Here is a 56744-nt window from a genome sequence, read left to right on the forward strand (position 1 = left end):
GTCTGTTTCAAAACGTAAGGTGGTCCGGGCCGCACGCGCTGGCCGACAGTCGCGCAACCCTTCCGCGCCACCGCATCGCCGAGGTCGCCGGCCTGCATGACGTGGACGAAATTGACGATTTGCCATGACGACAGCGGGGTCGCGTGCTACCTGCAAGAACATGAGCAATATACCCAGCAAAGCCGAAATCCTCGAGTGGATTGAACAGAACCCGACCCTGACCGCCAAGCGTGACATCGCCAAGGCGTTCGGCATCAAGGGCGCAGCCAGGATCGACCTGAAACGCATCCTCAAAGAGCTTGAAGCCGACGGCCATCTGGAAAAGCGCAAGCGTAGCTATCAGGACCCGGATCGCCTGCCGCCTGTGTCGGTGCTGCTGGTGACCGGTGCCGATAAGGATGGCGATCTGTTTGCCAAGCCGATGGAATGGCAGGGCGAGGGCAAGGAACCCACCGTGCTGCTCATTCCCCGCGCCTCTGATCCGGCTTTGGGAGAGGGTGACCGTATTCTGGCCCGGCTCACCTTGGTCAAAGGCGAAGATCACCACTACGAGGCGCGCCTGATCCGGCGCATCGGAACAAATCCACGCCGCGTGCTGGGTGTCTTTCGCAAAGCCACAGAGGGCGGGCGTATCCTGCCCATCGACAAAGGCGCGGACCGTGAATGGGTCGTTGCAGCGGATCACACCCATGGCGCCAAGGATGGTGAATTGGTCGAGGCGGAATTGGCCGGGCCAAAATCCCGCATGGGGCTGCCGCGCGCCCGCATTGTTGAGCGGCTGGGCGATCCATCTGCCCCGCGTGCGGTGTCGCTTATCGCGATCCATCAGCACGGTATCCCGGACGAATTTCCCGACGACGTGATTGAACAAGCCGATGCCGCCAAACCGATGGGCCTGAAAGGCCGAGAGGATCTGCGAGATCTGCCGCTGATCACGATCGACCCGTCGGATGCACGCGACCATGACGATGCTTGCTATGCCCACGCTGACGAGGACCCAAAGAACGAAGGCGGGCATGTCGTCTGGGTCGCCATCGCGGATGTTGCGGCCTATGTCACACCGGGGTCCGCGCTTGACCGTGAGGCACGCAAGCGGGGCAATTCCACCTATTTCCCCGACCGCGTCGTGCCGATGCTGCCGGACCGTCTGTCCGGTGATCTGTGTTCGCTGCACGAAGGGGTGCCGCGCGCCTGTTTGGCTGTCCGGATGGTGCTGGATTCCAAAGGACAAAAGGTCGGCCACAGTTTTCACCGCGGGCTGATGCGCTCGCCCGCCTCGCTGCACTACGAAGAAGTGCAGGATGCCATTGATGGCCGCCCGAATGACCGAACTGGCCCGTTGGTCGACCCGGTGCTCAAGCCACTTTATGCCGCCTATGCCGCACTGAAAGAGGCACGCAAGCTTCGCCAGCCGCTGGATCTGGATCTGCCCGAGCGGCGGATCGAACTGGGCGAGGATGGCAAGGTATCCTCGGTGAACTTCAAGGATCGGTTGGATGCCCACCGGCTGATCGAGGAATTCATGGTGTTGGCCAACGTCGCTGCCGCCGAAACCTTGCTGCAGAAAAAGGTGCCGCTGCTGTTCCGCATTCACGAAGAACCTTCACCTGAGAAACTCGAAGCACTGCGTGAAACGGCGCAGGCAGCCGGGTTTACCTTGGCCAAGGGGCAGGTTCTGCAAACCGCTCATCTGAACAAGTTGCTGAATGACGCAGCGGGTACCGATGACGCGGAACTGATCAACCTCAGCACGTTGCGGTCGATGACACAGGCCTATTACGGTCCCGCGCATATTGGTCACTTCGGGCTCGCCTTGCGATCTTATGCGCATTTTACCTCGCCGATCCGGCGCTACGCTGACCTTATCGTACACCGCGCACTTATCACCGCGCATGGGTGGGGCAAAGACGGGCTCCAACCCGAAGAAATCGACGCGCTGGAGCAGACTGGCGCGCATATTTCGGATACTGAACGGCGTTCGATGGTGGCGGAGCGGGACACGACCGACCGCTATCTGGCGGCGTTCCTGTCGGAACGGGTGGGCAATGAATTCACCGGTCGGATCAGCGGCATCGCGCGCTTTGGCGCATTCGTAAAGCTGGATGAAACCGGGGCCGACGGGTTGCTGCCGATGCGCAGCCTTGGGCGCGAGTATTTCCACCACGACGCCGAGGCGCAGACGCTGATGGGGTCGGATACCGGCATGATGATCAGCATCGGCCAGCGCGTCACGGTTCGGCTGGCCGAAGCCGTGCCCGTAACGGGCGGGATCGCGCTGGAGCTGCTCGAAATTGAAGACCAAAAAGTGCAGCAAGGCAGCCGCAGCCCCGCAGGTCGCAGCCCCCGGCGCAAGGGCGCAAAAGCCAAACAGAAGAAAGACAAGATCAAGCGCAAAGTCTCTCGGACGCGGCGCTGAGAGGTGCCGCCATCGCCCGTTTGGTCCGGGCGATGTAGCTGCTTAGAACCTCGTCCTTGGTGATACGCTCTTTCAGAGGTGATGCACCCGGCGTTGCGCAAACAGCCGCGAGCATCGCCGCGACAGAGGTGTCCGCCGCGGTTGGGTGATCCGCGAACAAGAACTTTCCCTGCCAGAGCCGAATGGTGATCGCCTGCAAGTCTGGCTCTATCCGGTCTTGCCTTTCCACTGGGGTAAGTCGGCCCAGCCCCTGTGTGCGCATACCCTGAAGCACATCCCTGCGGATTTTGCCGGTGATGAATTTGCGCAGCGGTTTAGGGATGCTAGCAAAATAGGTTTCACGAATGAGAGGCCAGCGTTCGTCGTCTGCCCAGCGGTCCAGCATGATGTGGAAATACAAGTGTTCTTCTGCCATTCGAATAAAGGCACGTGACGTGGATTTTTCGATGTCGGTCAGCCCCGCATCGAACACCGCGCCTTGCTGTTCAAGATAGCAGCGGATGTTGTCGCTGTCCCCAATGATCCTGCCATCCACACCAATGGCGGGCAGTTTCTGGTTTGGGAAACTGCGCGGATCGTTGGTGTCTTTGCGCTGCCAGGGCAACCCGGATAGGTTCAATAGCCAAGCGGCTTTGACGCAGAAAGGGCTGGCGCTGAATTCACCAAAGGCGGGGGCGTACGTGAAAAGGGTTATCATCAAATTCTCCTGAGGTTGCAGGCGTTGGAATAGCAGGCAATACTGTCAATTCCTGTCAGTATTGGGTGCGTCAATTAAATGAGCCGGACACATAGATTATTCCAGGTGATGACGGCATTGCGCCGACTGCCCGCTCCGGTGCGGGCCGCGCAGTTGGCCGACGAAATGGCTGTGTCACTGCGCACGGTCTACCGGGATATCGACACGCTGCGCGAGTTGGGCGCGGTGATCGATGGCGAGGCGGGATTTGGGTACACTCTGATCGAAGACGCGGCACTGCCGCCGCTGGGTTTCGAAGATGACGAGTTGGAGGCGTTGGTTTTAGGGCTGCGCGATGTGGCCGTAATTGGCGATCCGGCATTGGCACGCGCGGCGAAATCGGCGCTGGCCAAACTGACGGCGCGGGTGCCTCCGCGGCAGGCGCATCGGTTGCAGCATGCGGTGCTGGATGCACGCCGTTTCACACGCCCTGAACCGCCGCGCATAGATGTAGCGGCGCTGCGCGCAGCAACCTGGGACGAGGAAACCGTTGAGTTTGCCTATCAAGATGCAAAGGGGGCCGCGACCGAACGGATGGTTGACCCGCTGGGCATTATCTATTTGCAAAACACCAACGTCCTGATGGCATGGTGCCATCTGCGCCAGGATTACCGGACCTTTCGATTGGACCGAATGGACAACCTTCACCGCGCTGGCCAAAGCTTTCGGCCGCGCCGGGTGTCGATGTTGCGCGAACATATGGCTCGGATTCGAGCGGAAATTACGGCACACGCGGAGCACCGCGCACCAGAAGGCTGAGCCCTTTCAAGTGGTGCCAAGGCCGCATAGGCTGTTGCGCGACAGCATGATGTGAGGCGCAACATGATCCGACAGTACACAGTTTTTGCAGGGTTTTTCGTGGGGTTGAGCGCGATAGGGTTCGCCTTGGCCGCCGAGACACAAGAATCGGTGCGCCCGGTGTCGCGCGCCCCGCAGACCACGCTTGTTTCTGCCGTACCGCCCCAAGACGCGGATGCTGATGCAGCGGTGCCTTCACAGGGCGATGACGCCGGGTTGCGCGACTGGATCGCAGCGTTCCGTCCACGTGCGCAGGACCATGGCATCACAGCAGAGGTTGTTGACCGCGCGCTGGCAGGTGTCCGCTATGACCCCGAGGTTATCCGGCGCGATAGGAACCAGTCCGAGTTCACCAAGACGATCTGGGATTACCTCGACACTGCGACATCGGACCTGCGTATTCAAAACGGTCAGAAGGCCCTGGCGCAGTGGCAACGCACGTTGGAAAGCATCGAAGCCGACTATGGTGTTGAGAAGGAGGTGATCACGGCAATTTGGGGGCTCGAAAGTGCCTATGGCACCTTTCGCGGCAGTGACAGTGTGATGAATTCGCTGGCCACGTTGGCCTACGATGCCCGCCGCGCCGAATTTTTCGAGGCCGAGTTGATCAATGCCCTGCGTATCTTGCAAAGTGGCGACACCACGCCGGATCAGATGCGCGGCAGTTGGGCGGGAGCGATGGGGCATACTCAGTTCATGCCGTCGTCTTTCTTGTCACATGCGGTGGATCGCGACGGCGATGGCAAACGCAATATTTGGGGCGCCGACCCGACCGATGCGCTGGCATCGACAGCGGCCTATCTCAAGAACTTTGGCTGGACCAAGGGACAGCCATGGGGCGTGGAGGTTTCGCTGCCCAAGGATTTTGACTACCTTCTGGCGGATCGGGACGTTGCAAAAACTACTGCTGACTGGGCCGAGCTCGGGGTAATGGGTCTGAATGGCAAGCCGGTGGCTGATCACGGTCCCGCCTCTGTTCTGTTGCCGGGGGGCGCAGAGGGCGCCGCGTTTCTGATCTTCTCGAATTTTGAAGTTATTGAGCATTATAATACTGCCGATGCCTATGTCATCGGTGTGGGGCATCTGAGCGATCGCATTGCGGGACGGGCAGCAATTCAGCACGAATGGCCCCGCGAGGACCGCGCGCTAAGCTTTGACGAGCGGATAGAGATGCAAACTCGCCTGACGGCAGCGGGATATGACACCCAGAAGATCGACGCCAAAATCGGCCCTTTGACGATCAACGCAGTGCGCCGTTTCCAGCAGGCGCAGGGGGTGGTGCCTGACGGCTATGCCTCCCTGCGCCTGCTGGATCGGTTGCGTGGCCTTTAGGCCGATTAGCCCAGCGGCGATGGATCGTCGTGGTGTGCCGGGGCAGGCGACAGCATGTCTTTGCTCTTGAGGTCGGCATAGGTGGCATCCAATGCCTGTTTTGCGCGGGCGCCAAATATTTTGATCTCTTCGGGGGTGATCACCAGCGGCGGCGAGATGATCATGCGGTCACCGACATGGCGCATCACCAGATTGTTGGCAAAGCAATGTTCGCGACAGATGTAGCCAACGGTGCCCTGATCGCCGACAAAACGCGACCGGCTTTCCTTGTCCGGTGAAAGCGGCAGCGAGGCCATCAGCCCCGATACGTTGACGCCACCCACCAGCGGGTGCTCGCCCAATGCGTCAAGCGCCTCTTTTAAGGCAGGGGCGGCGACATCGCGCACGTGGTCGATGATATTCTCTTCACGCATGATGCGCAGGTTTTCCAGCGCCACTGCGGCACAGACCGGGTGACCTGAGTAGGTATAGCCATGGTTGAACTCGCAGGCACCGATCACCTCGGCCACTTCGTCACAGACGATGGACCCGCCGATCGGCGCGTAGCCAGAGCTGAGGCCCTTGGCGATGGTCATAATATGTGGGCGAATGCCCATGGTCTGCGAACCAAACCAATTGCCCGTACGCCCAAAGCCGCAAATCACCTCATCTGCGATAAGCAACAGACCATATTTGTCGCAGATGCGCTGGATTTCGGGCCAGTAGGTGCTGGGTGGAATAATCACCCCGCCGGCGCCCTGAATGGGTTCGGCGATGAATGCCGCAACCTTCTCTGCGCCAAGTTGGAGGATTTTCGTCTCAAGTTCCTGTGCGCGGGCAAGGCCAAATGCCTCGGGCGTCTGATCGCCGCCTTCGGTCCACCAATCAGGCTGGCCGATGTGGTGAATGCCGGGAATGGGCATGCCGCCCTGCGCGTGAATATATGTCATGCCACCCAAGCTGCCCGACCCGACAGAAGAGCCGTGATAAGCGTTCTTGCGGCTGATGATATGGGTACGCTCCGGCTGGCCTTTTTCGGCCCAGTAGGTCCGCACCATTCTCAGGTTCGTGTCGTTGGCCTCTGACCCGGAACCGGCAAAAAAGACGTGGTTCAGATCGCCGGGGGCAAGGTCGGCCAGTTCCTTGGCCAAGGCGATGGCGGGTACGTGAGTGGTCTGGAAAAACGTGTTGTAGAACGGCAGTTCGTTCATCTGGCGCGCGGCCACCTGGCCCATTTCCTCGCGGCCATAGCCCAGATTGACGCACCAAAGGCCCGCCATAGCGTCAAGGATTTCGTTGCCTTCGCTGTCGGTCAGATAGATGCCTTTTGCGCGCGTGATCACGCGTGCGCCCTTGGCCGCCAATTCGTCATTTGTCGTGAAAGGGTGCATGTGATGCGCGGCATCCAATGCCTGAAGTTCAGCGGTTGGCAGGTGATTGGTGATCGACGACATGGGAAACGGACCTCGTGACTGAGAGTGAAAAATTGGTTCGCCCCAGAATATGATCAAATTATGCAGAGTCAATCGAATCAGTTGCAGGCGGGCTGGCCTTCCGATGCGGCGTAGATCAAATTCATACCTTGATCCACATCCTCTGCCATGGCCGCGGCGGCCAACGCCACGTCACCAGATGACAGCGCGTTCAAGAGTTCGGCATGTTTGTCGGGCAGGTTGCTCGTACCGAAGCGCCCACAGACCACGCGCAACGATGGCCCGAAACGCAGCCACAGCCGGTCGACGGTAGCGGCCATGATCGGGGCGTCGGCGATCGAGTAGATCAGCGTGTGAAACTGGTAATTGTGGGTAAGATAGCCGCCGATATCACCCCTACCAATTGCATGGTTCAACGCGGTGTCACATGCGCGCAAGGCTTCCAGCCCCTCTGCGGTCATGCGTTCGGCGGCGCGTTTTGTCAGTTCGGGTTCGAGTGATTTGCGCATGAAACCCAATTCGTCCACGCAATCTGGCGAGAGGACCGGCACCGTGACACGGCGATTGCCCAGATGCGTCAGCGCGCCTTCGGCGATCAGCCGACGCAACGCTTCGCGGACCGGTGTCATCCCCGCATCCAGTGCCGTGGTTAGCCCCTGGATTGTGACCGCCTGCCCTGGGGCAAGATCGCCAAACAGAATCAACGTCCTAAGGCGTTCGTAAACGTGCTGATGTGCCGGCGTTTTGACCTCTGGGGTCGCATCGGAAGATTTCGCGGTGCCGGCTGTTTCTGCATCCATCACGGGGGCTCTTTCTGTCCAATTTTCAGGCAGGTTGCACCATTGCATCCTGCATGAAAGCATAAATCATCTTGCCGCAAGAGGCAAAACTTGATCAAATTAGCGAAAGGTCGGGATCAACCCAACCTATCTAACGGGAGTAGACTATGAAATACGGAATTCTCAGCGGCGTTGCCGCAACGGCACTCATTGCCACCGTCGCCTCTGCCGAAAGTGTTCGGGTTTACAACTGGTCCGACTATATCGACGAGTCCCTGCTTGAAAAATTCGAAACCGAAACCGGCATTGATCTGATCTATGACGTTTTTGACAGCAACGAAGTGCTTGAGACGAAACTGCTTGCCGGCGGGTCTGGCTATGACGTTGTGGTGCCATCGGGAACGTTCCTGCAACGTCAGATCACCGCAGGCGCATTCCAGAAACTGGATCAAAGCAAACTGAGCAATAGCGAAAACATGTGGGACGTGATCAACGACCGCGTGTCGAAATATGACCCGGGTAACGAATATGCTATCAACTACATGTGGGGCACCACCGGGCTGGGCGTGAACATCAACAAGGTCAAAGAAGTCCTGGGTGATGATGCGCCGGTCGATTCGCTGGCGTTGATCCTCGATCCGGCCAACATGGAGAAACTGGCGAACTGTGGTGTGCATTTCCTGGATGCGCCGGTTGAGCTAATCCCGGCAGCGCTGGCCTATATTGGTGAAGACCCAGATAGCCAGGACACCGATGTGATCGCAAAGGCCGAGCCGGTGCTGACAGCCGTTGCGCCGCATGTGCAGAAATTCCACAGCTCAGAATACATCAATGCGCTGGCGAACGGCGACATTTGCGTGGCGTTTGGTTGGTCCGGTGACATTCTGCAAGCGCGCGACCGTGCCGCAGAGGCCAATAACGGTGTCGAAATTGAATATGCCGCCCCCAAGGAAGGGGCGCTGATGTGGTTCGACAACATGGCGATCCCGGTTGATGCGCCCAACCCAGACGGTGCGCATAAATTCCTGAATTTCATCATGGACGCGCAGAACATGGCGGCGGCGTCGAACTATGTCTATTACGCCAACGGCAACCTTGCGAGCCAAGAGTTTCTTGAGGAGGACGTGATCGGCGATCCCGCGATTTACCCGACACCGGAAACTCTCGAGAAACTCTACACCACCAGTCCTTATAACCCAAAGGTGCAGCGGGTCGTGACCCGGATGTGGACCAAGATCAAGTCTGGTACCTGATCCAAACGGGCGCGGTCATCATGATCGCGCCCATTTTTTCCTCTACCAGCCCGATTTAAGGATGCCATGCCCGTGAGCCAGAGTGTTTTCGCCCCTTGGGATGATCCGGAACAAAAGCCGTTAATCCGCTTTCAGAACGTTACCAAGAAATTCGGTGAATTTGTCGCTATCGACGATCTGTCGCTCGACATCTACGAGCAGGAATTCTTTGCCCTTCTGGGGCCGTCGGGCTGCGGCAAGACCACTATGATGCGGATGTTGGCCGGGTTTGAAAACCCCACGCAGGGCCAGATAGAACTGGCTGGGCAAGATATCGTACCCGTGCCGCCCAACAAACGGGCCGTGAACATGATGTTCCAATCCTACGCCTTGTTTCCACATCTGAGCATTTGGGACAATATCGCCTTTGGGCTGCGCCGCGACCGGATGAGCAAGGATGCCATCGCCGCGCGGGTTGACGAGATGCTCAAGCTGACGCGCCTCGAAAAGTTTGCGCGCCGCAAGCCTCATCAGATTTCCGGCGGTCAACGGCAACGTGTCGCGCTCGCGCGCAGTCTGGCCAAGGCGCCCAAACTTCTGTTGCTTGACGAACCTTTGGGCGCGCTGGACAAAAAGCTGCGCCAGGATACCCAGTTTGAGCTGATGGACATTCAGGAAACCACTGGAACAACCTTTGTTATCGTGACGCACGACCAAGAAGAAGCGATGACCGTGGCGTCGCGTGTGGCGGTGATGGACGAGGGACGTATCATTCAGGTGGCGACACCCGCGGTGATCTACGAGGCACCCAATTCGGTTTATGTGGCTGATTTCATTGGTGATGTGAACATTATAGAAGCACCGGTGAAGGCGGCGGGCAAAGGTCAGTACCATCTGCATTGGTCCGAAACACAAACGCCGTTGATTGCGGCGTCCGAGGTGCAGTTTAGCGACGGACAGGCCGGGCATCTGGCGATCCGTCCCGAAAAAATCGGCATTTCTACGGACCGCCCTGCCGATGCGGCGAATGCATTACAGGGCAAGGTGTTGGACATTGCCTATCTGGGCAACCTCAGCACCTATCACGTGCAATTGCCGGACGGTCAGATCATCAAGGCGCAAACCGCAAACACGCGGCGCATCGCGCGGCGTGACATCACGTGGGAAGACCCGGTTTGGGTGTCGTGGAGCGCCACAGCCGGCGTTTTGTTGGCGCAATGAATATGCGCCGCTTTGCCCTGATCGCAGTGCCGTATGTTTGGCTGGTGGCGTTGTTCCTGGTGCCCTTCCTGATCGTGTTCAAGATTTCGCTGTCCGATGCGGCGCTGGCTATTCCACCCTATACGCCAAATCTGCGCGACGGGCTATCGGCACTGATCGCAGAGCTGGATTTCGAGAATTTCGCCTTTCTGGCTTCGGATGACCTGTATTGGAAGGCTTACTTGAGTTCGCTGCGCATCGCGCTGATCTCAACCCTGCTGACCCTGATGGTGGGGTATCCAATTGCCTATGCCATGGCCCGCGCCCCCGAAGAATGGCGACCAACCTTGATGATGCTGGTGATCTTGCCGTTTTGGACCAGCTTCCTGATCCGAGTTTATGCGTGGATGGGTATTCTCAGCAACGAGGGGCTGTTGAACCAGTTGCTCATGTGGCTGGGGGCTATCAGTGAACCGCTGACCATTCTGAATACCACCACAGCCGTCTATATCGGGATCGTTTATACCTACCTGCCATTCATGATCCTCCCGATTTATGCGGCGCTGGATCGGCTGGACGAATCCCTGAACGAGGCAGCCGAAGATCTGGGCTGTTCGCGGACACAGGCGTTTTGGCTGGTGACGATTCCATTGTCGAAAAATGGTATTATCGCGGGTAGTTTCCTTGTCTTTATCCCGGCCTTGGGCGAGTTCGTGATCCCCTCCCTGCTGGGCGGGTCTGGCACGCTGATGATCGGCAAGGTCCTGTGGGAAGAGTTCTTTAACAACCGCGACTGGCCGGTGGCCTCTGCGGTTGCGGTGATCTTGTTGCTACTACTCGTGATTCCGATCGTCCTGTTTCAACGCAACCAGCAAAAACAGGCGGAGGCAGAGACATGAAACGTATGTCATGGTTCAACGCAACCTCGCTGACTTTGGGGTTTGCATTCCTCTACCTTCCGATGATCATTCTGGTGATCTACAGCTTCAACTCGTCGAAACTGGTCACCGTCTGGGCGGGGTTTTCGACCCGCTGGTACGGCATATTGTTCCAGAACGAAGCCTTTCTGAATGCTGCGTGGGTGACTCTGAAAGTGGCAGTGATCTCCTCTAGCATGGCCACGGTCCTTGGTACGATGGCGGCCTATGTGCTGGTGCGTGGCGGGCGGTTCATGGGGCGCACGCTGTTTTCCGGTATGATCTACGCACCACTGGTGATGCCCGAAGTGATCACTGGCTTGTCCTTGCTGCTGCTTTTCATCGGTATCGGGCTGGACCGCGGCGTGTTGACCATCGTGTTGGCGCATACGACCTTTTCGATGTGTTATGTGTCGGTCGTCGTATCCTCTCGTCTGGTGTCTTTTGATCGCTCGCTAGAGGAAGCGGCGCTCGATCTGGGGTCTTCCCCTTGGGAAGCGTTCCGTCTGGTGACCCTGCCGATCATCGCGCCAGCTGTCATTTCGGGCTGGTTGCTGGCGTTCACTCTGTCGCTTGACGATCTGGTGATCGCGTCGTTTACCTCTGGCCCCTCTGCGACGACCCTGCCCATCAAGATTTTCAGTGCTGTGCGGTTGGGCGTGTCACCTGAGATCAACGCCCTGTCGACGATCATGATTGCAATCGTCACGGTCGGTGTGATCAGTGCGTCATTGGTCAGCAAGCGTAGCAGTCTAAAGGCGCAGAAAGACGCACAGGCGGCCGAGCGTGCCACGGGATGAAACGCATCTACCCTGCGTTTGCCTATAGCGATCTACCGCGCGAGAATTGCTGGTGGGATCAAACCTGTGGTGCGGTGCCCAGGCCACCTCTTGCGGGGGATCACCGCTGCGACGTTGCGATTGTGGGCGGAGGATTTACCGGCCTGTCGGCAGCGTTGCACCTTGGGCGGGCTGGTGTTTCAACCACGGTTCTGGAGGCACGCCACGTCGGCTGGGGGGCATCCGGGCGCAATGGTGGTTTTTGCTGTTTGGGTGGCGGCATGTTGTCGGATGCGGCGCTTGACAAGCAGTTTGGCCGCGACGGGCGAGACGCATGGCGCCAGGCGGAATTGGCTTCGGTCAATCTAGTCGATGATTTTGTCACCCTAAACGCCATTGATGTCGATCGCCACTCCGAAGGAGAAACCCAATTTGCACACCGTCCTCGTGATTCTGCGCAGATGGGTGGGCTGGTTGAATACTACCGTGAAAACTACGGCGTTGAGGCCTTCCTGACTGAAGGGCGTGACCTGCCCGCACAGGGACAAAACGCCGGTTTCCACGGTGCAATTACGGTGCCGATCGGCTTTGGATTGAACCCATTAAAGTATGTCACGGCGCTGGCGTCTGCGGTAGAGAACGCAGGCGCGGTGATTGCAGACGATAGCCCGGTGACGCAGATCACCCGGCAAAACGGCTGCTTTATCGTACAGACGCCGACAGCCAGACTGACAGCGGACAAGGTGATTATCGCGACCAATGGCTATTCTTCGGAGAATATTCCTGATTGGCTGGCCGCGCGATACATGCCGACACAATCGAGCGTGATCGTTACGCGCCCGCTGACCCAATCCGAATTGGACGCGCAGGGCTGGACCAGCCGACAAGCCTCTTACGATAGCCGCCACCTGCTGCACTATTTCCGCCTGATGCCTGACAACCGGATGCTGTTTGGTGTGCGCGGTGGGCTTTTGTCGACAGCGGGTTCGGAGCGGCGGGCCATTGCTCGGGCCCGTGCAGATTTTGAGGCAATGTTTCCTGTCTGGCGTAAAGTGGAAACGCCGCATGCATGGTCTGGAATGGTGTGTATCGCGCGGAATCGGATGCCCTTTGTCGGCGGGGTGCCAGGGGAGGCGGGGATGTTCGCGGGATTGTGTTATCATGGCAATGGCGTCGCAATGGGCAGCTATTCCGGTGCTCTGCTGGCGGATCTGGTTCAAGGAAAAACGCCCGCGCGGCCTTACCCAACAGCGATGCAGCGCCCCTTGGCACGCTTTGAGCTAGGGCGGTTTCGGCGCGCCATCATGCCCTTTGCCTATGCGGGGTTCGCACTGTCAGACCGATGATTGGTTCAAGCAAGAGTTGACAGAATAGTCCGGTTGCCGCATCCGAACACGAAGAGCACGAAGGGTGAGCAGATGAAGATTGCGATGATTGGCACGGGCTACGTTGGACTGGTGTCGGGCGTATGTTTTTCGGATTTCGGACACGATGTCATCTGCGTGGACAAAGATCCGGCCAAAGTCGAACAGCTTGAGCAGGGCATCGTCCCGATTTACGAACCCGGTCTAGAGGAGTTGATGGCCAAGAACGTTGCCGCGGGGCGGCTTTCTTTCACCGGCGATCTGGCCCGTGCGGTTGATGGTGCTGACGCAGTGTTTATCGCCGTCGGAACGCCGACGCGCCGCGGTGACGGCCATGCTGATCTAACCTATGTCATGACGGCGGCGGAAGAAATTGCACAGGCGCTGACCAGCTATGCCGTGGTGGTCACCAAGTCTACCGTGCCGGTGGGGACCAATAGGCAGGTGAAGCAAGTAATCGCAAAGGCAAACCCCAAAGCGGAGTTTGACGTGGCCTCGAACCCTGAATTCTTGCGGGAAGGGGCAGCGATTGATGACTTCATGCGCCCGGATCGGGTTGTCGTGGGTGTTCAAAATGACCGCGCTGCCGATGTGATGAGCGATATCTACCGCCCTTTGTATCTGCGCGATTTCCCGATCATGGTGACAGATTTGGAAAGCGCCGAGATGATAAAGTACGCCGCCAACGCATTTCTGGCGACCAAGATTACCTTTATCAACGAGATCGCGTCGCTGTGTGAACGTGTCGGCGCCGATGTTAAAATGGTGTCAAAGGGCATGGGGATGGATGGGCGGATCGGGTCCAAGTTCCTGCATGCAGGGCCGGGTTACGGCGGTAGCTGCTTTCCTAAGGATACGAAGGCGTTGGCGCGTATTGGGCAGGAAAACGGCGTGCCGATGCAGCTGACGGAGACGGTGATCAAAGTCAACGATGAGGTGAAGCGCCGGATGACCGACAAGGTCTTGGACATTTGCGGGGGCAGCGTGAATGGCAAAGTTATTGCCGTGCTCGGCGTCACATTCAAACCCAATACTGACGACATGCGTGACGCACCATCGCTTACGATCATTCCCGCGCTTGTCGGTAACGGAGCCAAGGTGCGTGTTGTTGACCCCCAGGGCCAGCGTGAAGGTGAGGCGCTGTTGCCAGGCGTGAACTGGGTCGACGACGCCTATAAGGCGGCACAAAACGCCGATGCGATTGTCATCCTGACGGAATGGAACGAATTTCGCGCTCTAGACCTCAAGAGATTGGCCAAAAAAATGAACCACCCCGCGATGGCGGATCTTCGCAATATCTATTCTCCCAAAGATGCCAGGCGGGCTGGATTTTCCGCCTATGTATCAATCGGGCGCGTTGGCTACGGCGTTTGATCAAGCGTCATGGGGGCTGAAAACGGAGTGTAAACTTAGCTCTGCGCCTCACGCAGTCCGTTAACGTCCGACGTCAACACCGCCGACCCACCGGCTAGGATCAGCACCGTCTGACCTGCCTGAGTACGTGCCTCGGTAATACGGCCATAAGCTTCGGCGGCATCTGAAAACAACAGTTCGCCGTTGGCATGGCTTTCAACACCAAAACTGTATGTGCCTTGAGGGAAGGGGTTGCCGTCATTGTCTATACCCTCCCATTGGATAGGCTCGGCAGAAACCGGGATTGACGTTCTTTGGATTTCCGCGCCGTTGCTGTCATATGCAACCAAGTACACCTCGTCTGAAATAGCTGCGGGGTTAGGCGCGATGGTGATTGGGGCCCCGTCAAATAGAACCGGTGCGGTGGTACGTGCTTCCATCCCGATCCAGCCTGCCATTTGCGCCATATTTCCCGATCCAAGCTGGGCCGTGAGCGCCGCTAGAAGGTCGTTTGACAGGACCTGTTGTTCCACCATCGAAAATTGCGCCAGTTGTGCGGCATATTCGGAGGAATCGATCGGCTCCAGAGGGTCCTGGTATCGGGCCTGCGCCGTGAGCATCTGCAGGAATGTCTCAAAATCAGATGACAAGACCGGATTTGCCGCGCCTGCCGCGCTTGCTGTGGGCGATGCGGCCGAATATGCGGCGGGGGGAATGTTCATGACAAATCCTTTCGTTACAGGCGCAGATCGAGCCCGGTCAGGCGGCCTGCGTTAAGATGTACCTGATGAATCGGGGCTTCTGCGGGACTGGCTTCGACGGATGGTGTTCGCGATTTTGATGCGTTCCGGTTTGGATCCTGATCCGGCGCGGCTCGCTCTCCTCCCGCGAAGGAAAAGGCGATATTCTGGTACCCAATGGCGTTGAATTCTTGTGCCAGCTGATCGATGTGACGCCGCAGTAAATCCAGCGTCTCGGGCCGCTCGGCCACGACATTCATGATGATACCTGCATCGGACGCGGTGACAGACAGCCTCACACGCCCCAACTCTTCGGGGCTGAGTGTAATCTCAACCGGGCGGGCGGGCATCTGCCGTAAGATGTCGGCCATCTGTGCAGCGATCTGCGTCGCAAGCGGTGCGCGGGGCGTTGCGCCAGCCTGTGTGGCGGGCTGAGGTGTCGTTGGGTCCCAAGTTTGTAGAACTTCCGGTTCCGACGCCGATAATTGAAAATCAATCGCCTGCGCCGGATGCGAAACTGCCGCAGTCGAGCGCACCACAGGTGTCGGTGGCATGGCGGCGATGCCACTTTTAGTAAAGCCTGCAACACCGCTGGGGGCCGATGCTGTGTTTTCCGGTTGAAGGGGTGCAAGATCCCGACGTGCCACACTGGGAATAAATGCCGCTTTGACTTCCGTCCCCGATGATGTCGGTGATGCCTCTTCCACGGGGATCATACCGTCCGCTATTGGCGAAAGTGCTCGGGTGTGATGCGAACCGTTTGTAGGATTCGGAAGGGATGGAGCGGCAAAGATGGGCGCGGTCACGGCAGCGGATGCGGCCGGTATTGCCGATCCTTGCGGAGAGATTGAGGGGCCCCGGTCGGTTGCAGTGGCCGTGGAAAACCCGATAGCAGTTTCGAGCAATAAGGGGTCTGCACGCTGGGCGGCATGATTGCCGGGTCGCTGCAGGGGCAAAGGATCGCGGCCTGAGTTGACGGGCACAGCATCCACCGACGCGGTTTCCGACACCCTCTGTGCCGCCGGGATTGGCACACTGGACCTTTCAGCAGGGCCCAGCGGCAGCAGATCATCGTACGCCACGTCTGGTGACCCGTTACGGCCAGCATGCGTCAAAGGAGTTGCGCCCGCTTCGACTGCGTCATCCACATTTGTCGTCGGTGCAGCATGTTCTACGGTCAGAGCGCCTTCATCAGGTGCGGGGCTGTCATCATCATGTTCCGCTGGCTTTTTAAGCTCGCCAGCGACGCCCAATTCTATTTTTACCGGAACGTCCGGCGCAAACCCGTTGAAAATGTCACCAAATGGATCCCGCCCGCCCAGATCGACGGTTGTATGCACCTGTGAAAGCGCCTCTTCCGAAGTGAGATTAGATTGCCGCGGCATGGCTGCAGGCGTGTTTGATGACAGTATTGTATTCACATGACGTCTCCGGGAGTTCTTCTCCGATTTCGTCAATATGGGTGATGATCCTTACCGGTTTGTTTACCGATTTGCGTGCAAGATCGGGAAAGTAGGATGCAATTTAAGGATTTGAGTGATGACGACCATATCCGATTTAGGGCGAAGGCCCCAGATGACGCTAGAGAACACGGCGCTGATGGAGGCAGCACAAAAGCTCGAGGCGGGATTTTTGGCTGAAATGTTGAAGTCCGCGGGCCTCGGCGCCACCAGCACAGATTTTGGCGGTGGCCCCGGCGAGGATCAATTCAGTTCGTTCCTGATACACGAACAGGCGATGCAAATAGTGCGGGCCGGGGGAATCGGGCTGAGCGAATCAATCTATGATGCATTGAAGGAGCAACAGGATGGATAGTGACATCACTTCCGAAAAGCTCTCCGCACTTGATGTCCTTTTGGATGCCGAACGCACGGCCCTTTTGAAAGGCGACCTCGAAGCGCTGAGCGGAATGCTGGAGTCTAAAGAGGCGTTAATTGACGCAGTGAACGCCGGGGTGCACACGGATATCGACACATTGCAACAGTTGAACCGCAAAGTGCAGCGTAACCAACTTCTGCTCGATGGGGCGCTTGAAGGCATTCGTAACGTGGCCCGGCGCATGGCTGCACTGCGGCGGATCCGCAGCAATATGGAAACCTACGATTCCAGCGGCAAGAAACGGAATATTGATATCGACAACGATCACTCCGTGGAAAAGCGCGCCTGAGCGTTTGAATAAAAAGCACGGTATTCCAGCAGATCGGTTTAGGACAACGTTAAGCCAGAAATGGGCAATGTGGCGATGCATCCGAGGTCGGGTGGCACATCGTTTAAAACACAAGCGATTGTACAAGTCAGAACGACATTTTCGTCCGCCCCAGGGGGGTGGGACAATCACGGACGCAAAGCGTCAATGACTGAAGGAACATGCTTATGTCGAGCATTATCACAAACAACTCCGCTATGGTTGCCCTGCAAACTTTGAAATCCATCAACAAGGATCTTGCCAGCACGCAGAATGCGATTTCAACTGGTAAGGACATCTCCTCTGCGAAGGACAACTCGACGGTCTGAATCACCTTGGCGTTGGATGAATATGCGCGCTGCGTCTGGATCATTGAGGTCAGTTCGCCTGCCACATCGGTCGCAGATTCCTCAAGAGCGAAGGCTACGATATCACCGGTTGGTCCATCGCTGGCGTCCCACAGAAAGAACGATCCACTGTCGACGGACGGTTGATATGTCTGGTGATCAAGCGCCACCATGCCGTTAGGATTGGGCAGGTCGACCAGTGGCACCTGATAGATGGTGCGTGTAATCCCAGTGTCGAAATAGGCATGGACATAGCCGTTTGCATCGACCTCAACCGAAGTCATGTTGCCAACGGGCGAGCCGTCCTTGGAAATGGACACGGGCGCGAAGTTGTCTGACAGCTGAGTAATGCCGTCACTTTGCCCGATGATGCCGATATCGATTTCAATGGGGCCGCCGGCGACGTTGACGATCAGATTGCCGGTGGCGGGGTCGTAGGCGCCGCCGCTCACGGTGCTGACCGATGCCAGCGTGCCGCCAGCCGTCCGGCTGTCGTCAAACGTCATCACGTATTCACCAATCACCGTGCCCGGGTTGACTGAATCTATCATGGTCATCGTCCATTCGTTTGATGAACCAGAGCCGGGCACCGTCGGCGTGAAAGTGATGTTGATATTCTCGGACGTGCCAAGGTTGCCGTAATATTCCACCGACAGTTCTTGAATGTCGCCGGCGCTGCCCGCATCGGTTTCGGTGGCGGGCAAGTTGACGCCCAATGTCATGCTCGTGGTCGGTTCACCCGAGAACTGGTTCACGTTGATCTGAACGGGCTCCAGCCCATCTGCTGTGTCGCGTGGGAAGCTGGGAATCGATCCATCTGGCAAGGCAGGCCAGCCCAGCAACACCAACCCGGACGTAGAGCGCAGATAACCCTCGGCGTCGGTGCGGAAAGACCCGGTTGAGGTCAGCAGCATGGTACTGTCGCCATTTGCGACTTCGATATCAGTGGCCTGTGCAACGGGTAGAAATCCACGCCCACGCACGGCAAGGTCGGTCGCGTTTGAGGTCGACACGAGAGGTCCGCGCTGATCGATCAGTCGTTCCGTCGTCGCCCGAACGCCGCCCGCGGAATATGTGCCACCACGGGATGAAATGACCATTGAATGAAAATCAGTCACGACACGTTTGTAACCAAAGGTCGACGAGTTCGCGATATTGTCAGAGATCGAGGCAAGCCGTGTCGCATTGGCCTGAAGCCCCGCCACCCCTGCGTTAAGCGAAGATGAAATTGTCATAGACACGCCTTTCTGCTGTATCAATCAAAGTTGACCAACAAATAGACGTGTCCGACTTAACACCGCGCTAACAGATAAAATCTGCGATATTCGGAGGTGCGTTTACTTACCCGCCCGCAAGAGCACAATTTCCAAGCGGTTGTTGCGTCGCGCCATTGTGTCCCGCAGCACCGGTTCGCGGTCGGCATGGCCTGTGACCCGCTGGAACCGCGCCGGGTCGATGCTGGCCTCTTGCAGCAGCAGCCGCATCTGTGTGGCGCGGCGGGCCGACATCTCCCAAACTGGATTGTCCACAACCACGACAGGGGTTGCACGCATGTGGCCCCCGATCGCAATACCGTTGGTCACAGCCTTGGCAACCTGAGAGATCACGACCGCCAAGTCACGCAGCAGTTGAGTCGGCTCATCTGTGCCATCCCTGAACAGTGGAATGTCGTCGAGTTCAAACAACTCGATCACCAGGCCTTCATCGGTGATGCGGGTCACAATATGGCGCAGCGCGTTTTCCATCACCATGGTTTCGCCACCGCGTCCCATCAGCATCGCCTCGAGTTGCTTGAATTCTTCTTCTTGCGCTTCTTTCTCGCCGTCGCTCAGGGCCGTGCCGCTCTGGCCGCGGGCTTTTTCCTCGATTGTGGCATGATCCGACGTCGCGCCTGTGCCGTTCTTGGGCAGAGTCATTTCCGAGAATATACTGTCACCGCCAAAGGCGCCATTGCCGCCCCCCGAGACCCGATTGATAGGGATCGTCGGCGAAAAATAATCGGCAATCCCTTTGCGTTGCTGTTCTGTTGTTGCGTTCAGCAGCCACATCAACATGAAAAAAGCCATCATCGCAGTCACGAAGTCCGCATAAGCGACTTTCCAGGCTCCACCATGGTGCCCGCCGCCTTTGATAATTTTTTTACGTTTGATGATGACTGGTGCCGCATTGCCTTGCGCACTCATCACATCCACCTTTATTCACCCAACGACGGGTATAACGGATCATGGCTTACCGGCGGCTTAACATATCCAACTGTCGCTAAATCGCGCTGTGCCTTGCAACTTTCCCGTCATTGCAGCCAGATGCGCCAAAGCTTGGAGGGCCGCAGATGGCGAGTGAAGAGACAGACAGCAGATATTCATGGCTGCGCCTGGGTCTGACCCTGCTGATCGCCATGACCGTGAATGCAGGAATGTGGGCGATCATCGTGATCATGCCCGCCGTCGAGTCCGAGTTTGGTACCAATCGCGCTGATACCGCGTTGCCCTACACGCTGACGATGATCGGTTTCGGTCTGGGTAACTTTCTGATTGGGCACGCGGTGGATCGCTACGGTGTAACGCGGACCCTGATTGCTGCGGCGGTAGGGACAGCGGCCGGTTTTGGTCTTGCCACGCTTTCGCATAGCATTGCGATGCTCTCGGTCGCGCAACTGCTGGTGGGGTTTGCGTCGGCCGTTGGGTTCGGGCCGCTTATTGCGGATATCTCGCATTGGTTCGTGCGCAGGCGCGGCATCGCCGTCGCCATCGCCGCCAGCGGCAATTATCTGTCGGGGGCGATCTGGCCGATGTTGCTGGCGGGTGTCCTCGCTGAAAACGGTTGGCGGTCGGTCTATCTGGTGATGGCGGTGGTGACGTTGGTAGGTGTTGTCCCGCTCTCGTTCCTGCTGCGCCGCAAGGTGTCCGAACACACGCAAAGCGCTGCACATATAGCCGCGACCCAGCACGCACAATCCTCTGGGCTGAGCCCGCGAGCGCTGCAATACCTGCTGGGATTGGCCGGGATCGGCTGTTGCGTGGCGATGTCGATGCCGCAGGTGCATATTGTGTCTTATTGCGTGGATCTGGGCTTTGGCCCCGCAGTGGGCGCTGAAATGCTGTCGCTGATGCTGCTGGGTGGGGTCGGCTCTCGGATCTTGTCCGGGCTGTTGGCAGACAAACTTGGCGGCGTGCGCACGCTGCTGATCGGCTCTGCGCTGCAATGTCTGGCGCTGTTCTTGTACCTGCCCAGTGGCGGGCTGACGTCGCTGTACGTCGTCAGCCTTGTATTTGGTCTGAGCCAGGGCGGGATCGTTCCTAGTTACGCCTTGATCGTGCGTGAATACATGCCCGCACGTGAAGCAGGCGCGCGGGTCGGTTTTGTGATGATGGCGACCATCCTCGGCATGGCGCTGGGCGGGTGGCTGTCGGGTCAGATTTATGATCTCAGCGGGTCATACGCATTGGCGTTCGTCAACGGCATTATCTGGAACGGACTAAACATCCTCATCATGCTGTGGCTGTTGTGGCGCAGCACCCCGCGCAAACCCCGCAGACCTATTGATCAGATGCCGCCGCTGCACGCGCCTGTATGATCTGGCGTTGCCGCTCCCGAAAGCGGGCCTTGTCATCGTCTGACGTTTCATCAACGCAGTGGTGACAGCTTACCCCGGCTTCATATCCGGGATGCGCTGTATCGCCAGGCAAGATCGGGCGGCGGCAGCCGTGGCACAGCATATGCGGCCCTTCGCGCAACCCGTGGCCCACGCTGACGCGGTTATCAAAGACGAAACATTCGCCTTTCCACGTGCTGTCTTGTTCCGGCACTTCCTCTAGATACTTCAGGATGCCACCCTTGAGGTGGAACACGTCCTCGACACCCTGCCCCAACAGGTAGTTGGTGGATTTCTCGCAGCGGATGCCGCCGGTGCAGAACATCGCGATTCGCTTGTTGTGGAAACGCGCCTTGTTGGCCTCCCACCATTCGGGGAATTCGCCAAAGCTGTTGGTCTCTGGGTCTACCGCGCCGTCGAAGGTGCCGATCGCAACCTCATAGGCGTTGCGGGTGTCGATCACGGCGACGTCGGGGGCCTCGATCAGGGCGTTCCAATCCTGCGGGTCGACGTAGTGCCCCACCCGCGCCAGTGGATCGACATCGGGCTGGCCCATTGTCACGATTTCGCGCTTTATCCGCACCTTCATCTTGCCAAAAGGTGGCGTTTCACTGGTGGCTTGCTTCCATTCCAACTCGGCGCAGCCGGGCAGGGCGCGTAGATGGGTGATCACGGCATCAATCCCTGCGCGTGCCCCGGCGATGGTGCCGTTCACCCCTTCGGGAGCCAGCAGTAGCGTGCCTTTGACAGCCTGCGCCTCGCACAGCGCCAGCAACGCGGGTTTCAGCGCGGCGGGGTCGGCAAAGCGGGTAAAGTGATAAAGGGCGGCGATGGTATACATGGGCGATCAAATACGACCCCTGGGGGCTGTTCCGCAAGGGGGCGGTGGGTTAAAACCCACCTACGCCCCATATCTGAGCCAAAGGAACTGCCATGCATGCGCTGATCGTGATCGACGTCCAGAATGATTTCTGTCCGGAAGGTGCCTTGGCAGTGCCGGAAGGGGACGAGATCGTGCGCGGTATCAATGCCCTGTTGCCAGATTTTGACGCGGTGATCCTGACGCAGGATTGGCACCCGGCGGGGCATTCGTCATTTGCCTCAGCACATGACGATCACGCGCCCTATGAGGTGATCCAGATGCCTTATGGGTCGCAGGTGCTGTGGCCGGACCATTGCATCCAAGGGAGCATCGGCGCGAAGTTTCATACCGAGCTACAGGTGGACCGGGCCGATCTGATCATCCGCAAAGGATATGACCCCGATATCGACAGCTATTCCGCGTTTTTCGAGAACGATCACCAGACGCCCACAGGGCTAGAGGGATACCTGCGCACGCGTGGCATTACGCGGCTGACGATGGTCGGGCTGGCGCTGGATTTCTGCGTGAACTTTTCAGCGGTGGACGCGGCCAAGTTGGGGTTTGACGTGACCGTTCACGAGGACCTGTGCCGCGCGATTGATCTGGACGGATCGCTGGCGCAGGCGCGCAGCGGTATGCAAGATGCAGGCGTGAGACTGGCTTAATTCAACACGCTTTCGGTCTGTTCGCTTAGTTGTAGCAGGCCAAGTGTTTGCAGGCCGCCAAGGGTCGCGTCGACCGCGACGGTGGCCAGCACAATTCCCATCACCCGGCTGATCACGCTTGAGCCGGTGGTGCCGATCAGCTTGCCAATTCTGGAAGCCATCAACAACAAAGCCAGCGTAATCAACAATACAATGAGCAAAAGACCTGCGGTCAGTAACTGATCGCTGACGGGGTTGGTGTGGTTGTCGGTCAGGATGACGATCGCCAGCATGGCACCGGGTGACGCGATCGACGGCATCGCAAGCGGGAAGACGGCCCCTGCCAGATGATCACGCTCAGCGCTTTCGATTTCCTGCTCGGCCTTGGACCCGCCAAAAATCATTGTCAGGGCAAACAGGAATAGGATCAGGCCGCCCGCCACCTGGAATGACCCAAGCCGCAGGCCAAGGGATTCCAGCAGGAACTGGCCGCCGACGAGGAATGCCAGCAGCACCAGCCCCGCCACCAGAACGGCCCGAATAGCAAAGCGGCGGTGCAGCGCCTTGGGCACCCCGGCCGTGGCAAAGAGAAACACAGGCAGGCTGCCGATTGGGTCGATTACCACGATCAAGGTAATGAATTCCCGTGTGAGGTTCTGCCAGTCCATGATGCCATATTTCCTGTTGAATTTTGGGGTGTTAGCATAGTTGCCGAATGCTGTCAGGGGCGAACGCCCTTGCCCGCCGCAACAGCTTGCGCCACAAGTTACCGCAAGAAGGAGCCTATCCATGGTCGATATCGCCAGCCGCGTCTATAATCACAAGTGGAAGATCGACCCCATTGTGCGGTCGCTGATCGACACGGACTTTTATAAATTGTTGATGTGCCAATCGGTTTTCCGCAACAAGCCGGACACGCAGGTGACGTTCAGCCTGATCAACCGGTCCACCCATATCCCGCTGGCTGACCTGATTGACGAAGGCGAATTGCGCGAGCAGTTGGACCATATTAGGTCTCTCAGCCTGAGCCGTGGGGAGAGCACCTGGCTGCGCGGCAATACGTTTTATGGCAAGCGCCAGATGTTCCGGCCTGATTTCATGGAATGGTTCGAGGGGTTGCGTCTGCCGCCCTACCATCTGGAACGCAAGGGCGATCAGTATGAGTTGACGTTTGAGGGCAGTTGGCCCGAGGTGATGCTGTGGGAAATCCCCGCCCTTGCAGTGCTGATGGAGCTGCGCGGGCGGGCGGTGCTGAACCGTATGGATCGCTTTGAATTACAAGTACTTTATGCTCGCGCCATGACCCGCGTCTGGGAAAAGATCGAAACCCTGCGCGAGGTGCCGGGGGTGTCGATTGCCGACTTTGGCACGCGGCGGCGCCATTCCTACCTCTGGCAGGATTGGTGCGTTCAGGCGATGCGCGAAGGGTTGGGGGCGGCCTTTACTGGGACATCCAACTGCAAGATCGCAATGAGCCGGGAATTGGAAGCCATCGGTACAAATGCGCATGAATTACCAATGGTTTACGCTGCATTGGCAGAAGATGATGCAGCGTTGGCGCAGGCGCCTTACGATGTTTTGCAAGACTGGCAGGACGAACATGATGGCAACCTGCGGATCATTCTGCCCGACACCTATGGCACTCAGGGTTTTCTGGACAATGCACCCGATTGGCTGGCTGGGTGGACGGGCATCCGGGTGGACAGTGGCGACCCGGTAACAGCAGCACAGGTGGCAATTGACTGGTGGCGCGCGCGGGGCGAAGACCCAAGCGAAAAGCGGGTCATCTTCAGTGATGGTCTCGACGTGGACAAGATACGCGAACTGCACGCGACATTCTCGGACAAGGTAAAAGTTTCGTTTGGTTGGGGCACATTGTTGACCAATGACTTCCGCGGGCTGGTGCCGGGTGACGCACTGGCGCCGTTCAGCCTTGTCTGCAAGGCGGTAGAGGCAAATGGCCGACCGACGGTCAAACTGTCGGACAACCCCAACAAGGCGATGGGACCGGCGGATCAGATCGCGCGATACAAACGTGTGTTTGGCGTCGGCGAACAGGCCACCCAAAAGGTTGTCGTCTGAACCGGCGCACAACCGCGCGACACCGCCATGGCGGCGAATCGATGAGTCAGTTCATTCTGCTATGTTAAATGCCGGTCTGCACAATCTGTGCGGCGTTCCTACAGCAGCCCTAATTCCCAAAGCCGACCAGAACCCGCAATTTGACGGGTCGAGCCCTCTTGCTCTGCCTTGCTGCAATCAAATCCCTTGCCAGAAGCCTGTTTTATCAGCCAAGTAGGGGTACGGGTCGGCGATGGCGTCGCCAGCACGGATGTGCACGCCCGCATTCACCTTCCTGAACGCCGGGATTTTTCTTTGCCGCTTGCGCGGTTGGGGGAGATCGGCTCCTCACACCAAGCAGCGGCATTGGGCAGAGGAGCCAAATTATGGACCGTCCAGAATTCTACCGTTTGCACCAAGGGGAGCGGACCCTTCCTTTTGCGCCTCAGGAGTATGAGGCACGCCTAAGCCATCTGCGCGCAGAGATGCGCACGCTTGGTGTGGATGCCTGTGTTTTCACCTCGATGCACAATGTCGCCTATTTCTCGGGCTTCCTGTACTGCGCCTTTGGCCGCCCATACGCGTTGGTGGTCACCGCGTCTGATGCGGTGACTATGAGCGCAGGCATTGATGCCGCGCAGCCCTGGCGGCGGGGGCATGGCGATAATATCACCTATACCGATTGGCAGCGGAACAACTACTGGCGCGCGATCCTGTCGGTGACGGGCACGGGCGCGGTGATCGGCTATGAGGGGGATCATATGTCGATGGCGCAGTTTGCCCTTCTTAAGACCTTTCTTGCACCCAAGGACACTGTGGATATCGCGCCTGTCACCATGCGGCAGCGGATGCACAAATCCGACGCCGAGATTGCACTGATCCGCGCGGGCGCACAGGTGGCCGATGTCGGCGGCTATGCCATACGCGATGCCGTCAAAGCTGGGGTGCGCGAGATCGACGTGGCGATGGCCGGGCGCGACGCGATGGAGTTGGAAATTGCGAAACGCTTTCCCGATGCCGAATATCGCGACACTTGGGTCTGGTTTCAGTCGGGTATCAACACCGACGGCGCCCATAATCCAGTGACCAGCCGTATGCTGCGTAAAGGCGATATCCTGAGCCTGAACACCTTTCCGATGATCAGCGGGTATTACACGGCGCTGGAACGCACGATGTTCGTCGAAACGGTGGATGCAGACAGCTTAAAGGTCTGGGAGGCCAATGTTGCCGCCCATGAATTCGGAATGAGCCTACTGAAGCCCGGCGCGACCTGTGCCGAGGTGACAGAGCAGATCAACGGCTTTTTCGCGGAGCGCGATTTGTTGCAGTATCGCAGCTTTGGCTACGGGCATTCCTTTGGCATCCTGTCGCATTATTATGGCCGCGAAGCGGGGCTTGAGCTGCGCGAAGATATCGACACGGTGCTGGAACCCGGCATGGTGATTTCGATGGAGCCGATGTTGACCATTCCAGAAGGCACGCCGGGTGCGGGCGGCTACCGCGAGCATGATATTCTGGTCATCAAGGAAGACGGCAACGAGAATATCACGGGCTATCCCTACGGCCCGGACTTTAACGTGGTCGGTTAATATTACGCGGGTGCAGAGGGATGATAATTCTGCACCCGCGTTAAGGCCGTAGGATCGGCCTTTTATCGCAGGCGTTGCGCGTAGACCTGCAATTGATCCACAACGGTGCCCCAGCCGTCAAAGAACCCCATGTCTTCGTGCGTCTGGCGTGCCTCGGGCGAACGGTGGCGCGCAATCGCGGTGTATTTTGTCGCACCATCCGGCGCGTCTTCGAACAGGATAATCGCAGTCATGAAGGGGTCTGCGGCGGGTTTCCAGCCTTCGGAGTACGCATCCGTAAAGACCAGCTTTTCCTGCGGCGTGATGTCGAGGTAGACACCAACATTTTTCATTTCATTGCCGTCGACGTTGAACGTGGTGTTAAAACGTCCGCCGACCCGCAGGTCGATTTCGCAGTCAGTGACCTTATGTGGCTGGGGCACGAAGAAATGTTTGATGTGTTCTGGCATCGTCCAGCAGTCCCAGATCAACGCGCGAGGGGCGTTGATCATGCGCGTCAGGGTCAGGTCGGTCTTTGGGTCAAGGTTCATTTTTCCGATCTTTCATTAGGGCGGTGACATAGACGTCTAGGCGGTTCAGGCGCCCTTGCCACAGGGCCTGCTGTTCGCTGAGCCAGTCTTGAGCGGGCAGGAATGCGTCCTGCGACAGAGTGCAGGTGCGTATGCGTCCCTGTTTGACCGACATGACCAATCCAGCGTCTTCAAGTTTGTTCAGATGGCCAAGGAAGGAGGGCAACGCCATATCATGCGGTTCGGCAAGCTCGCTGACCGTTGCCGGGCCACGGGCAAGCCGCGACAGGATCGCACGCCGCGTCGGATCACCGAGGGCGGTGAATAATTGGTTCAGATGAGATTCATACTTAGCCATGTCCCTAAGTTTTATGAATGGCCGTCATCCGTTAAGGAAAAACTTAGGGGTCTGGCTAAGTATCGGCGATTTAGCTGAATACCGCCAAGGGGAACTTCGCCGTCGCGATCAGCCCTTCTGGGTGCCAATCATAGGTCAGCGCCCCACCCGCAGCCTTGGTCAGCGATTGGATGATCTTTGAACCACTGCTGCGTTCCGGCACAACGACCTTGGGCCCATCCTTTTCGCGCCAGACGATATGGAGTTCGGAAAACGCCTTTTGCAGCGAGACATGAAGAATCACCTGTCCCTCAGTCCTGCCAAGCGCCCCGTGTTTGACGGCATTGGTGGCCAGTTCATGCAGGGCAAGTGTGAGGGGTGATACCAGCGCACGCGGCACGGCGGGGTCAAAGCCGCCTAGAATGATCTGATCCTCGCCGCCCGGTGTATAGGCCCGCAAGATCGGGCGCACGAGCGTGGAAAACTGCAGGTCTTTATCACCTAGATGGCCGATGGTGTCGAAATGCGCCTGCCCCAGCGCCGACAGACGTTCGATGACCTTTTCGGCAAAGACCGTTGGGTTCGATTCTTCGCGGGCGGTCATGCGGACCATCGCGGTCATGACATTTACGATGTTGCGCAGGCGGTGCAGCAACTCACTATCTGCCAGGTCGCGGGCTTCTTTTTCTTTTTGGCGCCGTGCCGATATATCGAGCTGTGATCCAAAGAAATAGGCCAATTTGCCGTTTCCATCCGTGATCGGACCGATTTGCAACGCATTGAGAAATGGACTGCCGTCCTTGCGGTAGTTCAAGATTTCGACGGTATCCACGCGGCCATCTGCGATGATACGGCGGACCGTATCAACGCTTTCCGGGCTGGTGTCAGCGCCTTGCAGAAAGCGGCAATTCCTGCCGACGATTTCTTCCGCTGAATAGCCCGTCAGTTCGGTGAACGCAGCATTGGCGTATACGATCGGGTTGTCCGGTTTTTTGGGGTCGGTAATGCACAGAGGCAGGCGGGCATGACGAACGGCTTTTCCCAGTATGTCGTCGAATCGCACCGTATCGACGGCATGGGGGCTTTGAGTGGTCATGGTATTGTTGGTTCGCCTAATTATTACGCAGATGGTGCAATTTGCCCTTGGTACCTGGTGAAGGTCAAGCCGACGGTTATTTCTGCAAATATGCGCGGAAATACTGCGGACTCCGGTGGTGGAGCGCCAAGTGTCGCAAATCCGCCTTGCGTTTGAAGAGATGAGATGCGTAATTAAGGGCGCTTGGTGTTCCGAAAAGCACCGTTTGGTGTGGAGCCGAAAAGGGAATTCAGTAAGGGGATCGAATAATCCCCGAAGCCGAAGCCGCCCCCGCGACTGTAAGCGGTGAGCCGATGCCCCTCATGCCACTTGTCCTTCGGGACGGGGAAGGCGGGCAAAGGTCACGACCCGCGAGCCAGGAGACCTGCCAGGCAAGTGAAACGCAATATGCCGTCGGGTGTGACGGTAAGGAGAACGACAATGACGACGATGACCAACACAGCCGGTATTGCCCGCGCGAAATTTGCCCCGGCGCTGTTTGCGGCCGTTCTGGGTGTGGCGCTGATGGCGCTGACCGGCCATGTGCAGGCTGCTGCCTTGCATGACGCCGCCCATGATGTGCGCCACGCGACAGGGTTTCCCTGCCACTAAGCGTCTAGCCGGGGGATTGGCCGGGGCTGCGCAGTGGCGTGGCCTGATGTGCCATGACCACCTTTTTTCATGCTGGCGGCGTTATTGCCCCTGATATTGCCTGACCGCATGCGCCGCTGAGCTTTCAGCGGCCTGTTGGCATTTTGGGGTGAAGGTATGCGGGCGATTGTGGTGCCGGTGCCGGGTTTGCTGCGCCTGCCACATGTACATCGACGAGGGTTTTTCCGATGTTTTCACGTTTTCTGACATCTGCGCTGTTTGCCGGCGCTGCTGCGGGTCTGTTGGCCGGGCTTTTGCAGCTGTATTTCGTTCAGCCGGTTCTGCTGCATGCCGAGCTATATGAAACCGGGGCGCTGGTGCATTTTGGGGCCGATCCGGTCGGCGCGCATCCCGATTTGCCCGGGCTGGACCCTGTCCGCGATGGGTTGAGCCTGATTTTCACGATGCTGACCTACACCGGTTATGCGCTGATCCTGCTGGCCGCGATGAGCCTAGCCGAGGAACGGGGGGCAAAGATTGATGGCCGCTGGGGGATCATCTGGGGCATCGCCGGATTTGTCGCCTTTCATCTGGCCCCCGGTTTCACGCTGGCCCCCGAAGTGCCCGGTGTGGCGGCGGCTGATGTATCTGCGCGGCAGATTTGGTGGTTTGCCACGGCGGGAGCAGCGGTTCTGGCCTTGTGGTTGCTGGCCTTTGGCGGTGGCTGGATGGGCTGGGGCGCGGCGGTGGTGTTGTTGATGGCGCCACATGTAATTGGCGCGCCCGAGCCAGACGCCTTTAGCGGGCCGGTGCCGACGGAGATTGGCGCGTTGTTCGCGGCACGTGCCTTTGGCGTTGGGTTGGCGGCATGGGTGTTGCTGGGCAGTTTCGCGGGCTATTTCTGGCAGCGCGAAGGGGCGCGGCTGTGATGGACAGATCGCTGGCTTTGTTTGCCATTGGGTTGGTCTTTGGCGGTGGCATCGGTTTTGCCATCGCCGCCAGCAACGGCGTGACGTTTGATGGCCATGATCACGGCGATCCTGCGGCCCATGGCGGTATGGATCATGGTGGGGCAGATCACGCGATGATGCACGATCAGCCGCTTGACCTGCCACCCGATGCGGCCCCGCAGATCAGCATGACAATAGCGCGGGACCCGATGGCGGGATATAACCTGCATGTGATGGTGCAGGATTTTGCGTTTTCGCCGCAGAACGCCAGTGGTGAGAATACCCCCGGCGAGGGGCATGCCCACGTCTATATCAACGGTGAAAAGCTGGGGCGGCTGTACGCCCCTTGGCTGCATATTGCCGAGCTGCCCAAGGGCGAGGTGACGGTTGAGGTGACGCTGAACAGCAATGACCACCGCCCGCTTGCGGTGGCTGGTGTGCCGATCACGGCCCGCGAGGTGCTGAGAGTTGAATAGGGCCATGCTTGCCCGACCCCTTATCATGCGCTAGGCCGCAAGGCGTGGCGCGGACAATCAAACTGGACCAAACCAATGACTGTAATCCTTCACGTATGTATGACCTGCCGCGCGGGCGAGGTGCTCGAAGAAGATGCGCCGCGCCCCGGTGCGCAACTGCATGCCGCCCTGACCGATGCAGGCGCGCCTGAGGGCGTGACCATTGTACCTGTCGACTGCCTGTCGGCCTGTTCGCAAGGCGCGTCGGTGGCGCTGTCGGCCCCCGGCAAATGGTCATATGTTTATGGCCGCCTGACCAAAGCTGACGCCGCCGATATCCTGGCCGGTGCCGCCGCCTATGCCGCGACCGATGATGGTCTGGTGCCATGGCGAGAACGCCCTGTTATTTTCCGCAAGCAAAGCCTTGCCCGTATTCCCCCATTGACCCTGCCGTTGGAGCCAACACCATGACCGATCTTGCAAAAATTCCTGTGACCGTGATCACCGGCTTTCTCGGTGCGGGTAAAACCACGCTGATCCGGCATTTGATGATGAACGCGGGCGGTCGGCGCTTGGCCGTTTTGGTCAATGAATTTGGCACCGTGGGCGTGGATGGCGATATCCTGAAATCCTGTGCGATCGACGATTGCCCGGCAGAGAATATCGTGGAGTTGGCCAATGGCTGTATCTGCTGCACCGTGGCCGATGATTTCATTCCGACGATTGAGGCGCTGATGGCGCTGCCGACACGGCCCGACCACATCCTTATCGAAACTTCGGGCTTAGCGCTGCCGAAACCGTTGCTCAAGGCGTTTGACTGGCCTGCGATCCGGTCGAAAATCACTGTGGATGGTGTGATTGCGCTGGCCGATGCCGAAGCCGTAGCGGCGGGCCGGTTTGCTGCTGATGTCGCGGCGGTGGATGCACAGCGTTTGGCGGATGACAGTATTGACCACGAAACGCCGCTGTCCGAGGTCTTTGAAGATCAAATTTCATGTGCTGATATCATTCTGCTGTCCAAGGCCGATTTGGCCGGGTCCGATGGTCTGGCCAAGGCCCGCGCGGTGATCGAAGCCGAAAGCCCGCGCAAGGTGCCGATTCTTGAGATGACAGAGGGTGTGATTGACGCCAATGTGGTGTTGGGTCTGAATGCGGCGGCAGAGGACGATCTGGCGGCGCGGCCGTCACACCATGATGGCCATGACGACCATGAACATGACGATTTTGAAACCGTCGTGATCGCCATGCCGGAAATCACAGATATTGCCGCGCTGGTCGCGTCGATTGAAACCCTTGCACGCGAGCAGGATATCCTACGGGTAAAAGGCTATGTCGCCGTCGAAGGTAAACCGATGCGCCTGTTGGTACAGGCCGTTGGCGCGCGGGTGCGCCAGCAGTTTGACCGCCCGTGGGGCAGCGATATGCGCGCCGGGCATCTTGTGGTGATTGCGGAACATGACCACGTTGATCTGGCCAAAATTCGCGCGACATTGGGGGCCTGACACGCCATGCACGTCGTCTTTCGCGAAAGCCACGGGTTGGAGGATACCGACACCCCCTATGATCCGGGGCAGACGCCCGCGGATCTGGTGGTGCTGTCGTTTTCCGACAGTGACCTGGGTGCTTTTGCGGCGGGGTGGCATCGTGCGGGCGGGATCGAGGGCAAGCTGCCCAGTCTTCGGTTGTGCAATCTGGTGGCACTGCGCCATCCCGCGTCGGTGGACAATTACATCGAACAGACGCTGACCGGGGCCAAGGGTATTTTGATCCGGCTGATCGGTGGCGAAAATTACTGGCCTTACGGCGTGATGCAGGTGCAGGATTTTGCCAGACGTCACGACATTGCGCTGGCTATATTGCCCGCGGACGGGCGCGAAGACGCTGCACTGGATGCGCATTCGACATTGCCGGTCTCGACCCTCCGGCGGCTGGCGCATCTGTGTGATGCGGGCGGGCCGGTGGCCGCACAGGCCGCGCTAGCACAGATGGCACTGGCGGCGGGTTTCTATGCCGGGCCGGTTCCGGGGGCCAAAGGCGTGCCGGAATGTGGTTATTACGACCCCGATCAGGGGGTCGTGGCTCAGGCTGATGTTGGCGGTGACGTGGTGGCGGTGACGTTTTATCGTAGCTACCTAATGGCCGCCGATACTGCGCCGATTGATGCGCTGATCCGGGCGTTGCGCGCGGCGGGGTTTAACGCGCTGGGTGTGTTCGTGCCGTCGCTAAAAGCCGACGCGGCGCGGGATTTTCTGGGCCACGTACTAGGCAACATGGCCCCGGTGGCGATTGTGAACGCAACGGCATTTTCCGGGCGTGGCGACGATGGCACCACGCCGCTGGACGCCCCTGGTTGCCCGGTGTTTCAGGTGGCGCTGTCGACCGCGCGGCGGCGTGACTGGAAAGGCAGCGAGCGGGGGTTGTCGCCTGCTGATCTCGCGATGCATGTAGTGTTGCCCGAGGTCGATGGGCGGATATTTACCGGGGTGGTGAGTTTCAAGGCACCGCAAAAGAAAGACCCACATCTGCAATACTCCCGCTTTGCCCATGCCGCCGAGGATGCGCGCATTGCGGCGGTGGTGGCACGGGTTGCGGGCTGGCATCGGCTGGCGCGGTCCGATGTGGCGGATCGCAAACTGGCACTGGTCTTGTCGACCTATCCTGGGCGCGATGATCAATTGGCCCATGCGGTCGGATTGGATGCGCTGGCCAGTGTCGAGGATATGTTGATGACGCTGGCAGCCGATGGTTATGCCGTGACGCCGGACATTGGATTTGGCCGCAGCCTGAGCGAGCGGCGGATCGCGTGGTCGGTCGCCGAGTACCGCGCGGCACTGGCGGCGTTGCCGCAGGCATTGCGCGATGATCTGACGGCGGCATGGGGTGCGGTGGAGGATGATCCGTTGGTACGCGACGGTGCGTTTCAGTTTGCCGCGCAGGCCTGTGGCAAGGCGCTGGTGGCACTGCAACCCGAACGCGGTGATGTGGGCGACCGCGAGGACAGCTATCACGATCTGGCACGTACGCCGCGCCATTCCTATGTGGCGTTTTACCTATGGCTGCGCGCGCAGGGCCATCACGCGCTGGTGCATATCGGTGCGCATGGCACGCTGGAATGGTTGCCGGGCAAGGCGGTGGCGCTGTCGGATGAGTGTTGGCCCGAGGCGCTTATTGGCGATCTGCCGGTGATCTATCCGTTTATCGTGAACGATCCGGGCGAGGCGGCACAGGCGAAACGCCGCATCGGTGCGGTGACGCTGGGCCATCTACCACCGCCGTTAAAAGACAGCGAAACGCCCGAGGGGCTCTTGCGGCTGGAGCGGCTGTTGGATGAATACTCGACTGCGGATGGGCTGGACCCTGGCCGCCGCGACCGGCTGGTTGAGACAATCCGTAGTGAGGCCCAGGCGGCGGGCGTTGAAGCCGATCTGGGGCTGGACGCGGCAAGCTCCGCCGCCGAGGCATTGACCCGCATCGACCGGTTTGTCTGCGACATTAAGGAAAGCCAATACGGCGATGGCCTGCATGTCTTTGGCGGTGGCGCAGGCGAATGGGAAGGGCTGCTGTGCGCTTTGGCGGGGCGCCGGGTTACGGCGGGGCCGTCGGGGTCTCCTTATCGCGGCCGCTCTGATGTATTGCCTACGGGGCGCAACCTTTATGCTATTGACCCGCGCAGCGTGCCGTCACGTGCGGCGCATGCGCAGGGGGTAAAGCTGGCCGAGGAACTGCTGCGGCGGCATTTGCAGGACCACGGCGATTGGCCGCGCGGATTGGTGATTGATCTTTGGGGGTCTGCCACCATGCGCACGGCGGGCGAAGAACTGGCGATGGCGCTGCATCTGGCGGGGTTGGCCCCCAAATGGGACGAGGGCAGCGAGCGGGTTTCCGGCTTTGAAGTCGTGCCGCTGACGCTGCTGGATCGGCCGCGTATTGATGTGACGTTGCGGGTGTCGGGGCTGTTTCGGGATGTGTTTCCGGGGCTGGGGCAGTTGTTCGAGGCCGGGGCGGCGGCGCTGGCCGACCGCGAGGAAGCGGCGGATATGAACCCTTACCGCACGCGCACGCCACGGGTTTTTGGGCCCAAGCCGGGGTCGTATGGTGTGAACATGGACGCGGCCTTGCACGACTATTCCGACGCCGGGCGTGCGGCGGCGGGGCAGGCGTGGTTAAGCGGGTCGGAATGGGCGATCAACGCGCAGGGTGAGGCACACCGGGACCGCGCGGCGCTGGAGGCGCAGTTGCAGCGCGCCGATGGCTTTGCCCATGTGCAGGATCTGGCGGAGAGCGACATCTTGTTGGCCTCGGATTACGCCAGTCATGAGGGTGGATTTGCCGCTGCGATGGCGCATCTGGGTGCGGCGAAACCGGCGATGTATCACATGGATCATACGCGTGCAGGCAGCCCGCGCGCCCGCACCATGCCCGAGGAAATTGCCCGCGTGGTGCGGGCACGTGCAGCGAACCCCGGCTGGGCAAGCGGCATGATGCGCCATGGTTTCCGCGGGGCAGCAGAGGTGGCCGCGACGTTGGATAATCTTGCCGCTTTTGCGCATCTGACGCGGGAAGTTCCGGCGCATTTGTTTGATCTGTACTATGACGTGACCCTAGGACGCGACGACCTGGTGGATTTCATGGCGGCTGAAAACCCCGCCGCCTTGCAAGCGATGCGCGACCGATTTGCGGCGCTGCGCGACGCGGGGCTGTGGATGACCCGGCGCAACTCGATCTCAGCCGCACTGGGTGTGGCGCAGTGAGGGGCGCGCCGATGGTAAAAGGCTGGTGCCCTGGTGCGCTGCGCCCGATGGTGTCTGGTGATGGGTTGATTGTGCGGTTGCGCGCGCCGATGGGCCGACTGACGCAGGCGCAGGCGGCGGGTGTGGCGGCGCTGGCCGGGCGGTACGGCAATGGGGTGATTGATCTGTCCAACCGCGCCAATGTGCAACTGCGTGGCATTGAAGAGGCAGGCTACGACGGGTTGATCGCGGAGCTGCGCGATCTGGGTTTGATCGACGCGGACGCAGATGCAGAAAAGCGGCGCAATATCGTCGTCACGCCGTTTTGGGGGGCTTGCGATGACAGCGCGGTTCTGGCGCAGGCTTTAGCCGACGCAGCGGCAAACCATACGATGCCGTATGTGTCGAGCAAGTTCGGCTATGCGGTTGATGCGGGCAAGGTCCCGGTGCTGCAATCTGCCCCTGCGGATATCCGATTTGAACGTGCGGCGGATGGGGCTCTGCTCTTATGCGCCGAAGGCGCCGCGCTGGGTAAGGGCGTCGCACTTGAAAGTGCCATAGCCGAGGCAACAGCGCTCGCCGAATGGGCGCGGATGCAGGGCGCTGGGCGCATGGCACGCTTGCTGGAAAGCGACGTGCCGCTACCCGACGGTTTTGATATGCCACGACAAATGTTGAATTCCCAAGCAGTGCCGGGACCGCATGATGCGGGAGTGATGGTGGCCTGCGCTTTTGGGCAGTTAGACAGCGAAACTCTGACGGCGCTGGCCACGCTTGGAACACTACGGCTGACCCCGTGGCGTATGGTTTTGATAGAGGGCGCAAATCATATGCCCGATTTGCCCGGGATCATCACCTCGCCCGCCGATCCGATGCTGCGGGTGGTCGCGTGTGTGGGTGCGCCGGGTTGCGGACAGGCATTGGGCAATACACGAGGTCTTGCGCGCGCCTTGGCAGCCGATGTGCCAGTGGGCCAACGCCTGCATGTATCCGGCTGTGCCAAGGGCTGCGCCACGCCGCAGCAATGCGACATTACCCTGACCGCACAGGCCGACGGTTATGATCTGATCCGAGCTGGAAAAGCTGATGCGCCCCCAATTGCGCGCGCCCTCATGCACGACGACATTATCCCCTATCTGAAAGAACCCGCCGATGCCCCATAGCTATATCACCGACGGTGCCGAGATTTACCGTCAGTCCTTTGCCACAATCCGCGCCGAGGCGGCGCTGGAACGCTTTACCCCAGAGGAAGAGATCGTCGCGGTGCGTATGATCCATGCCGCCGGGATGGTCGGGATGGAAGACCATGTGCGCTTTTCCTCTGGCATGGCGATAGCGGCGCGCGCAGCGCTGGAGGATGGCGCGCCGATCCTCTGTGACGCCTATATGGTCAGCGAGGGGATCACCCGCAAACGCCTGCCCCGCGAAAACGAGGTTATTTGTACGCTACGTGATCCGTCGGTGCCCGGATTAGCGGCCAAGATGGGCAACACGCGGTCGGCGGCCGCGCTGGAGTTGTGGCGGCCAAATTTGGCGGGCGCGGTGGTGGCTATCGGCAATGCGCCAACGGCGCTTTTCCATCTGCTGAACATGTTGCAAGACCCCGATTGCCCGCGCCCAGCGGCGATCATCGGCTGCCCGGTGGGGTTCATCGGCGCGGCGGAATCAAAAGAGGCACTGATGCAGGACTTGCCAGTGCCGTCCATGATCGTGCAGGGGCGTCTGGGCGGGTCTGCCATTACGGTGGCGGCAGTTAACGCGTTGGCGAGCAGGGTAGAATGACAATGGGCAAAGTAATCTGTGCGGGCCTTGGCCCCGGCGACCCGGACCTGATGAGCGTGAAATCAGATCGCGCCATTCGCGGGGCGCAACATCTGGCCTATTTTCGAAAAAAAGGCCGGGCAGGCCAGGCGCGGCGCATCGTCGAAGGTATGTTGCGCGATGATGTGGTGGAATACGCAATGGAGTATCCCGTTACTACAGAGTTGCATTTTGGCTCGGATGGTTACCGCGACTTGATGGTGGCCTTTTATGCCGACTGGGCAGACCGTCTGGCAGCGCTGGCGCAGGATCACGACGTCGTAGTGTTGTGTGAAGGGGATCCGTTTTTCTATGGCTCGTTTATGCATCTGCACACGCGGTTGCAGGGGCGTGTGCCGGTCGAAGTACTGCCTGCGATCCCCGGCATGGTGGGCTGTTGGAACGCGTTGGATACGCCGTTCACCTGGGGTGACGATGTAATGACGGTGTTAATGGGAACCTTGCCCGAGGATGAATTGATCGACCATATGCAGCGCGCTGATGCCTTGGTGGTGATGAAAACAGGGCGCAACCTGCCTGCGGTGCGCCGCGCATTGGCGGCGGTCGGGCGGTTGGATGATGCGTGGCTGGTAGAGCGTGGCACGATGCCTGATCAGCGTGTCGCCAAGCTGGCGGAAGTTGCCGACGATGACTGCCCCTATTTTGCGATTGTATTGGTGCATGGACAGGGTCGCAGGCCAGAGGCGGCGGCATGAGCGGGACGCTTTATATCGCGGGTCTGGGGCCGGGAGACGACGCCTTGGTGACGCCCGAAGTGACTGACGCATTGGCGCAGGCCACCGACGTGATTGGCTATATTCCATACGTAGCGCGCGTGGCGGCGCGAGAGGGGCTGACGCTGCACCCCAGTGACAATAGGGTGGAATTGGACCGGGCCGAGCATGCATTGCAACTGGCGCAAGCGGGCGCGCGGGTGGTGGTGGTGTCGTCGGGTGATCCGGGGGTGTTTGCCATGGCGTCAGCGGTTTTTGAGGCGGTGGAGCGCACCCCGGCGTTTGAAAGTGTGGATATCCGCGTGTTGCCGGGGATCACGGCGATGTTGGCGGCGGCGGCGCGGTTAGGGGCACCGCTGGGACATGATTTTTGTGCGATTAATCTAAGCGATAACCTCAAGCCATGGACGGTGGTCGAACACCGTCTGCGTATGGCAGCACGCGGCGATTTTGCCATGGCGTTCTACAACCCACGCAGCAAATCGCGACCGCATCAGTTTGCGGCGGCGCTCGAGATTTTGCGCGCGGAATGTGGGCCGGATCGGTTGATCAGTTTCGCCCGCGCGGTAAGCACGCCCGATGAGGCGTTCAACACCGTGACATTGGGCGAAGCGACGCCGGAAATGGCGGATATGCGCACGGTAGTTATTGTCGGTAATTCCGCAACGCGGCGGTTGGGGCGGTATGTCTATACACCGCGCAGTGCGCAATGATGCAGCCAGTGCAACACCTGCGTCAGATCGCTGGCGATCGTGTCGTCGGGCAGTCTGGGGCGTGCGGCCATGATAACGGGCAGGCCGAGGGCGCGGGCAGCGTCGAGTTTGGCGCGCGCGCCGCTGCCGCCGGCATTTTTCGCGACCACATGGGTGATGTGGTGTTCGCGCATAAGGGCGGTGTCAGCGGCCACATCGAACGGGCCGCGCGCCAGCACAATAGTGCAGCGCGGCAGGGGCAGCGGTTCGGTGGGGGCATCGACGAGCCGCAGCAGGTATCGGTGATGGGGTTTGACAGAGAACAGGGCGAGGCTCTGTTTGCCGATGGCCAGAAAAATGCAGGCCGGGCTATCGGGCAGGGCGGCGGGAAGGGCAGCGATGTCCGCCACTTCGGTCCAATCATCGCCGGGCTGGGGTTGCCAAGCGGGGCGTTCAAAACGGATCAGCGGGGTGTTGTTTTCGATGCAGGCGGTATGGGCGTTATTGCTCATGCCGACCGCAAAGGGATGTGTGGCGTCGATGACATGAGTGATACCCTCCAGCCGCAGAAAATCGGCCAGGCCCGCAGCACCCCCAAACCCGCCAACGCGTGTCGGCAAGGGCTGAGGCACCGGTCGGTCGGTCCGGCCCGCGTAGGAAAATATCGCGTCGATGCTCAGGCGCGCCAGTTCACGTGCCATCGCGCTGGCCTCGGTTGTACCCCCCAAGAGAAGGACGCGCATGATGGGTGATCCTTGGCTGAACATCATCGGAATGCCGGACGATAGCGCAGATGCGCTGCCTGCTGCAAGCCAAGCGGTACTGGCTGGGGCTGAGGTGATTTTCGGCGGGCCACGGCATTTGGAGCGTGTGGGCGCGGGGGCGCGAGGGCAGGCGTGGCCACTGCCGTTTTCGCTTGATCCGGTGTTGGCGGAGCGCGGGCGACCTGTTGTCATTCTGGCCTCGGGCGATCCGTTCTGGTTTGGGGCGGGCGGCAGTATCGTGGGGCATTTGGGTGCGGATGAATGGCGCAGCCTGCCTGCGCCATCGACATTTTCGCTGGTGGCAAACGCGCTCGGCTGGCGGTTGGAGGAGGTGACGTGCCATGGGTTGCACGCGGCATCTCTTGCGCAGTTGCGCGGCGTATTGGCGCCGCGGGGACGGATGATCTGCTTGCTGCGTGATGGCGATGGGCCGGCAGAGCTGGCGCGTTTTTTGTGTGAAAATGGCGCAGGGGCGGCGCAACTGCATGTGGCTGAACGGATGGGTGGTCCTGATGCACGGCTGCGCCATACGGCAGCGAATGGTTTTGATTTATCAGATGTGATGGCGCCGGTGGCAGTGGCTGTTGAATTGCCCGCCGACGTAGGACTGCCGCGCAGCGCTGGGTTGCCAGACGACAGTTTTGCCCATGACGGGCAAATCACCAAGGCGCCGGTGCGGGCGCTGACAGTTTCGGCGCTGGCCCCACGCACGGGGGACTTGCTGTGGGACATAGGGGCTGGGTCCGGCTCGGTTTCGGTTGAGTATTGTTTAGCAGGGGGGCGTGCGCTGGCCTTTGAACAGCACGAAAGCCGGGCAGCGAACGTGCGGAAGAACTGTGAGGATTTCGGGCTGGCGCACCGTATGATGGTGGTGCAAGGGCGCGCGCCAGAGGTTTTGATGGAAGAACCTATACCGGATGTGGTGTTTGTCGGCGGCGGTGGCAATGCTGCGCTCTATGACGATCTGTTTACGCGTCTGCCCGTGGGTACACGGCTGGTGGCGAACGGGGTGACGCTGGAAACCGAAGCGCTATTGGCGCAACTCCATGCGACGCGTGGTGGTAGCTTGCTTCGGATCGAATTGGCGCAGGCGGGGCCGCTGGGCAACATGCGCGGCTGGCAGTCGCTGCGCCCTGTTGTACAATGGAGCGTGACGCTATGAGGTTCGCAGGCATAGGGTTTCGTGGCGCGGCAACGCTGGCATCGTTGCGCAATGCGCTGGTGCGGGCGAACCCGGAGGGTAGCAAGATTGACGCGCTTGTGACCGAAGCGGCCAAGGCCCGCGCGCCGGTGTTTCGTGCATTCGCGCAGGAGCTGGGTGTGCCGGGCCTTGGCATCACGACCGAAGATCTGGCCGCGATGATCACGCCTACACAATCAGCGCGGATCACGGACAAGTTCGGTACCGGATCACTTTCTGAGGCCGCAGCACTGGCCGCTGGCGGACCCGGTGCGGTGTTGATTGCGGTGCGTGCTGTGTCAGACGATGCTATGGCCACGGCGGCCATCGCAGAAACGAAAGGAAATACCCCGTGACAGTCCACTTTATCGGCGCCGGGCCGGGCGCGCCTGATTTGATCACCGTGCGCGGGCGCGATTTTATCGCCGCTTGCCCCGTTTGCCTTTACGCCGGATCGCTGGTGCCAGAGGCGTTGCTGAGCCATTGCCCTGAGGGGGCCAAGATCGTGAACACCGCGCGGATGTCGCTGGATGAAATCATGGCGGAAATTGCAGCGGCTGATGCGGCGGGCCACGATGTCGCGCGCCTGCATTCAGGTGATCTGTCGGTGTGGTCCGCTATGGGCGAACAGTTGCGGCGCCTGCGAGCGATGGGAATTGCCTATGACGTGACCCCGGGAGTGCCGTCCTTTGCGGCCGCGGCGGCGGAACTGGGCGCGGAACTGACCCTGCCTGGGGTAGTGCAGTCGGTCATCCTGACACGCACATCGGGCCGCGCCACGGCGATGCCCGAGGGTGAGACACTGGAAAATTTTGCGCGCACGGGCGCGACCTTAGCGATCCACCTGTCGGTGCATGTGTTGGATAAGGTGGTTGCGGAATTGTCGCCGTATTATGGCGGCGATTGCCCCGTTGCCGTGGTGTGGAGGGCAAGCTGGCCGGACCAGCGGATCGTAAAAGCAACACTGGCGACACTGCGCACCGCGATTGGCGCCGAGATGGAACGCACGGCGTTGATACTCGTGGGCCATGCGATCGGGGCCGAGGAATTTGATGAAAGTCGGCTGTACGCAGGCGACTATGACCGCCGGTTTCGGCCTGTCGGCACTGACCCACGGTTCCCGGAGACATCATCATGATCCCCCCCGGCCTGTTGATTTCTGCCCCGGCCTCCGGCACCGGCAAAACCACGTTGATGTTGGGCCTTCTGGCGGCGTTGCGCGCTCAGGGGATCGCTGTGCAGCCATTCAAAAGCGGGCCGGATTATATTGATCCTGCATTCCATACGGCGGCGTCTGGTCGGGCGTCGTTCAACCTTGATAGTTGGTCGATGGCGCGTGCGCGGATCGACGGGCTGGTGGGCAACGCAGATGGGGCCGAGTTGATCCTGGCAGAAGGATCGATGGGTCTGTTCGACGGGGTGGCGATACCCGGGGCCTGTGGCAACGGGGCCAGTGCCGATATCGCGGCATTGATGGGCTGGCCTGTGGTTCTGGTGCTGGATGTGTCCGGCGCGGCGCAATCAGTGGCAGCCACGGCGCTGGGATTTCGGGAAATGCGGCCTGATGTGACATTGGCCGGTGTGGTCTTGAACCGGGTGGCATCACCGCGCCATGAAACGCTGGTGCGCGCGGGCATGGACGCTGTCGGCATTAAGGTGCTGGGCGCGCTGCCGCGGCGCCCCGAGATTGAAATGCCTGAGCGGCACCTGGGTTTGGTACAGGCAGGAGAGCAGGAAAACCTGCCAGAGCTACTGGCCGAGGCGGCGGCATTTGTTGCGGCACATGTCGATATCACGGCGCTGCGCGCGGCGGCGCGTGGCACGTTGCAGAACCCGCCCGCGCCCGCCCACATCGTCCCGCCCGGCCAACGCATCGCATTGGCGCAGGACAATGCGTTTGCCTTTGTCTATCCGCATTTGTTGGCAGGTTGGCGTGCGGCCGGGGCCGAGGTGTTACCGTTCTCGCCATTGGCCGATGACGTGCCCGATGACAGCGCTGATTGCTGCTGGTTGCCGGGGGGATACCCTGAATTGTATGCAGGTAAATTGGCTGCAGCAGGCCAGTTTCGCGCAGGGATGCAGACCTTTGCGCAAACCCGTCCCGTTCATGGCGAGTGTGGAGGCTATATGGCGATGGGCGCGGGGATTGTCGACAAGGAGGGCGCGCGGCATGAGATGGTCGGACTGCTGGGGCTGGAGACCTCCTTTGCCAAGCGCAAGATGCATCTGGGTTACCGGCAGGCAGACCTTAACGCGCGGATTCCTGGGTATTCAGCGCGTGCGGCGCTGCGCGGGCACGAGTTTCACTACGCTACGATCCTTGCGGAACCGGATGCGCCGCTGGCGCGCATCACTGACAGCAACGATCTGCTGGTGCCCGAAACCGGATCGGTACGAGAATTCGCGGGTGGCGGTCGGGCAACGGGGACATTTTTCCATATGATTGCGGCGATGTAATGGGCGGGTTTGTTTCCTTCGTGTCTTCTGGGCCAGGCGATCCTGAATTGCTGACCGTAAAGGCGGTGGCGCGGTTGCAGGCTGCCGATGTGGTGCTCTTTGACGACTTAAGCGCGGGCCCGATTTTGGAACACGCGCGGGTTGATGCGGATTTGATCGGTGTCGGTAAACGTGCCGGGCGCGCGTCGCCCAAACAGGATCATGTCAGCCGCGTCCTGGTGGACCATGCGCAGGCTGGCTTGCAGGTTGTGCGGTTGAAATCTGGCGACAGCGGCATGTTCGGCCGGCTGGAGGAGGAAATCGTGGCGCTGCGGGCCGCGGGTATTCCTTACGAAATTGTGCCGGGCGTCACCGCCGCATCGGCAGCGGCAGCAGCGGCCGGGATACCACTGACCCGACGGCTGACGGCGCGGCGGGTACAGTTTATTACCGGGGCGGATGTCACCGGTGACCTGCCTGCTGATGTGAACATGGCCGCACTGGCTGACGCTGGCGCGACGACAGTCGTCTATATGGGCAAGCGCACATTTACCGGGCTGGCGGCCCGGTTGATGGAACATGGGTTGCCGGGGGACACGCCTGCCCTTTTGGCAGAGGCGGTGTCGACCCCGGCAGAGAAAGTCACCCGTTTTACCATCGCGTCACTGGCGACCCATCTGGAAAGCGCGACAAGCACGACGCCCGCGTTGATTTTTTACGGGCCGCTGGCGGACTTCGAGGCGTGAAGGTGTTTGTATGTACCTCCTGTACCGCTGACGGCGGATTTCTGGACGTGATGCGCGCAGGGCTGGACGACGTTGATGTCAGCGGCGTCGACTGCATGTCGGGCTGCAGGCGGGCGCAGACCGTGGCCTTTCGTGCGCCGGGCAAGGTGGCTTATTTGTTTGGCGACATCACGGCGGATGACATGGATGATCTGCGTCGATTTGTGACGCTTTATGGCGCATCCCCGGATGGCACATTTTCTGATGCGCGGGTGCTGGGCGGGCTGCGCGACAAGGCCATGGCGAGGATACCGGGATGACCACGCTGGAGCTGACCTTGATCGGGATTGGCACGGGCAACCCTGAGCATTTGACCCTGCAGGCGGTGCGCGCGATCAATGCCCAAGACCTGATCCTGATCCCGCATAAGGGCGCGGGAAAGGATGATCTGGCAGGGTTGCGGCAGGCAATCTGCGATGACCTGCTGACCAATAATGCGACCCAGATCGTAGAGTTTGACCTGCCTGTGCGCGATCCGGCGATTGCCGATTACCCTACGCGGGTGGATCAATGGCACGATGCGATCGCAGACGCGTGGCGCGCGGCGATTGCGCAGTACCCGAAGGCCCAGCGGGTAGCGTTGTTAGTATGGGGCGATCCGTCGCTATATGATAGCACCTTGCGGATTGCCTCGCGGTTGCGGCCCCCACCGCAGATGCGGGTCATCCCCGGGATCACCTCGATGCAAGCGCTGACAGCATCACATGCAATTCCGGTAAATGAGATCGGCGCGCCGTTTATAGTGACCACGGGGCGGCGGCTGCGCGATCATGGCTGGCCGGATGGCGTTGATACGCTGGTGGTCATGCTGGACGGCGATTGCGCGTTTCAGACGCTCGATCCGGCGGGAATACATATCTGGTGGGGGGCTTACGTGGGGATGAAAGAAGAAATCATCCGGCAAGGTGCGCTGGCTGATTTGGCGGATGAGATCATGGCAGTGCGCACAGCGGCGCGGGCAGCGCATGGCTGGATCATGGATATCTATATTCTGCGCAAAAGCTAGGTTCGGGCGTTAGGTATCGGGATCGACCTTGCCCCGCATGGATTTGACCTCGCCGCGTACTTTCTTGGCTTTCAGCCGACGCTTTTTTGACCCCAGGGTCGGGCGTGTAGCGATACGGCGTTTGGGCGGCGTCAGTGCGGTGCGGATCAACTCCGCCAGCCGTTCGCGCACCAGATCGCGGTTGCGTGCCTGGCTGCGGGTTTCGTCACATTGTAAGACCAGTGCGCCCTCGGTTGTCCAGCGGCGGCCTGCCAGACGACGCAGGCGGTTTTTGACCGGAGTGCTCAGTGAGGGCGAGGTGGCGGCTTCGAAACGCAATTCGACGGCGGACGAGACCTTGTTCACGTTCTGCCCGCCGGGGCCGGAGGCGCGCATGAAGCTTTCGGTCAGCTCCCAGTCTTGTATCGCGATGTCGTCTTTGATGTGCAGCATGAGCTCTCCTTGTCCGGCAACATGCCAGTCTGCGGGGCAAGGGTGAAGGGGATAGATGCGAAATGGGCCGCCCCGGTAAGGAGCGGCCCAATCGAATGGTTTCAGGAGGGGGATCGGTTAGATCGGTGATCCACCTGGGTGGCTGCGTCTGCCAAGGGCTGCCTTAGCAGGAAACCTCCCAAGCTGTTCCGACACCTCGCTCCAATACCTTTCTTGACACTGGATCACCTCCTTTACATTTGTTGAACTCACTTGAATCGTTGCACAAGTTTCGCAAAACGCAAAATGTTTTTTTCGTGAGACGCCAGGTGGTGTGGCTTTTGCGCCGGTTGGATTGAGGGGGCGTTCCGCCCCCTCAAACTCCCCCTGAGGAATATTATGACCAAAAAGAAGGGGGTCAGGGGGTGGTGGTCAGCCGGGCCGTGATTAGTCGAAAGGGGATCAAAGCGATCAATGCGATCGCAAGTTTGACCGACCAATCTGCAATGGCAAGCGACACCCAAAGTGGCGCGACGGGACCTGCGCCCAGCAGCGGAAGCGCCTCGGTGGCCCAAGCCACGTCGGTGCCGGGGTGCAGAAAGCTGAGAGCGCCGGAAAAGGCGATAGAGAAGAACAGTGCGGTGTCGATCGCGCTGCTGATTAAGGTGCTAATCAGGGGTGCGCGCCACCATGCGCCGGCACGCAGCCTGTTAAAGACCGTGATGTCGAGCAGTTGTGCCACGAGAAACGCGGTGGCGGAGCCGATTGCGATACGAATGGTCACCAGCGGGCCAAATTCACCCATGATCTGTGTTCCGATCAGCGAGCAAATCAGCCCAACGCCAAAGCCGACCAATACCACGCGGCGCGCAGCGGGGGCGCCGTAGACGCGGTTCATCACGTCGGTGACGAGAAAGGCGAGCGGGTAGGTGAAGGCGCCCCAGGTCAGCCATTGGCCGAAAAGAAACTGGACGAGGATATTTGAGGCCACGACGATGGCGGCCATGGCAAGGATGCCGGGAAGGTATGTGCGTGTCATATGTAAACCGTTTTGTACAAGGGTGCGGCGACTTGGCCTGCGAGGATCGCAGACGGGCTGGCTTTAGTCTGGCTGGGGGCTGGGCGCAAGGGTAAGCTCGACAACCTGAGTTTGCTGTATGGCAAAGAAGTTGTCGTCAGAAATCAGCGACAGGCGCGTTTGGTCGTTGCTGTCACGCCAAATGCTGAGCGATTCGAGGTTGTCAAACTGGCCGGGTCTGCTTGTGAACAGTGCGACTTCGCCCAGGTCAGGCGCGTCCAGAGTGAAGCGGCGGATGCGGCTGCGAAAGCCCAGAGGCGTAATAGCGCGTTCCAGCACGTACAGATCACCGTTGTCGGCAAAATCGGCGCCGACCGGCAGGAAGGGGCCGCGCCGTGGGATATGAGCATTGATGACCCATGTTCTGCCGTTAAAGACGTAAACGGGAAAAGGCTGGTTTTGCCCGCCTGAGCGTTCTGGCAGGGCAAAGAGGCTACCATCGGGGTGAATCGCAAGCGCCTCGAGCCCGGAGTTGGGTTGCAGCTTGGCGAAGTCTGGGTGCGCCCGCAGCGGGGTGCTGAGCCCTGTGCGAGGATGCAGGCGCACGACGCGGTGGTCATGTTCGAAGGAGGCGTAAAGCTGACCGTCTGCGCCCTTGGCAAGCCCTTCGGCATCACTATAGCCCAGCCCGAGCACACGCCCATCAGGCGATTTCAGGCTGGCGCTATGGCTAATGTCGATACCAGCCAGTTCGCCATCCTTGCGGATCATTTGGCCCTGCGCCACACGACCGCGATCGGTTACGATTGTGATCTCGGTGCCATCGCTGCTGACCTCGGCGCCGGACAGGCCACCGAACCACGGTGCGGCATGATGCCAGACAAATACGCTGTCCAACCGCAGTGCAGGACCCTCCTGCGCACCAACAGGGGCGCAGGAGGTGAGGCAGAGCAGCAAGAAAAGCGGGATCAATCTGTGTGCAGGACGGCGTTGCATTGTGCAGGCAGGTCCGCCAGCACCAATTCGCGCCGCGGCTTGGATTTTGGCGGGTTCGGGTTTGGTGGCGGTGGGTTCAGGATATTGCGCTGCCACTGGCGCGCGTCTTCGCAGCCGTCACCTGCGGGAGGCGCCGCCTGATCGACGCAGCCGCGTGCGCCTTTGGGGCAGGATAGCCGGACGTGAAAGTGATAGTGGTGGCCGTACCATGGGCGAATTTTGCGCAGATAGCTGCGGTCGCCTTTTTCATCGTCACACATCTGCACCTTGGCGCCGGGAAAAATGAAGATACGTGCAGTACGGGGATCCTGGGCGGCGGCCTTGACGATTTCGTGGTGCGCGCGCGTCCACGAAGAATTTACATAAGCCCCGTTGGACCGACGCATCGAGATGGACGAGATGCTTTCGCGTTGTGCCCGGCTAAGGGTCAGGGACTTGGGCGGCAGCATCCAGATGTCGGCGTCCAGGCCGATCTGGTGGCTGCTATGACCGGTTAGCATCGGCCCGCCACGTGCCTGGCTCATATCGCCGACGTAGATTCCAGCCCAGCCCGGTTGCTGCGCGGCCTTGGCGCTAAGCTTTTTAACCATATCGATCGTTTCAGGATGCGCCCAATTGCGGTTGCGTGACAGGCGCATCGCCTGCCATGTTGGCCCCGTTTCGGGCAGTTGCGCGCCACCAGCAAGGCAGCCCTTGGCATAGCTGCCATAGGGTGCTGCACCCTGACGCGATGGCGTGCCTTTGGCGCCAAACAGGTTTTTCGCCTGCACATTGCTAAGCGCCCCGCCAGACGAGCCTATGGTAGGCAACACCACGGATTTACCGCTGATGTCGGTCTCGGTCTTGTTTCCCCCACAGGAGCCGAGAACGAGGGCAAGAGCGGCGCAGGCCACAAGCCGGTGCAGGATCATTTTGCGAAATCTCCCTTTGGTTTCACCCATGCTAGCAGGATCAACCCGATGATGAACAGCCCCACAACTGGGGTAATGCCAAGCCGCTGACTGCCAGTAACATCGCTGGCGATACCGATCAGCGCCGGGGCTAGGAACGACGTAGCTTTGCCGGACAGCGCGTAAAGGCCAAAAGCTTCTGTCATGCGATCGGGATTGCCTTGGCGGGTCAGCATGTTGCGCGATGACGCCTGCAAAGCGCCGCCCGCTGCGCCGATCAGCGCGCCGGAGATGTAGAAAAGGATATCAGGCAAGGCAGAGCCGGTCGGCAAGGATATGCCCAAGACCGATGACGGGGTCAGCGAGATGATCAGGCAGGCCGTAAAGATCAGGATCACGCAGCAAGCCACGATAACGGGCATCGGGCCGATGGCGCGATCAACCCGCCCGCCGATCACACAGAAGATTGCGCCAGATACTGCCGCGAGGATGCCAAATATTCCGATCTCTTGGATAGACCATTCAAGCACGCCGAGCGCGTAGATGCCGCCAAAAGTATACATGCCGTTCAATGCGTCACGGTAGAACATCGACGATCCAAGATAGGCCAGCAACGAAGGATGATTTGGAAGCTGGCGTAGGGTGCGCCACAGGTCAGACAGGCCCTTGCCGATGCGGTAAGTTTCCGCCGCGGCCTTGGGTGTGTCGCGGACATAAAGAAAGAAGGGCAGCATGAAAACGACGTACCAGATCGCAGTTAGGGGACCAACGATGCGGGTATCCGCCTTGGTTGCGGTATCGAGGCCAAAGAGCGGTGCGATCCCGGCCATCGTCTTGCCGCTTGTTCCGCTTTGGAATAGGGCGATCATGGCGATCAGGGCCAGCACCCCACCGGCATATCCAAACGCCCAGCCGTCGCCGGAGATACGCCCGCGCTCATTTGCGTCGGGGTGCAGTTCGGGCAGATAGGCATTGGTGAAAATGGTGGCAAATTCCATCCCGATCAAGCCGATGCCAAAAAAGAACAGCGCCCAGAGGACTGAAAAGTCTTGTGGCGCCGTGTACCACAGGGCCGCCGCCCCCACGACATACATCGCCGAGAACAGCCATATCCAAGGCAAACGTTTGCCGGAGGAATCCGCAACGGCACCGAGGATCGGGGCGAGAATGGCAATCGCGATACCGGCGATGGCCAGCCCATACCCCCAATAGGCCTGCGCCTGCGCCTTGGCGGCAGACAGGTCCATTCCGCCACTCACAAGAGACGCGGTGGCCGTCTGGGCGAAGTATGGGCCAAAGATGAAGGTCAGCAACAGCGTGTTGTATGGCTGGCTGGCCCAATCGAAAAAGTACCAGCCCCAGATGCGCTTGCGCGGTGTGATTATTGCCATATGCCCCATCCCGTTGTTGGGGAATGGTAGAGCAGGCGGCGCGGTGTTTCGCAAGATAAGGTTTTGCGATGGGGGGCTGGCTCTTGCCCTTTGGGCGGGGCAGGCTTAACTGGTTTGCAACCAAGCAAGGGGTATTCCATGACGTCGCTGTTCCAGATTTTGATGCTGTTGTTGAACATCGTGTGGTTCATTGTGATCGCGCATGTTGTCATGTCGTGGCTGATCAATTTCCAAGTGCTGAATCTGCGGCAACCTCTTGTGGCACAGATATGGGATGGGCTGAACCGGCTGCTTGAACCTGTGTATAGCCGCGTGCGCAGCGTCATTCCCCCTATGGGTGGGCTTGATTTGGCCCCGCTGATCGTGCTGATCGCCGTCGCGATCTTGCGCATCGTATTGATCAACAATGCGGCGGCGTTTTACTAAACCAGCCGCGCTTCGGCATATTGACTGAACAGCCAAACGGGACTTGTTCACGATTTGTTAGTGTGGGAGTCTGCATGAAAAGAGCAGACAATTTGACAGGTTTCCCATGACAGGCGCTGCCACGCTTCTTCGTGATGTATTTGGTTTCGATGGGTTCCGGCCCGGCCAACAAGAGATCGTCGAGGCGGTTGTTGCTGGCGAGAACGTGCTGGCCATCATGCCAACAGGTGGCGGTAAATCCCTGTGTTTCCAGTTGCCTGCTCTCTTGCGCGAGGGGGTGACCGTTGTCATCAGTCCGCTGATCGCGCTGATGCGCGATCAAGTGCGCAGCCTGCAAGAGGCGGGTGTCGCGGCGGGTGCGCTGACCTCTGGCAATACCCCCGAAGAAACCGATGCGGTCTGGGAGGCATTGGAGGCGGGAACGCTAAAGCTGCTTTACATGGCGCCGGAACGGTTGGCGGCGGGATCGGCCATCGGAATGTTGCGCCGCATCGGCGTCAACATGATCGCGGTGGACGAGGCGCATTGCGTCAGCCAGTGGGGCCATGATTTCCGGCCTGACTACCTGCGCATCGGCGAACTGCGGCGGACCTTGGGCGTGCCCTTGGCCGCCTTTACCGCCACGGCGGATGCTGAGACGCAGATCGAGATTGTGCAAAAGCTGTTTGACGGCGAACCGCCACGCGCCTTCCTGCGGGGGTTTGATCGGCCCAACATCCACCTGGCCTTTGCCGCAAAGAACAAACCGCGCGACCAGATCTTGAATTTCGCCGCCGCGCGCAAGGGTCAGTCGGGTATTGTCTATTGCGGAACGCGCGCCAAGACCGAAGGGCTGGCCAAGGCGCTGCGCGATCAGGGTCAGATGGCTTTGCATTACCATGGCGGGATGGAAGCGGAGGACCGCCGCATCGCCGAGCGCCGTTTTCAGCAAGAGGATGGGCTGATCGTCGTGGCCACGGTGGCCTTTGGCATGGGGATCGACAAACCTGACATCCGCTGGGTCGCTCATGCCGATTTGCCCAAGAGCATTGAGGCCTATTATCAGGAAATCGGCCGCGCCGGCCGTGATGGCGCGCCTGCCGAAACCCTGACGTTATTCGGGGCCGATGACATTCGCCTGCGCCGCAGTCAGATTGACGAAGGGCTGGCCCCGCCAGAGCGGCGGGCGGCGGATCACGCGCGGCTGAACGCCTTGCTGGGCCTTGCCGAAGCGCTGGAGTGTCGGCGCAAGACCTTGCTTGGGTATTTCGACGAGAGCGAGGTCACTTGTGGCCGCTGCGATCTGTGTGACACCCCGGCGGATGTGTTCGACGGCACCACGGCGGTGCGCAAGGCGCTGTCGGCGATGTTGCGCACCGACGAATGGTTCGGCGCGGGGCATCTTATCGACATTCTGCTGGGAAATGAGACCGACAAAGTAAAACAGCGCGGCCACCAATCGCTGCCGACCTATGGCGTGGGTGGCGAATACAACCGCAACGAATGGCAAGCTGTATTTCGCCAGATGATGGGCCACGATCTGGTGCGCCAGGACGGCGAACGCCACGGTGCGCTGCGCATGACCGATGCGGCGCTGCCGATCCTGCGCGGCGAGGCGCAGATCAGCCTGCGGCGAGATAGCATCAAGGCCGCGGCAAGCAACCGGCGGCCTGCAGTCAAGGAAATGGTCAGCGACGAAGACGCGCCGCTGCTCAGCGCGCTCAAGGCCAAGCGGCGCGCGCTGGCCGAAGGTGCCCGCGTGCCCGCCTATATTATCTTCACCGATCGTACGTTGATCGAAATGGCCGAAACCCGGCCCGAAAACCTGGACGGCATGGCGCGGATCGGTGGGGTGGGGGCGAAAAAACTCGAAACCTACGGCTCTGCGTTTCTAGAAGTAATCAACGGCGAGGCGCGCCCGATGCATAAGGCGCGGCGCAAATTGGCTGGGCGTGAGGCGGGCAATGTTTATGACCAGTTGCTTCAGGTGCAGGCTAATCTGGCCCGCGGCGAGGCGGGCACCGACAAACCGATGAGCTGCTCGGCGTCGCTGTTGGCCAAAGTCGCGCAGATGCGTAGCGCGGACAGCAATGCGATGGAACGTCTGCTGGGCGACAAGCGCGCCGAGCGATTTGGCCCGGCCTTTCTGGACGTTTTGCGGGACGCAGGTTAGACCTGCGCGAGCATACAAAAGGGGAACGCGATGTTGGTGGTGATTTCGCCGGCCAAACGGCTGGATTGGGCAGAACGCGATGTCGCGGTGACCCAACCCGACTTTCAGGACGATGCGATGCGGCTGGCGACAACCGCTCGCAATCTGACACTGGGAAAGCTGAAAAGCTTGATGGATCTGAGCGATGATCTGGCGCGGTTGAACCGGGATCGTTTCCAGGCGTTTGAAGCAGAGCCAGCGGCAGACGTGACGCGCCCTGCGGCCCTGGCGTTTGCCGGGGATACCTATCAAGGGTTGGAAGCGGCAAGCCTTGATACCGATGAAATGGCCTGGGCGCAGGAACATCTACGCATCCTGTCAGGGCTATACGGTGTGCTGCGACCGTTGGATGCGATCCAGCCTTATCGGTTGGAAATGGGCAGCCGATTGAAAACGCGGCGCGGGTCCAATCTTTATGATTATTGGCGCGATGATCTGTCCAAGGCGCTGAATGCGCAGGGCGCGGCGGTTGGCAGTAATGTCTTGATCAACTGTGCGAGCCAGGAATATTTCGGTGCTGTGGCGCCGAAGGCGCTGACGCTGCGGGTGATCACACCACAGTTCATGGAAGACAAGGGCGACGGCAAGGGCCCAAAGATCGTCAGCTTTTTCGCCAAGAAAGCGCGGGGCGCGATGGCGCGGTTCATCGTGCAAAAGCGTTTGACCGACCCGGAGGCGCTGCGCGATTTTGACAGCGGCGGATATGCATGGCAGGCCAATCTGTCGACGCCCGAGCGTCCGGTGTTTATCCGGCCCTATTCAGCAGCCTGAGCCGCACTTCAGGCGGTTGCCGGCGGGAGGGGCGGACGCATGTCAGGCGTCCGCGACTGCACAATCCTTTCTAAAATCAGCGGCTTGCGCAGCGGTTTTGTGAGATAATGATCCAGCCCGGCGGCGAGGATGACAGCGTCGTCGCCATCCATCGCATGCGCGGTCAGCGCCACGATGGTTACATGGCCCCCGGTTGCGACTTCCAGCGCGCGGATCGCATTGGTGGCTTGCTTTCCGTCCATCTTGGGCATCGAGATGTCCATGAAAATCAGATCGGGTTTAACTGCGCTGAATTTCTCAACCGCTTCTTCTCCGTTGTTGGCAAATGTCAGTTCAATGTCGAGCTCTTTGACCATCTTGCGAAACACCAATTGATTTGTCTTGTTGTCCTCGGCGGCCAGAATGCGCATCTGACGTAGAATGGGTTCAGCCGTCGCTGTGGGGGCGGGCGGGGGCGCGGGTACGTCATCCGTCCCGGCAACCTCCATGTTTAGCGCGCCCAGGCGGATCATCAGTTCCTGCCGTGGAACAGGCTTTTGTAGAAGGCCTAGCAGGTGATCACGGGCTGGATCGCCTTGTGCCAAGCCGGGGTTCGAACTCAGTAGGATGATCGGGGTCTCATTGCCGTTGCGGTGCAGCTGATCGACCAGTTCCAGCCCCGTCATACCGGGCATAATATGATCGGTCAGGATCAGATCAACGCTGTCGTCGAGTTGCGCCAAGGCTTCGGCGCCACTGGCGCAACAGGTAACCGCGATGCCGAGATGTGCCAATTGCCGCTGAAGGATGGTGCGGTTGGCATCCAGATCATCCACCACCATGATGTGACGCAACCCATCGGGTAGCACGGGGCGCGGCCGTGGCGCTGCGCCGCAATCGGCCAGATCAATGCGAAAACCGAAACAGGTGCCTTCACCTTCGGTGGAGGTGACCCAGATTTCACCGCCCATCATGTCGATCAACCGCTGCGAGATGGCAAGCCCCAGCCCGGTGCCGTCAAACTGGCGGTTGCGTTCGTTTTCGACCTGGTTGAATTCACCAAAGATGTGGTCGACCATATCGGCCGGAATGCCGATGCCGGTGTCTTCGATGCTGACGTGAACCGCGGTGTTACCGTCGGGATTGCCCGGCACACCGGTGACGCGCACAAGCACATGCCCTTCGGCAGTAAATTTGACGGCATTGCCGATCAGATTTGTCATCACCTGCCGTATGCGCCCCGGATCGCCGACCAGTTGCGTCGGCAGGAACAGATCGTAATCCAGCAGTAAATCCAGCCCCTTGGTCCGGGCCGAGGGCTGTAGCAGCAACAAGATTTCCTGAATGGCGCGTTCCAGATCAAAAGGTTCGGGATATAGATCAAGCTTTTTGGCCTCAATCTTGGAATAATCCAGCACGTCATTGATGATGACCAGCAGCGCCTCGCCTGAATTCTTGATGGTGTCGACATAAAGCTGTTGTTCCGAGGTCAGGTTAGTGTCCGTCAGAATGTCGGCCATGCCGACCACGCCATTCATTGGCGTTCTGATTTCGTGGCTCATATTGGCAAGGAAAGCAGATTTTGCGCGGTTGGCGCTTTCGGCGACGGTGCGCGCTTCTTCCAACTGTTGCTCGTACTTCACCGTTGACGTGATATCGAGGCAAAGCGACACCATGTCACCGCCCGAGCCGCGCTGATCAACCAGCCGCACATAGTTGTCATTCCAAAGGCGGATGATGGTCGATTCCGGCCGGTGCTGTTGCAGGCGTTTGGTCATCACCTGACGCCAGGCGCGTGCCGACATATCACCCGTGTCCACGATACCCTCGTCTGTCATCAGTTGCAGGATGGTGACAAAGTTAACGCCGGGTTTGATCACTTCGAGACCGTCAAAAACATGCAGATAGGCACGGTTTGCCATGATCAGATTGTTGTCCGAGTTGAACAGGGCAAAGCCGTCCTTGATAGCGTCAATGGATTGCCAAAGCCGCCGCTCGGTGATCGCAATCTTTTGGTTGGCGGCAGTCAGGTCGGATTTTACGCGTTGATTCTCGCCGCGGATGGTTTCCACCTCGGCGCGGGTTTCGACAATTTCCTCGCTCAGTTGCTGTGCGTGCTGCCCCAATTTGCGGTTCGCGGCGAAAAGCTCCGCCTTTTTGAGTTCGAGCATACGTTCAGCCGCGAGTCGGCTGCGCCGCTCCTCCGTCAGCTTTTGGGCAAGGCTCATCTGTGCTCCGGCGTGGCGAATGGGTCTTTGGGGGCAAACTGCGTGATCTTGGTAAATATCTAATTAAGCGTTGGAGGCTTTATCTTGCCCGTCAACGGGGGGCATGGCACGATGGGGGCATTTGAAATTGGAGATTGTCATGTCCGTCCGCACCCTGATTTGCGCGCCGTTTGTTTTGTTCGCCATATTGACCGGGGGGGCTTGGGCGCAGGACACAATGCCGGATCACCGCTATGTCTACAGCCGCGACGTAGATTTCTTTGGTGCGGATTTGACCAATCTTTTCAATACCACGCAGCAGTCATGTGAAAGGGCCTGTAGCGCGCAGGCAGGCTGTATTGCCTTTACGTTCAATACGAAATCGAACGCCTGTTTTCCCAAATCGGCCATCACGGATCGCAAGGAATATACCGGGGCGCTTTCAGCGGTCCGTCGTGCAACAGCGCCCGAGGCGCTGGAGCAGTCTGCCACGCGGCAGGATGATTTGGGGTTTCTCAATGCGGATGACGTAACCCAGGCGCATGCCATGGTGATGCAGAACGCGCGGCGGTTTGCGGTGGACGACATGCCGCTGGACGATCTGACCGCTGCGATGGTGCGGGCCGAACAGAACGGCGAAATTCTGGTGGCCCTGCGCTGGGCGGGCAAGGCCGTGTCAGCAACGGACCGTGCCGATCTGTGGGCGCGCTATGCCCGGATCAGCCTGCGTGACAATGATGACCTGCGCAGCGCCGATCGCCGCCGTATTCGGCGCGAAGCGGTGCCTGCCGCTGTGAACGCCTATCTGCGTGCCGAGGATGTTGGCACCCGCATTGACGCGCTGGATGCACTTGCCACCGCCTTGGAGGCCAACGGCAGGGGGCGCGATATGATACCGGCATTGCGACTGGCCTTAACGCTGGCCCCGCGCGAAGATATGCAAGACGCGCTGGATGATGCTGTCGGCAAATATGGCTTTCGCATCGTGGAGCATCGCGTCGACAATGACAGTGCCGCACCGCGCATCTGCGCCGAGTTCTCCGAGCAACTGGTGCAGGCGGGGGTGGATTACGAACCTTTCGTGCGGATCGAAGGCAAAGGTCTGGCAGTGCAGGCCGACGAAAGCCAATTGTGCATCGACGGTGTTGATCATGGCGCGCGGTATGATGTGACGTTCCGGCAGGGCCTGCCCTCGGCCAGTGGCGAGACATTGCACAAGGACACACGCCTGCAGCTCTATGTCCGCGACCGCACGCCCCTGGTGCGCTTCCCGGGCCGGGCCTATGTGCTGCCGCGCAGCGCGGACGCCGCCCTGCCGGTCGAGACGGTGAATGTTGATACGCTTGATCTGACCCTGCGCAGGGTCAGCGACCGAAACCTTGTGCGCGCCATTCGTGAAAGCTATTTCGGGCGCCCGCTAAGCGCCTATGAAGAAGAAAACTTTGCCACTGATCTGGCGCAGGATATCTGGCACGGCAAGGGCGATGTGCACAATACGCTCAACGCCGATATGACGACACGCCTGCCAATGGGTGACGCGCTGGCCGGGCAGGGGCCGGGGATATATTCGCTCAGCGCTTCGGTGCCAGGGCAAGACCCCTATGATTATCCCGCGGCGTCACAGTGGTTTGTATTGTCTGATCTGGGTCTTAGTACATGGTCTGGCGTGGATGGGCTAAGCGTGGCGGTGCGTGGATTAGCGGACGCGCAGGCGCGGGAGGGTGTTGTTCTAACGCTGGTCTCGCGGTCCAACGCTGTGCTGGGCAAGGTGACCAGTGACGTCGATGGCTTTGCACAGTTCCCCGCTGGTGTGACGCGCGGCAACGGCGCGTTCGCGCCCGCGTTGTTGATGGCCGAAGACGGTACCCAAGACATCGCGTTTCTGCCGCTCACCGATCCTGCCTTTGACCTGTCTGACCGCGGTGTCGAAGGGCGCCCCCCCGCACCACCGATTGATACATTCCTGACCACTGACCGTGGGGCCTACCGTGTCGGTGAAACGATCCACGCCACCGCACTGACGCGCGATGACCGCGCGGCGGCGCTAAAGGATCTGCCCGTGACCGCAATACTGCGCCGGCC

The 56744-nt window shown here is 59.8% G+C and carries 56 protein-coding genes and 1 riboswitch (2 of these 57 cut by a window edge); of the genes, 37 read left to right on the top strand and 19 right to left on the bottom strand.

The genetic code is table 11. The features are described 5' to 3' along the window. Both AC1965_RS01110 and rnr read left to right on the top strand, forming a co-directional pair. Positions 1 to 128, top strand: partial view of a TIGR04282 family arsenosugar biosynthesis glycosyltransferase gene (locus AC1965_RS01110; RefSeq protein ID WP_483885471.1) — the final stretch only. The gene continues 445 nt to the left of window position 1, outside the view; the window shows 128 of its 573 coding nt (coding positions 446-573); its start codon lies beyond the left edge, outside the window; the stop codon is at positions 126 to 128. 32 nt (positions 129 to 160) lie between these two features. Beyond that, positions 161 to 2416: a ribonuclease R gene (gene rnr, locus AC1965_RS01115; RefSeq protein WP_483885472.1), complete on the top strand. Its 2256-nt coding sequence runs from the start codon at positions 161 to 163 to the stop codon at positions 2414 to 2416. On the opposite strand, the gene AC1965_RS01120 is transcribed toward rnr, so the two are convergent. Then, on the bottom strand, positions 2385 to 3113 hold the full coding sequence (locus AC1965_RS01120; RefSeq protein WP_483885473.1) for a glutathione S-transferase family protein: 729 nt from the start codon (positions 3111 to 3113) through the stop codon (positions 2385 to 2387). The two genes, rnr and AC1965_RS01120, sit on opposite strands and share 32 nt — an antisense overlap. 78 nt (positions 3114 to 3191) lie before the next feature. On the opposite strand from AC1965_RS01120, the gene AC1965_RS01125 reads away from it, so the two are divergent. Together AC1965_RS01125 and AC1965_RS01130 are read left to right on the top strand one after the other, a co-directional pair. Beyond that, positions 3192 to 3911, top strand: a complete 720-nt coding sequence (locus tag AC1965_RS01125; RefSeq protein ID WP_483885474.1) for a helix-turn-helix transcriptional regulator — start codon at positions 3192 to 3194, stop codon at positions 3909 to 3911. Positions 3912 to 3974: 63 nt separating this feature from the next. Next, positions 3975 to 5282, top strand: coding sequence for a lytic murein transglycosylase (locus AC1965_RS01130; protein ID WP_483885475.1), 1308 nt, complete (start codon positions 3975 to 3977; stop codon positions 5280 to 5282). A gap of 5 nt (positions 5283 to 5287) precedes the next feature. Here the strand turns inward: AC1965_RS01130 and AC1965_RS01135 are convergent, their stop codons facing one another. Continuing rightward, on the bottom strand, positions 5288 to 6715 hold the full coding sequence (locus AC1965_RS01135; RefSeq protein ID WP_483885476.1) for an aspartate aminotransferase family protein: 1428 nt from the start codon (positions 6713 to 6715) through the stop codon (positions 5288 to 5290). 77 nt (positions 6716 to 6792) lie between these two features. Then, positions 6793 to 7494, bottom strand: a complete 702-nt coding sequence (locus AC1965_RS01140) for a GntR family transcriptional regulator (RefSeq protein WP_483885477.1) — start codon at positions 7492 to 7494, stop codon at positions 6793 to 6795. Between the two features lie 146 nt (positions 7495 to 7640). Between AC1965_RS01140 and AC1965_RS01145 the strand changes: the two genes are divergently transcribed. The 6 genes from AC1965_RS01145 (at position 7641) to AC1965_RS01170 (ending at position 14339) form a co-directional block, all read left to right on the top strand. Beyond that, entirely contained in the window at positions 7641 to 8726 is a 1086-nt protein-coding gene (locus tag AC1965_RS01145) for a polyamine ABC transporter substrate-binding protein (protein WP_483885478.1), read from the top strand. 66 nt (positions 8727 to 8792) lie between these two features. Beyond that, complete coding sequence (locus tag AC1965_RS01150) at positions 8793 to 9926, top strand: ABC transporter ATP-binding protein (RefSeq protein ID WP_483885479.1); 1134 nt, start codon at positions 8793 to 8795, stop codon at positions 9924 to 9926. Positions 9927 to 9928: 2 nt separating this feature from the next. Next, positions 9929 to 10804, top strand: coding sequence for an ABC transporter permease subunit (locus AC1965_RS01155; RefSeq protein ID WP_483885480.1), 876 nt, complete (start codon positions 9929 to 9931; stop codon positions 10802 to 10804). After that, the gene (locus AC1965_RS01160) at positions 10801 to 11622 is read left to right on the top strand and encodes an ABC transporter permease (RefSeq protein WP_483885481.1); all 822 of its coding nucleotides are present in this window, start codon (positions 10801 to 10803) and stop codon (positions 11620 to 11622) included. Before AC1965_RS01155 ends, AC1965_RS01160 begins: the two co-directional genes overlap by 4 nt. Next, positions 11619 to 12947 (top strand): NAD(P)/FAD-dependent oxidoreductase, encoded by a 1329-nt coding sequence (locus AC1965_RS01165; RefSeq protein ID WP_483885482.1) that lies wholly within the window; start codon positions 11619 to 11621, stop codon positions 12945 to 12947. Before AC1965_RS01160 ends, AC1965_RS01165 begins: the two co-directional genes overlap by 4 nt. A 72-nt stretch (positions 12948 to 13019) precedes the next feature. Continuing rightward, positions 13020 to 14339: a UDP-glucose dehydrogenase family protein gene (locus tag AC1965_RS01170; RefSeq protein WP_483885483.1), complete on the top strand. Its 1320-nt coding sequence runs from the start codon at positions 13020 to 13022 to the stop codon at positions 14337 to 14339. A 35-nt stretch (positions 14340 to 14374) separates the two neighbouring features. Here AC1965_RS01170 and AC1965_RS01175 read toward each other — a convergent pair whose 3' ends face one another. Further along, positions 14375 to 15040: a flagellar hook capping FlgD N-terminal domain-containing protein gene (locus tag AC1965_RS01175; RefSeq protein ID WP_483885484.1), complete on the bottom strand. Its 666-nt coding sequence runs from the start codon at positions 15038 to 15040 to the stop codon at positions 14375 to 14377. A gap of 14 nt (positions 15041 to 15054) precedes the next feature. After that, complete coding sequence (locus tag AC1965_RS01180; protein WP_483885485.1) at positions 15055 to 16398, bottom strand: flagellar hook-length control protein FliK; 1344 nt, start codon at positions 16396 to 16398, stop codon at positions 15055 to 15057. 199 nt (positions 16399 to 16597) lie between these two features. On the opposite strand from AC1965_RS01180, the gene AC1965_RS01185 reads away from it, so the two are divergent. Both AC1965_RS01185 and AC1965_RS01190 read left to right on the top strand, forming a co-directional pair. Further along, complete coding sequence (locus AC1965_RS01185; RefSeq protein ID WP_483885486.1) at positions 16598 to 16873, top strand: rod-binding protein; 276 nt, start codon at positions 16598 to 16600, stop codon at positions 16871 to 16873. After that, positions 16866 to 17225, top strand: a complete 360-nt coding sequence (locus AC1965_RS01190) for a flagellar biosynthesis protein FlgN (protein WP_483885487.1) — start codon at positions 16866 to 16868, stop codon at positions 17223 to 17225. Before AC1965_RS01185 ends, AC1965_RS01190 begins: the two co-directional genes overlap by 8 nt. A gap of 127 nt (positions 17226 to 17352) precedes the next feature. Here AC1965_RS01190 and AC1965_RS01195 read toward each other — a convergent pair whose 3' ends face one another. Together AC1965_RS01195 and AC1965_RS01200 are read right to left on the bottom strand one after the other, a co-directional pair. Beyond that, positions 17353 to 18825 carry a flagellar hook protein FlgE gene (locus tag AC1965_RS01195; protein WP_483885488.1) on the bottom strand — a complete coding sequence of 491 codons (1473 nt, stop codon included), beginning with the start codon at positions 18823 to 18825 and terminating at the stop codon, positions 17353 to 17355. 102 nt (positions 18826 to 18927) lie between these two features. Continuing rightward, a complete protein-coding gene (locus tag AC1965_RS01200; RefSeq protein ID WP_483885489.1) occupies positions 18928 to 19773 on the bottom strand; it encodes a flagellar motor protein MotB in 846 nt (281 codons plus the stop codon). 146 nt (positions 19774 to 19919) lie between these two features. Here AC1965_RS01200 and AC1965_RS01205 point away from each other — a divergent pair, with 146 nt between their 5' ends. Next, entirely contained in the window at positions 19920 to 21164 is a 1245-nt protein-coding gene (locus tag AC1965_RS01205; RefSeq protein WP_483885490.1) for an MFS transporter, read from the top strand. On the opposite strand, the gene trhO is transcribed toward AC1965_RS01205, so the two are convergent. Then, a complete protein-coding gene (gene trhO, locus AC1965_RS01210) occupies positions 21127 to 22023 on the bottom strand; it encodes an oxygen-dependent tRNA uridine(34) hydroxylase TrhO (RefSeq protein WP_483885491.1) in 897 nt (298 codons plus the stop codon). The genes AC1965_RS01205 and trhO overlap by 38 nt on opposite strands. A 92-nt stretch (positions 22024 to 22115) precedes the next feature. On the opposite strand from trhO, the gene pncA reads away from it, so the two are divergent. Continuing rightward, positions 22116 to 22709 carry a bifunctional nicotinamidase/pyrazinamidase gene (gene pncA / locus AC1965_RS01215; RefSeq protein WP_483885492.1) on the top strand — a complete coding sequence of 198 codons (594 nt, stop codon included), beginning with the start codon at positions 22116 to 22118 and terminating at the stop codon, positions 22707 to 22709. Here pncA and AC1965_RS01220 read toward each other — a convergent pair. After that, entirely contained in the window at positions 22706 to 23356 is a 651-nt protein-coding gene (locus tag AC1965_RS01220; RefSeq protein WP_483885493.1) for a MarC family protein, read from the bottom strand. The genes pncA and AC1965_RS01220 overlap by 4 nt on opposite strands. A 121-nt stretch (positions 23357 to 23477) precedes the next feature. On the opposite strand from AC1965_RS01220, the gene pncB reads away from it, so the two are divergent. Continuing rightward, the gene (gene pncB / locus AC1965_RS01225) at positions 23478 to 24770 is read left to right on the top strand and encodes a nicotinate phosphoribosyltransferase (RefSeq protein ID WP_483885494.1); all 1293 of its coding nucleotides are present in this window, start codon (positions 23478 to 23480) and stop codon (positions 24768 to 24770) included. Between the two features lie 365 nt (positions 24771 to 25135). Next, on the top strand, positions 25136 to 26338 hold the full coding sequence (locus AC1965_RS01230; protein WP_483885495.1) for an aminopeptidase P family protein: 1203 nt from the start codon (positions 25136 to 25138) through the stop codon (positions 26336 to 26338). 62 nt (positions 26339 to 26400) lie between these two features. Here the strand turns inward: AC1965_RS01230 and AC1965_RS01235 are convergent, their stop codons facing one another. From AC1965_RS01235 to AC1965_RS01245, 3 genes are all read right to left on the bottom strand, one after another. Next, positions 26401 to 26868 (bottom strand): SRPBCC family protein, encoded by a 468-nt coding sequence (locus AC1965_RS01235; RefSeq protein ID WP_483885496.1) that lies wholly within the window; start codon positions 26866 to 26868, stop codon positions 26401 to 26403. After that, positions 26858 to 27205, bottom strand: coding sequence for an ArsR/SmtB family transcription factor (locus AC1965_RS01240; RefSeq protein WP_483885497.1), 348 nt, complete (start codon positions 27203 to 27205; stop codon positions 26858 to 26860). Before AC1965_RS01240 ends, AC1965_RS01235 begins: the two co-directional genes overlap by 11 nt. 70 nt (positions 27206 to 27275) lie before the next feature. Beyond that, the gene (locus AC1965_RS01245; protein ID WP_483885498.1) at positions 27276 to 28280 is read right to left on the bottom strand and encodes a PAS domain-containing protein; all 1005 of its coding nucleotides are present in this window, start codon (positions 28278 to 28280) and stop codon (positions 27276 to 27278) included. Between the two features lie 167 nt (positions 28281 to 28447). After that, positions 28448 to 28666, top strand: a riboswitch (cobalamin riboswitch). Positions 28667 to 28700: 34 nt separating this feature from the next. On the opposite strand from AC1965_RS01245, the gene AC1965_RS01250 reads away from it, so the two are divergent. The 10 genes from AC1965_RS01250 to cobJ all read left to right on the top strand — a co-directional run bounded on the left by AC1965_RS01250 (position 28701) and on the right by cobJ (position 38232). Continuing rightward, entirely contained in the window at positions 28701 to 28871 is a 171-nt protein-coding gene (locus tag AC1965_RS01250; protein ID WP_483885499.1) for a CbtB domain-containing protein, read from the top strand. 227 nt (positions 28872 to 29098) lie between these two features. Next, positions 29099 to 29779: a CbtA family protein gene (locus AC1965_RS01255; RefSeq protein ID WP_483885500.1), complete on the top strand. Its 681-nt coding sequence runs from the start codon at positions 29099 to 29101 to the stop codon at positions 29777 to 29779. Further along, positions 29779 to 30276 carry a hypothetical protein gene (locus AC1965_RS01260; protein ID WP_483886952.1) on the top strand — a complete coding sequence of 166 codons (498 nt, stop codon included), beginning with the start codon at positions 29779 to 29781 and terminating at the stop codon, positions 30274 to 30276. Before AC1965_RS01255 ends, AC1965_RS01260 begins: the two co-directional genes overlap by 1 nt. 75 nt (positions 30277 to 30351) lie before the next feature. Next, complete coding sequence (locus AC1965_RS01265; protein WP_483885501.1) at positions 30352 to 30726, top strand: DUF1636 family protein; 375 nt, start codon at positions 30352 to 30354, stop codon at positions 30724 to 30726. Beyond that, the gene (gene cobW / locus AC1965_RS01270) at positions 30723 to 31757 is read left to right on the top strand and encodes a cobalamin biosynthesis protein CobW (protein WP_483885502.1); all 1035 of its coding nucleotides are present in this window, start codon (positions 30723 to 30725) and stop codon (positions 31755 to 31757) included. Before AC1965_RS01265 ends, cobW begins: the two co-directional genes overlap by 4 nt. Positions 31758 to 31763: 6 nt before the next feature. After that, positions 31764 to 35006: a cobaltochelatase subunit CobN gene (cobN, locus tag AC1965_RS01275; RefSeq protein ID WP_483885503.1), complete on the top strand. Its 3243-nt coding sequence runs from the start codon at positions 31764 to 31766 to the stop codon at positions 35004 to 35006. 11 nt (positions 35007 to 35017) lie between these two features. Beyond that, positions 35018 to 36148 (top strand): precorrin-3B synthase, encoded by a 1131-nt coding sequence (locus tag AC1965_RS01280; RefSeq protein ID WP_483885504.1) that lies wholly within the window; start codon positions 35018 to 35020, stop codon positions 36146 to 36148. Continuing rightward, positions 36138 to 36767, top strand: coding sequence for a precorrin-8X methylmutase (locus AC1965_RS01285; protein ID WP_483885505.1), 630 nt, complete (start codon positions 36138 to 36140; stop codon positions 36765 to 36767). The genes AC1965_RS01280 and AC1965_RS01285 overlap by 11 nt, the downstream gene beginning before the upstream one ends. 2 nt (positions 36768 to 36769) lie before the next feature. Then, on the top strand, positions 36770 to 37501 hold the full coding sequence (cobI, locus tag AC1965_RS01290) for a precorrin-2 C(20)-methyltransferase (protein ID WP_483885506.1): 732 nt from the start codon (positions 36770 to 36772) through the stop codon (positions 37499 to 37501). Beyond that, on the top strand, positions 37498 to 38232 hold the full coding sequence (gene cobJ / locus AC1965_RS01295) for a precorrin-3B C(17)-methyltransferase (protein WP_483885507.1): 735 nt from the start codon (positions 37498 to 37500) through the stop codon (positions 38230 to 38232). The genes cobI and cobJ overlap by 4 nt, the downstream gene beginning before the upstream one ends. On the opposite strand, the gene AC1965_RS01300 is transcribed toward cobJ, so the two are convergent. After that, positions 38208 to 38954, bottom strand: a complete 747-nt coding sequence (locus AC1965_RS01300; RefSeq protein WP_483885508.1) for a cobalt-precorrin-6A reductase — start codon at positions 38952 to 38954, stop codon at positions 38208 to 38210. The two genes, cobJ and AC1965_RS01300, sit on opposite strands and share 25 nt — an antisense overlap. 1 nt (position 38955) lies before the next feature. Between AC1965_RS01300 and cbiE the strand changes: the two genes are divergently transcribed. The 7 genes from cbiE to cobF are packed head-to-tail and all read left to right on the top strand — an operon-like array spanning position 38956 to position 44382. Continuing rightward, positions 38956 to 40137, top strand: a complete 1182-nt coding sequence (cbiE, locus tag AC1965_RS01305) for a precorrin-6y C5,15-methyltransferase (decarboxylating) subunit CbiE (protein WP_483886953.1) — start codon at positions 38956 to 38958, stop codon at positions 40135 to 40137. After that, a complete protein-coding gene (locus AC1965_RS01310) occupies positions 40134 to 40511 on the top strand; it encodes a cobalamin biosynthesis protein (RefSeq protein ID WP_483885509.1) in 378 nt (125 codons plus the stop codon). The genes cbiE and AC1965_RS01310 overlap by 4 nt, the downstream gene beginning before the upstream one ends. Then, a complete protein-coding gene (cobM, locus tag AC1965_RS01315; RefSeq protein WP_483885510.1) occupies positions 40508 to 41293 on the top strand; it encodes a precorrin-4 C(11)-methyltransferase in 786 nt (261 codons plus the stop codon). Before AC1965_RS01310 ends, cobM begins: the two co-directional genes overlap by 4 nt. Continuing rightward, positions 41290 to 42612 carry a cobyrinic acid a,c-diamide synthase CobB gene (locus AC1965_RS01320; RefSeq protein WP_483885511.1) on the top strand — a complete coding sequence of 441 codons (1323 nt, stop codon included), beginning with the start codon at positions 41290 to 41292 and terminating at the stop codon, positions 42610 to 42612. The genes cobM and AC1965_RS01320 overlap by 4 nt, the downstream gene beginning before the upstream one ends. Beyond that, positions 42612 to 43337 (top strand): uroporphyrinogen-III C-methyltransferase, encoded by a 726-nt coding sequence (gene cobA / locus AC1965_RS01325; protein ID WP_483885512.1) that lies wholly within the window; start codon positions 42612 to 42614, stop codon positions 43335 to 43337. The genes AC1965_RS01320 and cobA overlap by 1 nt, the downstream gene beginning before the upstream one ends. Continuing rightward, positions 43334 to 43636, top strand: coding sequence for a DUF1636 family protein (locus AC1965_RS01330; RefSeq protein ID WP_483885513.1), 303 nt, complete (start codon positions 43334 to 43336; stop codon positions 43634 to 43636). Before cobA ends, AC1965_RS01330 begins: the two co-directional genes overlap by 4 nt. Further along, positions 43633 to 44382, top strand: a complete 750-nt coding sequence (gene cobF, locus AC1965_RS01335; RefSeq protein WP_483885514.1) for a precorrin-6A synthase (deacetylating) — start codon at positions 43633 to 43635, stop codon at positions 44380 to 44382. The genes AC1965_RS01330 and cobF overlap by 4 nt, the downstream gene beginning before the upstream one ends. Before the next feature lie 9 nt (positions 44383 to 44391). Here cobF and arfB read toward each other — a convergent pair whose 3' ends face one another. The 5 genes from arfB to AC1965_RS01360 form a co-directional block, all read right to left on the bottom strand. After that, on the bottom strand, positions 44392 to 44814 hold the full coding sequence (gene arfB, locus AC1965_RS01340) for an alternative ribosome rescue aminoacyl-tRNA hydrolase ArfB (protein WP_483885515.1): 423 nt from the start codon (positions 44812 to 44814) through the stop codon (positions 44392 to 44394). A gap of 397 nt (positions 44815 to 45211) precedes the next feature. Then, positions 45212 to 45832 carry a queuosine precursor transporter gene (locus AC1965_RS01345; protein WP_483885516.1) on the bottom strand — a complete coding sequence of 207 codons (621 nt, stop codon included), beginning with the start codon at positions 45830 to 45832 and terminating at the stop codon, positions 45212 to 45214. Positions 45833 to 45895: 63 nt separating this feature from the next. Continuing rightward, positions 45896 to 46783 carry an esterase-like activity of phytase family protein gene (locus AC1965_RS01350; RefSeq protein ID WP_483885517.1) on the bottom strand — a complete coding sequence of 296 codons (888 nt, stop codon included), beginning with the start codon at positions 46781 to 46783 and terminating at the stop codon, positions 45896 to 45898. Beyond that, on the bottom strand, positions 46780 to 47718 hold the full coding sequence (gene mepA, locus AC1965_RS01355; RefSeq protein WP_483885518.1) for a penicillin-insensitive murein endopeptidase: 939 nt from the start codon (positions 47716 to 47718) through the stop codon (positions 46780 to 46782). Before mepA ends, AC1965_RS01350 begins: the two co-directional genes overlap by 4 nt. Then, positions 47715 to 49088, bottom strand: a complete 1374-nt coding sequence (locus tag AC1965_RS01360) for an MFS transporter (protein WP_483885519.1) — start codon at positions 49086 to 49088, stop codon at positions 47715 to 47717. Before AC1965_RS01360 ends, mepA begins: the two co-directional genes overlap by 4 nt. A 138-nt stretch (positions 49089 to 49226) precedes the next feature. Between AC1965_RS01360 and AC1965_RS01365 the strand changes: the two genes are divergently transcribed. The 3 genes from AC1965_RS01365 to yaaA all read left to right on the top strand — a co-directional run bounded on the left by AC1965_RS01365 (position 49227) and on the right by yaaA (position 52476). Beyond that, positions 49227 to 49514, top strand: coding sequence for a YggT family protein (locus tag AC1965_RS01365; protein WP_483885520.1), 288 nt, complete (start codon positions 49227 to 49229; stop codon positions 49512 to 49514). 106 nt (positions 49515 to 49620) lie between these two features. Next, positions 49621 to 51666 carry a DNA helicase RecQ gene (gene recQ / locus AC1965_RS01370; protein WP_483885521.1) on the top strand — a complete coding sequence of 682 codons (2046 nt, stop codon included), beginning with the start codon at positions 49621 to 49623 and terminating at the stop codon, positions 51664 to 51666. A 30-nt stretch (positions 51667 to 51696) separates the two neighbouring features. Continuing rightward, positions 51697 to 52476, top strand: coding sequence for a peroxide stress protein YaaA (yaaA, locus tag AC1965_RS01375; RefSeq protein ID WP_483885522.1), 780 nt, complete (start codon positions 51697 to 51699; stop codon positions 52474 to 52476). Positions 52477 to 52484: 8 nt separating this feature from the next. Here the strand turns inward: yaaA and AC1965_RS01380 are convergent, their stop codons facing one another. Beyond that, positions 52485 to 54683 (bottom strand): response regulator, encoded by a 2199-nt coding sequence (locus tag AC1965_RS01380; protein ID WP_483885523.1) that lies wholly within the window; start codon positions 54681 to 54683, stop codon positions 52485 to 52487. Between the two features lie 139 nt (positions 54684 to 54822). Between AC1965_RS01380 and AC1965_RS01385 the strand changes: the two genes are divergently transcribed. Next, positions 54823 to 56744 carry the beginning of an alpha-2-macroglobulin family protein gene (locus tag AC1965_RS01385; RefSeq protein WP_483885524.1) on the top strand. 3514 nt of this gene lie beyond the right edge of the window, so the window shows 1922 of its 5436 coding nt (coding positions 1-1922); the start codon lies at positions 54823 to 54825; the stop codon falls past the right edge of the window.

Source organism: Sulfitobacter sp. KMM 9851 (assembly GCF_057178245.1).

Coding starts and splice junctions, on each gene's coding strand:
- cobN (WP_483885503.1), top strand. CDS start 31,764: ATGCACGTCGTCTTTCGCGAAAGCCACGGGTTGGAGGATACCGACACC.
- arfB (WP_483885515.1), bottom strand. CDS start 44,814: ATGCTGCACATCAAAGACGACATCGCGATACAAGACTGGGAGCTGACC.
- AC1965_RS01130 (WP_483885475.1), top strand. CDS start 3,975: ATGATCCGACAGTACACAGTTTTTGCAGGGTTTTTCGTGGGGTTGAGC.
- AC1965_RS01125 (WP_483885474.1), top strand. CDS start 3,192: ATGAGCCGGACACATAGATTATTCCAGGTGATGACGGCATTGCGCCGA.
- AC1965_RS01190 (WP_483885487.1), top strand. CDS start 16,866: ATGGATAGTGACATCACTTCCGAAAAGCTCTCCGCACTTGATGTCCTT.
- AC1965_RS01185 (WP_483885486.1), top strand. CDS start 16,598: ATGACGACCATATCCGATTTAGGGCGAAGGCCCCAGATGACGCTAGAG.
- recQ (WP_483885521.1), top strand. CDS start 49,621: ATGACAGGCGCTGCCACGCTTCTTCGTGATGTATTTGGTTTCGATGGG.
- AC1965_RS01265 (WP_483885501.1), top strand. CDS start 30,352: ATGACTGTAATCCTTCACGTATGTATGACCTGCCGCGCGGGCGAGGTG.
- pncA (WP_483885492.1), top strand. CDS start 22,116: ATGCATGCGCTGATCGTGATCGACGTCCAGAATGATTTCTGTCCGGAA.
- AC1965_RS01255 (WP_483885500.1), top strand. CDS start 29,099: ATGTTTTCACGTTTTCTGACATCTGCGCTGTTTGCCGGCGCTGCTGCG.
- AC1965_RS01140 (WP_483885477.1), bottom strand. CDS start 7,494: ATGGATGCAGAAACAGCCGGCACCGCGAAATCTTCCGATGCGACCCCA.
- AC1965_RS01220 (WP_483885493.1), bottom strand. CDS start 23,356: ATGGACTGGCAGAACCTCACACGGGAATTCATTACCTTGATCGTGGTA.
- AC1965_RS01360 (WP_483885519.1), bottom strand. CDS start 49,088: ATGGCAATAATCACACCGCGCAAGCGCATCTGGGGCTGGTACTTTTTC.
- cobI (WP_483885506.1), top strand. CDS start 36,770: ATGGGCAAAGTAATCTGTGCGGGCCTTGGCCCCGGCGACCCGGACCTG.
- AC1965_RS01155 (WP_483885480.1), top strand. CDS start 9,929: ATGCGCCGCTTTGCCCTGATCGCAGTGCCGTATGTTTGGCTGGTGGCG.
- rnr (WP_483885472.1), top strand. CDS start 161: ATGAGCAATATACCCAGCAAAGCCGAAATCCTCGAGTGGATTGAACAG.
- AC1965_RS01230 (WP_483885495.1), top strand. CDS start 25,136: ATGGACCGTCCAGAATTCTACCGTTTGCACCAAGGGGAGCGGACCCTT.
- AC1965_RS01170 (WP_483885483.1), top strand. CDS start 13,020: ATGAAGATTGCGATGATTGGCACGGGCTACGTTGGACTGGTGTCGGGC.
- cbiE (WP_483886953.1), top strand. CDS start 38,956: ATGGGTGATCCTTGGCTGAACATCATCGGAATGCCGGACGATAGCGCA.
- AC1965_RS01250 (WP_483885499.1), top strand. CDS start 28,701: ATGACGACGATGACCAACACAGCCGGTATTGCCCGCGCGAAATTTGCC.
- AC1965_RS01205 (WP_483885490.1), top strand. CDS start 19,920: ATGGCGAGTGAAGAGACAGACAGCAGATATTCATGGCTGCGCCTGGGT.
- AC1965_RS01345 (WP_483885516.1), bottom strand. CDS start 45,832: ATGACACGCACATACCTTCCCGGCATCCTTGCCATGGCCGCCATCGTC.
- AC1965_RS01280 (WP_483885504.1), top strand. CDS start 35,018: ATGGTAAAAGGCTGGTGCCCTGGTGCGCTGCGCCCGATGGTGTCTGGT.
- AC1965_RS01200 (WP_483885489.1), bottom strand. CDS start 19,773: ATGAGTGCGCAAGGCAATGCGGCACCAGTCATCATCAAACGTAAAAAA.
- yaaA (WP_483885522.1), top strand. CDS start 51,697: ATGTTGGTGGTGATTTCGCCGGCCAAACGGCTGGATTGGGCAGAACGC.
- AC1965_RS01175 (WP_483885484.1), bottom strand. CDS start 15,040: ATGAACATTCCCCCCGCCGCATATTCGGCCGCATCGCCCACAGCAAGC.
- cobJ (WP_483885507.1), top strand. CDS start 37,498: ATGAGCGGGACGCTTTATATCGCGGGTCTGGGGCCGGGAGACGACGCC.
- AC1965_RS01365 (WP_483885520.1), top strand. CDS start 49,227: ATGACGTCGCTGTTCCAGATTTTGATGCTGTTGTTGAACATCGTGTGG.
- AC1965_RS01150 (WP_483885479.1), top strand. CDS start 8,793: ATGCCCGTGAGCCAGAGTGTTTTCGCCCCTTGGGATGATCCGGAACAA.
- AC1965_RS01245 (WP_483885498.1), bottom strand. CDS start 28,280: ATGACCACTCAAAGCCCCCATGCCGTCGATACGGTGCGATTCGACGAC.
- AC1965_RS01235 (WP_483885496.1), bottom strand. CDS start 26,868: ATGAACCTTGACCCAAAGACCGACCTGACCCTGACGCGCATGATCAAC.
- AC1965_RS01300 (WP_483885508.1), bottom strand. CDS start 38,954: ATGCGCGTCCTTCTCTTGGGGGGTACAACCGAGGCCAGCGCGATGGCA.
- AC1965_RS01260 (WP_483886952.1), top strand. CDS start 29,779: ATGGACAGATCGCTGGCTTTGTTTGCCATTGGGTTGGTCTTTGGCGGT.
- AC1965_RS01285 (WP_483885505.1), top strand. CDS start 36,138: ATGCCCCATAGCTATATCACCGACGGTGCCGAGATTTACCGTCAGTCC.
- cobA (WP_483885512.1), top strand. CDS start 42,612: ATGGGCGGGTTTGTTTCCTTCGTGTCTTCTGGGCCAGGCGATCCTGAA.
- AC1965_RS01145 (WP_483885478.1), top strand. CDS start 7,641: ATGAAATACGGAATTCTCAGCGGCGTTGCCGCAACGGCACTCATTGCC.
- cobF (WP_483885514.1), top strand. CDS start 43,633: ATGACCACGCTGGAGCTGACCTTGATCGGGATTGGCACGGGCAACCCT.
- cobW (WP_483885502.1), top strand. CDS start 30,723: ATGACCGATCTTGCAAAAATTCCTGTGACCGTGATCACCGGCTTTCTC.
- pncB (WP_483885494.1), top strand. CDS start 23,478: ATGGTCGATATCGCCAGCCGCGTCTATAATCACAAGTGGAAGATCGAC.
- AC1965_RS01195 (WP_483885488.1), bottom strand. CDS start 18,825: ATGACAATTTCATCTTCGCTTAACGCAGGGGTGGCGGGGCTTCAGGCC.
- AC1965_RS01160 (WP_483885481.1), top strand. CDS start 10,801: ATGAAACGTATGTCATGGTTCAACGCAACCTCGCTGACTTTGGGGTTT.
- AC1965_RS01120 (WP_483885473.1), bottom strand. CDS start 3,113: ATGATAACCCTTTTCACGTACGCCCCCGCCTTTGGTGAATTCAGCGCC.
- AC1965_RS01135 (WP_483885476.1), bottom strand. CDS start 6,715: ATGTCGTCGATCACCAATCACCTGCCAACCGCTGAACTTCAGGCATTG.
- trhO (WP_483885491.1), bottom strand. CDS start 22,023: ATGTATACCATCGCCGCCCTTTATCACTTTACCCGCTTTGCCGACCCC.
- AC1965_RS01320 (WP_483885511.1), top strand. CDS start 41,290: ATGATCCCCCCCGGCCTGTTGATTTCTGCCCCGGCCTCCGGCACCGGC.
- AC1965_RS01165 (WP_483885482.1), top strand. CDS start 11,619: ATGAAACGCATCTACCCTGCGTTTGCCTATAGCGATCTACCGCGCGAG.
- mepA (WP_483885518.1), bottom strand. CDS start 47,718: ATGATCCTGCACCGGCTTGTGGCCTGCGCCGCTCTTGCCCTCGTTCTC.
- AC1965_RS01240 (WP_483885497.1), bottom strand. CDS start 27,205: ATGGCTAAGTATGAATCTCATCTGAACCAATTATTCACCGCCCTCGGT.
- AC1965_RS01380 (WP_483885523.1), bottom strand. CDS start 54,683: ATGAGCCTTGCCCAAAAGCTGACGGAGGAGCGGCGCAGCCGACTCGCG.
- AC1965_RS01310 (WP_483885509.1), top strand. CDS start 40,134: ATGAGGTTCGCAGGCATAGGGTTTCGTGGCGCGGCAACGCTGGCATCG.